55 protein-coding genes and 1 pseudogene (2 of these 56 running past the window's edge) are annotated in these 57671 nt (G+C 46.1%); 32 read left to right on the top strand and 24 right to left on the bottom strand.

Annotated features, from left to right (window positions below; translation table 11 throughout):
• The 3 genes and pseudogenes from MZ182_RS14990 to MZ182_RS14980 form a co-directional block, all read left to right on the top strand.
• Nucleotides 1-693, top strand: partial view of a methyl-accepting chemotaxis protein gene (locus MZ182_RS14990; protein ID WP_248065741.1) — the 3' end only. Its footprint begins 888 nt before the window's first position; 693 of the gene's 1581 nt are visible here — the last part of the coding sequence; its start codon lies beyond the left edge, outside the window; it ends in the stop codon at nucleotides 691-693.
• 762 nt (nucleotides 694-1455) lie between these two features.
• A pseudogene (locus MZ182_RS14985) lies at nucleotides 1456-1959 on the top strand (transposase); the annotation flags it as partial.
• 182 nt (nucleotides 1960-2141) lie between these two features.
• On the top strand, nucleotides 2142-2582 hold the full coding sequence (locus MZ182_RS14980) for a hypothetical protein (protein WP_248065742.1): 441 nt from the start codon (nucleotides 2142-2144) through the stop codon (nucleotides 2580-2582).
• 8 nt (nucleotides 2583-2590) lie between these two features.
• On the opposite strand, the gene istB is transcribed toward MZ182_RS14980, so the two are convergent.
• Both istB and istA read right to left on the bottom strand, forming a co-directional pair.
• Nucleotides 2591-3337 (bottom strand): IS21-like element helper ATPase IstB, encoded by a 747-nt coding sequence (gene istB / locus MZ182_RS14975; RefSeq protein WP_108361577.1) that lies wholly within the window; start codon nucleotides 3335-3337, stop codon nucleotides 2591-2593.
• Between the two features lie 11 nt (nucleotides 3338-3348).
• A complete protein-coding gene (gene istA / locus MZ182_RS14970) occupies nucleotides 3349-4887 on the bottom strand; it encodes an IS21 family transposase (protein ID WP_108361578.1) in 1539 nt (512 codons plus the stop codon).
• 307 nt (nucleotides 4888-5194) lie between these two features.
• On the opposite strand from istA, the gene MZ182_RS14965 reads away from it, so the two are divergent.
• The 3 genes from MZ182_RS14965 to MZ182_RS14955 are packed head-to-tail and all read left to right on the top strand — an operon-like array spanning nucleotide 5195 to nucleotide 9839.
• Complete coding sequence (locus tag MZ182_RS14965; RefSeq protein ID WP_248065743.1) at nucleotides 5195-5737, top strand: TetR/AcrR family transcriptional regulator; 543 nt, start codon at nucleotides 5195-5197, stop codon at nucleotides 5735-5737.
• The gene (locus MZ182_RS14960; protein ID WP_248065744.1) at nucleotides 5734-6786 is read left to right on the top strand and encodes an efflux RND transporter periplasmic adaptor subunit; all 1053 of its coding nucleotides are present in this window, start codon (nucleotides 5734-5736) and stop codon (nucleotides 6784-6786) included. The genes MZ182_RS14965 and MZ182_RS14960 overlap by 4 nt, the downstream gene beginning before the upstream one ends.
• Before the next feature lie 11 nt (nucleotides 6787-6797).
• Nucleotides 6798-9839 (top strand): efflux RND transporter permease subunit, encoded by a 3042-nt coding sequence (locus tag MZ182_RS14955; protein ID WP_248065745.1) that lies wholly within the window; start codon nucleotides 6798-6800, stop codon nucleotides 9837-9839.
• Nucleotides 9840-9878: 39 nt separating this feature from the next.
• On the opposite strand, the gene MZ182_RS14950 is transcribed toward MZ182_RS14955, so the two are convergent.
• From MZ182_RS14950 to tnpA, 5 genes are all read right to left on the bottom strand, one after another.
• On the bottom strand, nucleotides 9879-10193 hold the full coding sequence (locus MZ182_RS14950) for a TraR/DksA family transcriptional regulator (RefSeq protein ID WP_248065746.1): 315 nt from the start codon (nucleotides 10191-10193) through the stop codon (nucleotides 9879-9881).
• A gap of 64 nt (nucleotides 10194-10257) precedes the next feature.
• Entirely contained in the window at nucleotides 10258-10521 is a 264-nt protein-coding gene (locus MZ182_RS14945; RefSeq protein ID WP_248065747.1) for a transposase, read from the bottom strand.
• 18 nt (nucleotides 10522-10539) lie between these two features.
• Nucleotides 10540-12207 (bottom strand): IS66 family transposase, encoded by a 1668-nt coding sequence (gene tnpC / locus MZ182_RS14940; protein WP_248065748.1) that lies wholly within the window; start codon nucleotides 12205-12207, stop codon nucleotides 10540-10542.
• A gap of 21 nt (nucleotides 12208-12228) precedes the next feature.
• A complete protein-coding gene (gene tnpB, locus MZ182_RS14935) occupies nucleotides 12229-12579 on the bottom strand; it encodes an IS66 family insertion sequence element accessory protein TnpB (RefSeq protein WP_014610304.1) in 351 nt (116 codons plus the stop codon).
• Nucleotides 12579-12860 carry an IS66 family insertion sequence element accessory protein TnpA gene (gene tnpA, locus MZ182_RS14930; protein WP_032479672.1) on the bottom strand — a complete coding sequence of 94 codons (282 nt, stop codon included), beginning with the start codon at nucleotides 12858-12860 and terminating at the stop codon, nucleotides 12579-12581. Before tnpA ends, tnpB begins: the two co-directional genes overlap by 1 nt.
• 68 nt (nucleotides 12861-12928) lie before the next feature.
• On the opposite strand from tnpA, the gene MZ182_RS14925 reads away from it, so the two are divergent.
• The 10 genes from MZ182_RS14925 to merA all read left to right on the top strand — a co-directional run bounded on the left by MZ182_RS14925 (nucleotide 12929) and on the right by merA (nucleotide 23730).
• Nucleotides 12929-13471, top strand: coding sequence for an HNH endonuclease (locus tag MZ182_RS14925; protein WP_248065749.1), 543 nt, complete (start codon nucleotides 12929-12931; stop codon nucleotides 13469-13471).
• A 453-nt stretch (nucleotides 13472-13924) separates the two neighbouring features.
• The gene (locus tag MZ182_RS14920; protein ID WP_248065750.1) at nucleotides 13925-14152 is read left to right on the top strand and encodes a hypothetical protein; all 228 of its coding nucleotides are present in this window, start codon (nucleotides 13925-13927) and stop codon (nucleotides 14150-14152) included.
• A gap of 281 nt (nucleotides 14153-14433) precedes the next feature.
• A complete protein-coding gene (locus MZ182_RS14915) occupies nucleotides 14434-15378 on the top strand; it encodes a thioredoxin family protein (protein WP_125891652.1) in 945 nt (314 codons plus the stop codon).
• 2 nt (nucleotides 15379-15380) lie between these two features.
• Nucleotides 15381-16769, top strand: a complete 1389-nt coding sequence (locus tag MZ182_RS14910) for a conjugal transfer protein TraH (protein WP_029628494.1) — start codon at nucleotides 15381-15383, stop codon at nucleotides 16767-16769.
• Between the two features lie 3 nt (nucleotides 16770-16772).
• The gene (locus MZ182_RS14905; protein WP_248065751.1) at nucleotides 16773-20342 is read left to right on the top strand and encodes a conjugal transfer protein TraG N-terminal domain-containing protein; all 3570 of its coding nucleotides are present in this window, start codon (nucleotides 16773-16775) and stop codon (nucleotides 20340-20342) included.
• Nucleotides 20343-20439: 97 nt separating this feature from the next.
• Nucleotides 20440-20829 (top strand): Hg(II)-responsive transcriptional regulator, encoded by a 390-nt coding sequence (gene merR, locus MZ182_RS14900; RefSeq protein ID WP_248065752.1) that lies wholly within the window; start codon nucleotides 20440-20442, stop codon nucleotides 20827-20829.
• 84 nt (nucleotides 20830-20913) lie between these two features.
• Nucleotides 20914-21261 (top strand): mercuric transporter MerT family protein, encoded by a 348-nt coding sequence (locus MZ182_RS14895; RefSeq protein ID WP_154715436.1) that lies wholly within the window; start codon nucleotides 20914-20916, stop codon nucleotides 21259-21261.
• Nucleotides 21262-21320: 59 nt separating this feature from the next.
• Nucleotides 21321-21596 (top strand): mercury resistance system periplasmic binding protein MerP, encoded by a 276-nt coding sequence (merP, locus tag MZ182_RS14890; RefSeq protein WP_028867975.1) that lies wholly within the window; start codon nucleotides 21321-21323, stop codon nucleotides 21594-21596.
• A 9-nt stretch (nucleotides 21597-21605) separates the two neighbouring features.
• Nucleotides 21606-22019, top strand: coding sequence for an organomercurial transporter MerC (merC, locus tag MZ182_RS14885; protein WP_229706643.1), 414 nt, complete (start codon nucleotides 21606-21608; stop codon nucleotides 22017-22019).
• Nucleotides 22020-22056: 37 nt separating this feature from the next.
• Complete coding sequence (gene merA / locus MZ182_RS14880) at nucleotides 22057-23730, top strand: mercury(II) reductase (protein WP_248065753.1); 1674 nt, start codon at nucleotides 22057-22059, stop codon at nucleotides 23728-23730.
• Between the two features lie 105 nt (nucleotides 23731-23835).
• On the opposite strand, the gene eexR is transcribed toward merA, so the two are convergent.
• From eexR to MZ182_RS14845, 7 genes are read right to left on the bottom strand one after another with little or no spacing between them, the layout of a single operon-like run.
• Entirely contained in the window at nucleotides 23836-24267 is a 432-nt protein-coding gene (eexR, locus tag MZ182_RS14875) for an entry exclusion protein EexR (RefSeq protein WP_040132805.1), read from the bottom strand.
• Nucleotides 24268-24321: 54 nt separating this feature from the next.
• Nucleotides 24322-24855, bottom strand: a complete 534-nt coding sequence (locus MZ182_RS14870; RefSeq protein WP_000566752.1) for a FlhC family transcriptional regulator — start codon at nucleotides 24853-24855, stop codon at nucleotides 24322-24324.
• Complete coding sequence (locus MZ182_RS14865) at nucleotides 24852-25151, bottom strand: flagellar transcriptional regulator FlhD (protein WP_000210563.1); 300 nt, start codon at nucleotides 25149-25151, stop codon at nucleotides 24852-24854. The genes MZ182_RS14870 and MZ182_RS14865 overlap by 4 nt, the downstream gene beginning before the upstream one ends.
• On the bottom strand, nucleotides 25148-25696 hold the full coding sequence (locus MZ182_RS14860) for a lytic transglycosylase domain-containing protein (RefSeq protein WP_054103863.1): 549 nt from the start codon (nucleotides 25694-25696) through the stop codon (nucleotides 25148-25150). Before MZ182_RS14860 ends, MZ182_RS14865 begins: the two co-directional genes overlap by 4 nt.
• Entirely contained in the window at nucleotides 25683-26345 is a 663-nt protein-coding gene (locus MZ182_RS14855) for a DUF6475 domain-containing protein (RefSeq protein WP_054103862.1), read from the bottom strand. The genes MZ182_RS14860 and MZ182_RS14855 overlap by 14 nt, the downstream gene beginning before the upstream one ends.
• Nucleotides 26332-27201: a hypothetical protein gene (locus MZ182_RS14850; protein ID WP_054103861.1), complete on the bottom strand. Its 870-nt coding sequence runs from the start codon at nucleotides 27199-27201 to the stop codon at nucleotides 26332-26334. The genes MZ182_RS14855 and MZ182_RS14850 overlap by 14 nt, the downstream gene beginning before the upstream one ends.
• A 55-nt stretch (nucleotides 27202-27256) precedes the next feature.
• Nucleotides 27257-27508, bottom strand: a complete 252-nt coding sequence (locus MZ182_RS14845; RefSeq protein WP_000451746.1) for a helix-turn-helix domain-containing protein — start codon at nucleotides 27506-27508, stop codon at nucleotides 27257-27259.
• A 117-nt stretch (nucleotides 27509-27625) separates the two neighbouring features.
• Between MZ182_RS14845 and MZ182_RS14840 the strand changes: the two genes are divergently transcribed.
• From MZ182_RS14840 to deoD, 10 genes are all read left to right on the top strand, one after another.
• Nucleotides 27626-28273, top strand: coding sequence for a LexA family protein (locus MZ182_RS14840; RefSeq protein WP_054103860.1), 648 nt, complete (start codon nucleotides 27626-27628; stop codon nucleotides 28271-28273).
• Nucleotides 28274-28529: 256 nt separating this feature from the next.
• Nucleotides 28530-30116 (top strand): peptide chain release factor 3, encoded by a 1587-nt coding sequence (prfC, locus tag MZ182_RS14835; protein ID WP_011788535.1) that lies wholly within the window; start codon nucleotides 28530-28532, stop codon nucleotides 30114-30116.
• An 82-nt stretch (nucleotides 30117-30198) separates the two neighbouring features.
• Nucleotides 30199-30384, top strand: a complete 186-nt coding sequence (locus MZ182_RS21370; RefSeq protein ID WP_011788536.1) for a hypothetical protein — start codon at nucleotides 30199-30201, stop codon at nucleotides 30382-30384.
• Between the two features lie 10 nt (nucleotides 30385-30394).
• Complete coding sequence (locus MZ182_RS14830) at nucleotides 30395-31159, top strand: TatD family hydrolase (RefSeq protein ID WP_014611109.1); 765 nt, start codon at nucleotides 30395-30397, stop codon at nucleotides 31157-31159.
• Nucleotides 31160-31335: 176 nt separating this feature from the next.
• Nucleotides 31336-32595, top strand: coding sequence for a NupC/NupG family nucleoside CNT transporter (locus tag MZ182_RS14825; RefSeq protein WP_011788538.1), 1260 nt, complete (start codon nucleotides 31336-31338; stop codon nucleotides 32593-32595).
• A 359-nt stretch (nucleotides 32596-32954) separates the two neighbouring features.
• Nucleotides 32955-33863, top strand: a complete 909-nt coding sequence (locus MZ182_RS14820) for an outer membrane protein OmpK (RefSeq protein ID WP_248065754.1) — start codon at nucleotides 32955-32957, stop codon at nucleotides 33861-33863.
• A gap of 406 nt (nucleotides 33864-34269) precedes the next feature.
• Nucleotides 34270-35040 (top strand): deoxyribose-phosphate aldolase, encoded by a 771-nt coding sequence (gene deoC / locus MZ182_RS14815; RefSeq protein WP_011788540.1) that lies wholly within the window; start codon nucleotides 34270-34272, stop codon nucleotides 35038-35040.
• 184 nt (nucleotides 35041-35224) lie between these two features.
• Nucleotides 35225-36556: a thymidine phosphorylase gene (gene deoA / locus MZ182_RS14810; RefSeq protein ID WP_011788541.1), complete on the top strand. Its 1332-nt coding sequence runs from the start codon at nucleotides 35225-35227 to the stop codon at nucleotides 36554-36556.
• A 9-nt stretch (nucleotides 36557-36565) separates the two neighbouring features.
• Nucleotides 36566-37780: a phosphopentomutase gene (locus tag MZ182_RS14805; RefSeq protein ID WP_011788542.1), complete on the top strand. Its 1215-nt coding sequence runs from the start codon at nucleotides 36566-36568 to the stop codon at nucleotides 37778-37780.
• A 91-nt stretch (nucleotides 37781-37871) separates the two neighbouring features.
• Complete coding sequence (gene deoD, locus MZ182_RS14800) at nucleotides 37872-38582, top strand: purine-nucleoside phosphorylase (RefSeq protein WP_011919742.1); 711 nt, start codon at nucleotides 37872-37874, stop codon at nucleotides 38580-38582.
• 185 nt (nucleotides 38583-38767) lie between these two features.
• Here deoD and MZ182_RS14795 read toward each other — a convergent pair whose 3' ends face one another.
• Entirely contained in the window at nucleotides 38768-39799 is a 1032-nt protein-coding gene (locus MZ182_RS14795; protein WP_248065755.1) for a YtjB family periplasmic protein, read from the bottom strand.
• Nucleotides 39800-39863: 64 nt separating this feature from the next.
• On the opposite strand from MZ182_RS14795, the gene serB reads away from it, so the two are divergent.
• Nucleotides 39864-40859: a phosphoserine phosphatase SerB gene (gene serB / locus MZ182_RS14790; RefSeq protein ID WP_011919740.1), complete on the top strand. Its 996-nt coding sequence runs from the start codon at nucleotides 39864-39866 to the stop codon at nucleotides 40857-40859.
• 115 nt (nucleotides 40860-40974) lie between these two features.
• A complete protein-coding gene (locus MZ182_RS14785; RefSeq protein WP_248065756.1) occupies nucleotides 40975-41952 on the top strand; it encodes an alpha/beta fold hydrolase in 978 nt (325 codons plus the stop codon).
• Between the two features lie 12 nt (nucleotides 41953-41964).
• Here the strand turns inward: MZ182_RS14785 and MZ182_RS14780 are convergent, their stop codons facing one another.
• The gene (locus MZ182_RS14780) at nucleotides 41965-44352 is read right to left on the bottom strand and encodes a PilZ domain-containing protein (RefSeq protein ID WP_248065757.1); all 2388 of its coding nucleotides are present in this window, start codon (nucleotides 44350-44352) and stop codon (nucleotides 41965-41967) included.
• 156 nt (nucleotides 44353-44508) lie between these two features.
• Here MZ182_RS14780 and radA point away from each other — a divergent pair, with 156 nt between their 5' ends.
• Nucleotides 44509-45873, top strand: a complete 1365-nt coding sequence (radA, locus tag MZ182_RS14775; protein ID WP_011788548.1) for a DNA repair protein RadA — start codon at nucleotides 44509-44511, stop codon at nucleotides 45871-45873.
• Nucleotides 45874-45932: 59 nt separating this feature from the next.
• Here radA and MZ182_RS14770 read toward each other — a convergent pair whose 3' ends face one another.
• Entirely contained in the window at nucleotides 45933-46304 is a 372-nt protein-coding gene (locus MZ182_RS14770) for a PilZ domain-containing protein (protein WP_011788549.1), read from the bottom strand.
• A gap of 589 nt (nucleotides 46305-46893) precedes the next feature.
• Between MZ182_RS14770 and MZ182_RS14765 the strand changes: the two genes are divergently transcribed.
• Nucleotides 46894-48246, top strand: a complete 1353-nt coding sequence (locus MZ182_RS14765; protein ID WP_248065758.1) for an NCS2 family permease — start codon at nucleotides 46894-46896, stop codon at nucleotides 48244-48246.
• Nucleotides 48247-48330: 84 nt separating this feature from the next.
• On the opposite strand, the gene MZ182_RS14760 is transcribed toward MZ182_RS14765, so the two are convergent.
• The 5 genes from MZ182_RS14760 to MZ182_RS14740 form a co-directional block, all read right to left on the bottom strand.
• Nucleotides 48331-48762, bottom strand: a complete 432-nt coding sequence (locus tag MZ182_RS14760; protein ID WP_011788551.1) for a CBS domain-containing protein — start codon at nucleotides 48760-48762, stop codon at nucleotides 48331-48333.
• A gap of 124 nt (nucleotides 48763-48886) precedes the next feature.
• Complete coding sequence (locus MZ182_RS14755; protein ID WP_011788552.1) at nucleotides 48887-50779, bottom strand: GNAT family N-acyltransferase; 1893 nt, start codon at nucleotides 50777-50779, stop codon at nucleotides 48887-48889.
• Nucleotides 50769-51836, bottom strand: a complete 1068-nt coding sequence (locus MZ182_RS14750; protein WP_011788553.1) for a UDP-2,3-diacylglucosamine diphosphatase — start codon at nucleotides 51834-51836, stop codon at nucleotides 50769-50771. Before MZ182_RS14750 ends, MZ182_RS14755 begins: the two co-directional genes overlap by 11 nt.
• Before the next feature lie 170 nt (nucleotides 51837-52006).
• Complete coding sequence (locus MZ182_RS14745) at nucleotides 52007-52171, bottom strand: hypothetical protein (RefSeq protein ID WP_248065759.1); 165 nt, start codon at nucleotides 52169-52171, stop codon at nucleotides 52007-52009.
• A 421-nt stretch (nucleotides 52172-52592) separates the two neighbouring features.
• Entirely contained in the window at nucleotides 52593-53951 is a 1359-nt protein-coding gene (locus MZ182_RS14740) for a YjiH family protein (protein WP_248065760.1), read from the bottom strand.
• A gap of 716 nt (nucleotides 53952-54667) precedes the next feature.
• Here MZ182_RS14740 and MZ182_RS14735 point away from each other — a divergent pair.
• On the top strand, nucleotides 54668-55348 hold the full coding sequence (locus MZ182_RS14735) for a hypothetical protein (RefSeq protein WP_248065761.1): 681 nt from the start codon (nucleotides 54668-54670) through the stop codon (nucleotides 55346-55348).
• Nucleotides 55349-55372: 24 nt separating this feature from the next.
• Here MZ182_RS14735 and MZ182_RS14730 read toward each other — a convergent pair whose 3' ends face one another.
• Together MZ182_RS14730 and ubiU are read right to left on the bottom strand one after the other, a co-directional pair.
• Nucleotides 55373-56248, bottom strand: coding sequence for a U32 family peptidase (locus MZ182_RS14730; RefSeq protein WP_248065762.1), 876 nt, complete (start codon nucleotides 56246-56248; stop codon nucleotides 55373-55375).
• A gap of 41 nt (nucleotides 56249-56289) precedes the next feature.
• Entirely contained in the window at nucleotides 56290-57291 is a 1002-nt protein-coding gene (gene ubiU, locus MZ182_RS14725) for a ubiquinone anaerobic biosynthesis protein UbiU (protein ID WP_011788558.1), read from the bottom strand.
• A gap of 138 nt (nucleotides 57292-57429) precedes the next feature.
• On the opposite strand from ubiU, the gene ubiT reads away from it, so the two are divergent.
• A protein-coding gene (gene ubiT, locus MZ182_RS14720) for a ubiquinone anaerobic biosynthesis accessory factor UbiT (protein ID WP_011788559.1) crosses the window boundary here: on the top strand, nucleotides 57430-57671 show its 5' portion. Its footprint extends 295 nt past the window's final position; 242 of the gene's 537 nt are visible here — the first part of the coding sequence; the start codon lies at nucleotides 57430-57432; its stop codon lies beyond the right edge, outside the window.

Here is a 57671-nt window from a genome sequence, read left to right as displayed (position 1 = left end):
ATCAACGCAGCCGAAACTTCTACCGCCTCTGCTGACGGACTGGCAATTGCCAACTCCGGCAAACAGGTTGTTGATGAAAATGCCAGCACCATTAATGAATTGAAACGTCTCATTCACTCGGCGTCGCAGGTCATCAATAACGTTGCCATAAGCAGCAATGAAATTGAAAAAATCCTCGACGTTATTCTCGCCATTGCCGACCAGACTAATTTGTTGGCGTTAAACGCAGCCATTGAAGCTGCACGAGCAGGTGAGCTTGGCCGGGGCTTCGCGGTTGTTGCCGATGAAGTGCGCTCTTTGGCCAATCGCACCCAAGAATCCACTAAAGAGATCCGCGGCGTCATTGAGCAATTACAAAGTGGTGTCCGACAAGCCGTCAGTGCCATGCGATCCGGTGAAGCGGCAGCGGAACAGAGTGTGGCAAAAAGCCATGCCACGGCGCAGGCTCTGGAAAATATCCTGAATGCGATTAGCACGATTTCCCGCATGAGCGAGCAAATTGCGCGGGCAGTAAATGAACAAACGTCGGTGGTAAACTCGGTCAGTGAAAGCGTGCTTATTATAAAAAGTAATGCGCAGGAAAACCTCGATGCCGTTAAATTAAGCGGAAAGGTTGCCGAAAAGACGGTCAATATCACCAGAAGATTGGATCAGCTAACCAATCAGTTCTGGGCGATACAGCAAGGGATCTAGCCATGCGCACCCTAAACCTGATTTATCGCTCGGAACAGGAGCTGCAGGCATACTTATCCGAGCACAGGCTGACTGAATGTCAGGTTTCAAGACAAAGCCGAGATTCGTTTTTTCGTGAGCGCATGTTGTGAGCGTCCGCAACTCGCTCTTTGCGGTCTAACTTATCGTGACTTGTCACGGTATACTGGACTGCTTTTACTTTACCGAATTTAAGAGATCACAAAAGATCCTTCGCGTGCTTTGTATGCAAAGATTGGCTTTTAACTGCCAGCTCACTTTAATACGTTATGGCCAAATATATTTGGATTAGCGAAGGCGACTTTGTAAGTGAGATCCGTTCGATGCTTTCTTGGGGGCGGTGAAAATGAAGTTCTGGGTTGGCCTTTTTATCTTGCTCACGGGCTAAGGGAACATATGCTCCGGCATCATTACCCCAGTAAACTGGTCCCAGTCTGTAGCGACCCATTAATACTAACCTGATAATGCCGCATAAACAACGAAATGAAGTATCGACATTTCTGAAATGACATCAGCCAGGTATACGTCAAGCACCACGTTAGTTATCCATGTACGACGATAAGAAAACCCTCGTTTGTTGGTCGATTCAATTAAACGTGAAAATGTCATTTTCAGAAGACGACTGCACCATTCAGCGCGGTTTGAAGCCTGTTGTGCATACGGCTCCTGATAACCCGATATCAGGATTCCTCTGCACAAAACTCGTCTATGCTCAATACTCGTGTGCACCAAAGCGAGGTGAGCATGGCGACCGATACCGCACCGATTACCGAGCACGGCGTGGCCACCCTGCCAGAACAGGCATGGGAGCGTGCGCGTCGTCGTGCGGAGATCATTGGGCCGTTGGCGCAGTCGGAGACGGTTGGGCATGAAGCGGCCGACGCGGCAGCCCAGGCATTGGGGCTGTCCCGGCGGCAGGTCTACGTCCTGATCCGCCGTGCCCGGCTAGGTTCGGGGCTGGTCACTGACTTGGCTCTTGGGCAGTCGAGCGGTGGCAAAGGTAAAGGCCGCTTGCCGGAGTCGGTCGAACGAATCATCCGCGAGTTACTGCAAAAGCGCTTCCTGACCAAGCAGAAGCGTAGCTTGGCGGCGTTCCACCGCGAAGTTGTGCGGGCGTGCAAGCTGCAAAAGCTGCGGGTGCCGGCGCGCAACACGGTGGCACTGCGGATCGCCGGCCTCGATCCGCGCGAGGTCACTCACCGCCGGGAAGGACAAGATGCCGCCCGCGACCTGCAAGGTGTTGGTGGTTGCGTATTTCGGGATGATCCGGCCAGCGATTTCGGCATGAGTCGGCCACCCATTTCGGTATCATCCGGCCACTGATTTCGGCTTCATCCGGCCACCTGTTTCGGTATCGTCCGGCCAGTTTGTTCTTCCTTCGTTTTACGGTCTTTGGCATAACAGTTTTTTAACTGTTTGCCGGAGTAGTCATGACACGTAAAAAGAAAATGGTAAGGACAGATATGCAAACTTATCTGGATATATTCCGTCTTAAATTTGAGGCCAAGTTAAGTGACAGGCAAATCTCTCAGGCGCTAAATATTGGCCGGGCAACCATCAGTGATTTGGTTATCCGCTTTAACAATTTAGGCCTCAGTTGGCCGCTGGCAGCCGACTATCCGCTTGATAGTCTCGACAAACAGTTATTTCCTGGCCGTGATTACAGTACGCAGCGGGTCTTGCCGTCGTGGGTGCAGGTACATCTTGAGCTGCGCAGAAAAGGCGTCACCAAACTGCTGTTATGGCAGGAGTATCAGGCAGAGCACGGCAGTAAAGCGCTTGGCTACACGCAGTACTGTGTGCGTATTTCGGTGAATCCGATCAGCGATTCCGGAGTTATCCGATCACCTGCTAACCGTTCTTTTTCTTGATGGTATTTTTACGCTAAGTGATCGGATTGGTCTAGTTTTCTCATCGACTCTCCTGTTAATTCAATTCGGTGGCTGTTGTGGAGTAAACGGTCCAGCAGTGCATCTGCAATGGTGGGACTTGGAATGAGTTTGTACCATTCGCTGGTCGGTATTTGACTTGCAATGATGGTGCTTGATTGTTGATAACGCATTTCCATCACATCAAGTAGGTCATTTGCCTGGCGTGCCGTCAGTGTTTCCATGCCCCAGTCGTCCAGGATCAGTAGTTTGCGTTTAGCCAGTGTACTGAGTTGCTGACGGTATGACCCGTCAGCGCGTCCGATATTGAGCTCGTCCAACAACTCACCAAGACGGTAGTAACGGGTGCTATGATGCTGATCACACGCTTGTGTGGCCAGTGCGCAGGCAAGGTAGGTTTTTCCGCAGCCCGTAGCGCCTGTCAGGATAATGTTTTGATTGTGGTGCAGATACTGACCACTGAGTAAGGCGGCAATTTTGTCTTTACGTAGTCCTCGATTGGCTCGGTAATCGATATGACTGGCGCGAGCATCAATACGTAATTTCGCCTGGCGTGATAACTTTTGTACCTTCGTGTTATCCCGGCAGAGCAGTTCATGCGTGGCAAGCAAGCTTAACCGCTCTTCGAAGCTCATGTCGCTGTATGTCGCAATTTGTGCTTGTTGTTGCTGCAATGCCTGACTGAAGTGACCAAGCCGCAACGCCCGCAATTGCTCGTGTAATGTCGATAGACTCATGTTGGTTTTCCTTATTGGTAGTAATGTTGGCCGCGGATATTGTGGTGCGTCAGTGGTGGTTGCTCATCAACAACACCAGCGAGGGAGCCGTGTTCTTTGTTGTTCACCAGCAAATTGGTAATCACTTTTAAGTACGGCTGCTCCAGTAGCAGCGCCTGTTGGCTCGCAGCTTCCAGCCGCTCATTACTATATTTTTTGGCCAGACTCAGAATGGCCAGACAGCTTTTTACCGCCTGCTCCGGATGCTGACGACGCTCCAGCTGGAAGGTGATCACAGCCCTGACACCACGACCAATGTTGTCAGCCCAACCCATTAACCGTTCAGCGCTCCAGCGCTGTTTGATATGAGCGTCAGGCATATGCTCTTTGACGGTGGTAAAACCGCCGTCGTGATGTTTTCTTGGATGCTGAGCAACCACTTTGCCCTGGTAATACACGCAGATGATTTGTGCCGTCGCTTCAATCGTCACGGTGTGACTCACCAGATGATGCGGCACCGAGTAGGCATGTTTGGCATACAGCACATGATAATCAGGCCCGACACGGGCATGTTTGCTGTCGATGTACTCATAGGGATAAAGCGGTAAAGGCATCAGTGCGGGTTTATCAAACCGGACATAGAGTTCATGGCGAGAGCCAGGATGAACACGCTGCTGACGGTGATTCAGCTCTTGCAGCAGTTCACGGATCCGCAGGTTTAAACTGCTCAGCGTGTAAAAATGTTCATGCCGTAATCGCATCAGGATCCAACGCTCCACAATGAGAACCGCGTTTTCAGCCTTTGATTTGTCCTTAGGTTTATATGGCCTGGCGGGCATGACTGCCGTGCCGTAGTGACGTGCCATGCGGGCATAGTTTTCATTGAGAACCGGCATGTAACGATGGGTTTTGCTGACCGCTGAGCGCAGATTATCCGGCACCAGTAAACGCGGAATACCACCAAAGAACGCGAAGGCACGGGCATGCGCCATGATCCAATCTTCAAGCTGCTGGGAGCGTCCGGCTTCAACATAGGTGTAATTCGATGCACCTAAGGTGGCAACAAAGATTTGGGCGTGATACCGGATCTCACCGGTGTCAGGGTTAAGGATGGCTACGGTTGGACCACAATAATCGATAAACAGTTTGTCACCGGCAATATGCAGTTGCCGCATGCTGCGTTTGAGGCTTTTAACCCAGGTTTGATAATGCTCACAAAACTGTGTGTAGCCATAGGCCGTGGCGGTATCGAGGTCACGATATTCCTGCCATAACAGCAGCTTGGTCATCCCTTTACGTTTGAGTTCCTGATGCATCAAAGCAAAATCTGGCTGACGTTTGTGCCTGGACGAGTTTTTGCCTTTATAAACCGCTTTTTCTAACTCGGTCTCGCTGGTTTCACCAAGCAATGGCCAGCTTAAACCGCTGGTCGCAAAGCGTGACAAGATCTCGCTGACAGTGGCGGGACCCACAGAGCAGCATTTACTGATGTCTCTTAAGCTAAGGCCAGCATCAAAGCGAAGCCTGAGAATGTCTTTAATTTTGCTCATATCTGTTCTCTTTCTAGCCATGGTCCGCTTTTCCTAAATGCATTAAAGTTAGGATGAGCTTACCAGTTGATTTGGTTAGAAAAAGAACGGCATTTCGGCATTCCGATCAGTGATTCCGGCATTCCGAACAGCGATTTCGGAAAATGGCTAAAAGTGATCGGATAAAACCGAAACAGGCGATCGGATTAAACCGAAATGGGTGATCGGATTGGACCGAAATGAGTGTTCGGATTCAGCCGAAACATGCAATAATAATTTACTGCACCAACCGGTCGGTATTTTTGTGGCTACGGCGGCTTCGATCCGGCCTCGGCACGGGAACTTATCCTTGAATAAAAAATCTCAACTGACTAACAGTCAAATCATTCAGGCCGCACTCAGTGTTGCCGCTGAAAAAGGCGCCGGTAAAGTGACGCTGGATGCGGTTGCCAAAGTCGCTGGTGTCAGTAAAGGTGGTTTGATTTATCACTTCCCCAGTAAAGAGGCGTTAATTAGTGCCATGGTGCAACAGTTGATAGAGGAAGCTGAGTGCCAGCGTAGCTTGCAAGAGCGCACAGAAAGCTCGACCTTGGCAGCGGTATTGCAAAACCGCGCTCACTTTACCCGGCAGATTGCCGGCAATACCGCAATGGCGATTCTGGCGGCGGCGGCTGAGCAGCCAGCTTTGTTACAGCCGGTGAAGCAACACAATAAGGATGTGCTGCAGCAAATTCAGGCTGAACATGGCAATGCATTGCAGGCAACCTTGCTGTTACTGGCCAGTGAAGCCCTGATTTATCACGATTTATTGAATTTATCCCCTTTTACCGCAGCAGAGCGCAGCGCGCTGGAACAACAATTAGTGCAACAGGCACGGGAGCTACAAGCATGAAGATGGCAATTAAATCGCCCTGGTGGGTTGTGAGTATCGTTATTGGTTTAACTGCCTGCTCAGAAGCACCGCCACCGGCCGCAGTGGCGGTACCGACAGTGAAGCTCTATACCGTGAATGGCGAAGAGCAGGCCAATAGCCGGCATTTTGTCGGCCGTATAGATGCGGTCAGTACAGTGGATCTGGCGTTTCAGGTCGGTGGCCGGGTAACCGAATTATCGGTGCAGCAAGGACAAGTCGTTCCTGCCGGAGAATTACTGGCCGCATTGGACCCGGCAGACTATCAATTGGCCGTCGAGCAGGCTGAAGTGCAGTTGGCGCAGGCCAGTCGAGATCTGGAACGTGGCAAGCCGTTGCGTGAACAGGGAGTTTTAACCCCGTCTGCCTTTGATCAGCTGCAAACCAATTTTGAAATTGCCCGGGTTGCGTTGGAAAATGCCCGCCTTAATCTGGACTACACCCAACTTAAAGCGCCCTTTGATGCGCTGGTTACCCGCCGGCTGGTCGAGCGTTTTGCCACTGTTGCTGCCGGTACGCCATTGTTACGGGTGCAAAATATTTCCGAATTGCGTGTACATATTAACGTGCCGGAACAGATTATGCGCCAGGTCAGGGATACCAGTGACTATCTGGTTTCAGTGCGGTTATCAGAAGCTGCCAGCGAACGCTATCCTCTGGCTTACCGTGAACATGCCACTGAAGTTGATCCCTTAACTCAGACTTATCAGGTCTCGTTTGCGATGCCACGTTTGCCGGATGTCAATTTATTGCCCGGTATGACGGTTAATGTGGTGACCGAAAAGGTCGCGACTGACAGTACTGTTCTTATTCCCGTCTCGGCACTGGATACCGCGACACCGGAACAATTTTATGTCTGGCGCTATCTGCCTGATAGCCAAACCGTGCAGCGCATTGCCGTACAGGTTGGCACGGTGCGTGAGCAACAGATTGAAGTGCTCAGTGGCTTGAATCGTGGCGAGCAGGTGGTTTCGGCCGGGATTTATCAGTTACAGCCCGGGCAGCAGGTGCAGCCCTTTGTGGCCTACTAAGGAGCCTTCTGATGCGGATTGCCAGTTATGCAATTGAAAAGCAGGTTAATACCTGGCTGTTTATTATGCTGTGCTTTTTGGGCGGACTTTGGGCATTGGTCAGTATTGGCCGCTTAGAAGATCCGGCCTTTACGCTGAAAGAGGCGATTATTGTCACCTATTATCCGGGCGCAACGGCATTGGAAGTGGAAGAGGAAGTGACGGAATTGCTGGAATCCGCTATTCAGCAATTATCACAATTAAAGCGTATTACCTCCAAGTCGATGCCGGGTAAATCGGAAATCCGGGTGCAAATTCAGGATAAGTATGACGGCAGTCAGATGCCACAGATTTGGGATGAGCTCAGGCGTAAGGTTAATGATGCCAGTATTCGCCTGCCCACCGGCGTAATGAAGCCGATCGTCAATGATGATTTCGGTGATGTATTTGGTATTTTTTATGCCGTGACAACTGACGGTTTTTCCGATCGCGAAGTACGCGAGCTGGCTACTTTTTTACGCCGTGAGATGCTGACGGTGCCTGGGGTGGCAAAAGTCCAGACCGCCGGCGAACCGGAAGAGCAAATCAGCGTAGAAATTTCGCATGAGCGTTTGCTCGGGATTGGCCTGCCATTGCAATTGGTGGTCAACACCCTGCAAACCGAAAATGCAGTAGCACAAGCCGGCTCGGTGCAGGTGGGTGACAAAAGGATTCGCCTGAACAGCAAACCCGGCCTGGATTCAATTGAGGCAATTGAAAATTTACGGATTGGGAAACCGGGCTCAACCGAGCAACTAAGCATTTTTGATGTTGCAACAGTGCGCCGGGATGAAGTTGAAGTGCCATCGCAAATCATTCGCTTTAATGGCAAACCGGCCTTTACGCTGGCGATTTCCGGTCTGACCGATGCCAATATTGTCGATGTAGGTAAAGCGGTTGATCAGCATCTGGCGAAACTGGCAGAGCGTATCCCGCTTGGCGTAACCCTGCATCCGATCTATCAGCAACATGTGGTGGTGGATAACGCCATTAACGACTTTATTGTTAACCTGATCTTGTCCGTGGTCATTGTTATTGCGGTGCTGTGTCTGACCATGGGGTGGCGGGTTGGTTTAGTCGTTGGCGGTACTTTGTTACTTACCGTCTTGGGTACCGTATTCTTTATGAAACTGGCCAATATCGAGATGGAGCGGATTTCGCTTGGCGCGCTGATTATTGCCATGGGCATGTTGGTTGATAACGCCATCGTGGTCGCAGAAACCATGCTGATTAATATGCAGCGTGGCCAGAGTTCACGGCAGGCGGCGGATGAAGCGGCCAGTCGTACCCAGATCCCGCTGTTAGGCGCGACCGTGATTGGCATTATGGCCTTTGCTGGTATTGGCCTGTCGCCGAATAGTACCGGTGAGTTCTTGTTTTCGCTGTTTGCCGTCATCGCGATTTCATTGCTGTTAAGTTGGGTGCTGGCGATTAGTGTCACCCCTTTGCTGGCGCATTATTTGTTTAAAGTCGATGCCAATAGTGCCGCTGCCGATCCCTATGCTGCCGGTTTTTATCAGCGTTATGTCAGGGTATTGCGCTTTGCCTTGCGCCAACGTGCGCTAACTCTGGGCGGTTTGGCGCTGCTAACGCTAATTAGTGTTATCGGTTTCGGGCAAGTAAAGCAGGCATTTTTCCCGGCGTCGAACACGCCAATTTTCTACTTGAATTACTTCTTGCCCCAGGGCTCAGATATTCGCGCTACCTCGCGTGATCTGGCAGAAATTGAAGCCTTTGTAATGGCGCAACCCGAAGTCGAATCAGTCAGTAGTTTCGTTGGCTCGGGTGCCAGTCGCTTTATGTTGACTTACGCACCGGAGCAGCCGAATGCCGCCTATGGCCAATTGATTATCCGTACCGCACACCGAGACCAGATCCCTCCGCTGATGCAGCGGCTGCGCACTGAACTGCCGCCGCGCTTACCGCAGGCTGAGATCTACACCCAGCAACTGATGTTTGGGCCGGGCAGTGGCGCTAAGCTGCAAGCCAGGGTATCTGGCCCGGATGAGCGCATCTTACGGCAGCTCGGCCAGCAAATTACTGAATTAATGCGTCAAGAGCCGGCTATCACCGATTTACGGCATAACTGGCGGCAACGCGAACTGGTGATCGTACCGGACTTTAACGAAAAGCGGGCGCGGATTGCCGGTATTAATCGCACTGATCTGGCGCAAACACTGGAGTTTGCCAGCACCGGTGTACGCAGTGGTGTCTACCGCGAACATGATAAGCAAATTCCCATCGTGGTGCGGCCGCCAGCATCCGAGCGCTTTGATATTGACCGGCTGCAGGATCGGATGATTTGGAGTGCTAACGATAATACCTATATTCCGATTACGCAGGTGATTAATGGGCTGCAAACCCAAACTGAAGAAACGATAATTCAGCGCCGCGACCGGTTAAGAACCCTTACCGTTGAAGCTGAACCGGCCTGGGGTTACACGGCCGATCAGGCCCTAAAATTGGTTCGCCCGAAAATTGAGGCGCTGCCATTACCCGCTGGTTATCAACTGAGTTGGGGCGGTGAATATGAAAGCTCCGCAGAAGCCCAGCAATCGCTGGCCGCGCAATTACCCTTAAGTTTTATCGTGATGCTGGTGATCAGTATTCTGTTGTTCGGTGCGCTGAAGCAACCGCTGGTGATTTGGTTAATAGTGCCGATGTCTATCTGTGGCGTGACCGCCGGTTTATTGGCAACGGGTCTACCCCTTGGTTTCACCGCATTGCTCGGTTTTCTCAGTTTATCAGGCATGCTGATGAAGAACGCCATCGTACTGGTAGACGAAATTGACCTGCAAATTCAGCAAAACAGCGATAAGGTTCAGGCGATAGTCCAGGCTAGCGTTAGCCGGATCCGGCCGGTATTACTGGCAGCCTTGACTACGATTCTGGGGATGTTGCCGCTGATTTGGGATGCGTTTTTTAACAGTATGGCCGTGACCATCATGGCGGGGCTGGCGTTTGCCACTATCCTGACGCTGGTGGCGGTACCGGTACTATATTCGCTGTTGTTCCGGATTAAAAGTAGCGGATAAGTAGTGGAATAGCAGGCCGGCACTGCCGGTCTGCTAAGGTTATTTGGCACAGCGGACACAAAGTTCGGCAAACGGAATTACGTTCAGTCTCGCCAGTTTAATGGCTTCGCCGCAGTGTGCACATTTATCGTAGTTACCTTGCTCCATTCTGGCGAGCGCCCGATTAATCTGCGCTAATTCCTGCCGGTCTTTTTGCTCAATCGCGCTGAGCACCTCATCATTTTCGCGTTCGGTTGCCTGTTCGGCAAAGTCAGCACTGCGACCTTGCGCAAAGTCGCGCTCAATGGCAGCGACCTGGCGCTCCAATTCTAATTTTCGGGCTAGCAGGCGACTTTTAAATTCCTGAAATGGCATTTGCGGCGTAAGCGTCCATTTTAGGACGTATTGACGCCTTATAGATTTCGGCCAAGCATCCTGGCTAGATGTCTTTCATGATCTGCACCAGACCTGGTGGGATTTTCCACTGGCGATTATCATCGCTGACCACCATCACTGATTTCTTGTTGATTTTGATGACCACCCCGAACACTTGGCCTTCTTTGGCCTTGAAGTGCACTTTTTGGCCTAAACGTAGCTGGCTTAGAACAGTGATATCGTTTTGCAAACGCAAGTTCTCTATCCGCTTGCAGATAAGCTCGTTCAGGTCGTGTAATTCGTCTAAGGTTAGGTCTTCTATGCGCATATCGCCTCCGTCTGGAGGCTATTCTACCGAAGTGGCGGGTAAAGCAAAGAGATCAGAGCGCAGTGGATTATCAGCGAACTTAGTTTTCCAATACCGTGGCGTCAGTTCGTGCACCAGGCTGGCAGGGTGTTGGCTGATGCGCAGCAGCACATCGGTCAGATAATCGTTTACATTGATATTATGTAAGCGGCAGGTCACTATCAGGCTTTGGATAACGCCAACATGCTCTGCACCGATTTCTGTCCAACAGAACAACCAATTTTTTCTCCCCATGGGTATGGGCCGAAGCGCCCGCTCCAGATGGTTTGTATCCAGCGGTACATCAGGGTCTTCCAGGAAGACGCGCAGTGCCATTTCTTTGCTTTGTACATAGCCAATCGCTTTGGAGAGGGGGTCTTTGGGCAGCAGCGTCAGGTTATGCAGGGTATCATCACACCACGTAAAGAAGCGGTCAACCACCGGTTTGCTGTGTGTAAGGCGGTATTGGCGTTTTTTGTCATCCGTGAGCTTTTGGTTTCGGATAGTCTCTTCTATCTCATACAGCTTAGCGATTAGGCTAATCGCTTCTTTGGCCGGCGCTGGCCAGCTGTTTTCCGCTTCAATAAATTGCCGGCGACTGTGCACCCAGCACTGGGCATGGGTTAAGCCTTCATTGGCTTTGATATAACTGGCATAGGCGCTGTAGCCATCGCTTAATAAGGTGCCTTTAAAGCGATGCTTTACTATCTCTTCTATATGTTGCCGCCCGCGGCTGGTGGAGAAGGTAAAAACAATTTCATCCTTATCGCCATACACCGGCCAGAAGTAACTTTGCTTCATTTTACCTGGCCCGGCTTTGCCTGCTTTAATCGGCGTTTCGTCCATTGCCAGCACCTGGCTTTGTAAGATGCTACTTAGCATCGCATCCACAATCGGATAGAGTAAATCAATACCGCGCGCCACGATGGTGCCCAGTGTGCTGCGGCTTAAAGTAATGCCCGCTCCAGCTAAACGCTGGTGCTGGCGATACAGCGGCAAGTGGTATTGGAATTTATCCACCAACATGCCGACGATAAAACTCACATCCGCCACGCTTTTATCCAGCACATTAAACGGCGCTGCGCTTGGCAGGATAGTGTCGCTGCCTTTGTGTTTAACGATTTGCCGGTCATAACGCAGCACGTCGAAGCTCTCTGGGCGCTGTGCTAAGCGGAAGGTGCTTTTTACGCCAATCACTTCATACTGGTCGGCCTCTTCCCCTTTTAGCTCATCGGGTATCAAGGTAATCACTTTCACCGGCACGTTATCATTAAAACGCAGGCCACTGTCATTAACGCAATCATCCGGGCGCTGTTTGCCTTTTCTGCGGGTGTAGGTGGTATATTCGGTTTCGCCTTCAGGCTGGGTCAGCGCTGGCACCATATCGCCCAGTAAGCTTAACTGCATACCCAATTCCAAGGCGCGCTTTTCTGACTTCTGACCAAACAGCTGCTTCTCAAACCAGGCTAAGCGTTGCTGAATGCCTGCGAAGGTTTCGCGCAATGACGCATGCTCAGTTTCCAGCTTGCCGTACTTTTCTGACCAGGCCTGATTCTCTGCAGAAGCCTGTTGCAACAAACTCTGCAGGCGCGCGATTTCACTGGTCAAATTAACCCGTGTCTCGGCGTCCGTTGCCACGTTGGATGAGGATGAAGGCTTGATTTTCATAGCGTCAATTATACAGACTTATCAAGCGATTGACTGCCCATAGCGCTTCGCTTGTTTCTGGCGAAGTACGGTAATTCCGTCAACGATCATTTGCAGGGTGCAACCGGTGAGTGATTGGATCCCACTCGGATGCGGTTTCACCGGAAACTGGCCTTGCTCGAGGCGCTTAGCCCAGACACAATAGCCTGAGCTTTCGAAGTACAACACCTTCATCTGGGTTTTGCGGGCATTGATAAACACAAAGTACTGGCCGCTTTGTGGATTATGGCAAAGTTTATTGCGCACCAGGGCACTTAAACCGTTAAAGGATTTACGCATATCCACGGGTGTGGTGCACAGCCAGATTTTTTGGTTGGCAGCAGGGATAAACATTATTGCTGGCTAAGGGTAAGTTCAACGCCATTGCCCAGTGACAAGACGATATGCCAGCGGGTGTTACCGTGATGTGCAAGCGCGGATAAATCGATAAACTGTGAATCCTGGCGAACAGGCGCTTGTTCAGTTTGCTCAGCCAAGCGTTGCCGCCATTTATAAAATGACATGGTGCTCAGTTGATGGGTTTGGCAAAACTCAGTGATGCTCAGCTCTGATGTGTGCCATAAGTCGATTAATTGCTGCCATTGTGCAGCGTTGCGGTAAGCTCGCTTTGCCATATCACTCTCCTGTAATGATGAGTGCACAGCTTATCGCGCGATCTTAAGTGGGAATAGGACGTCCTAAAATGGACGCTTACGCAATAACCAAATTTCCTTGTGCTTTGTTTGATAGAAATGGTTATGTAATTGTCAATAGCGAGGAAGATCTTGCTCGAAATGATATAAAAATAGGCAAACGCACAAATATCCCGCAAAAAATATCAAGCTTTCCTGACTATGTTTTAATGAAAGCGATTCTGGCATCAGTTTCAGAAGAAGTAACTGATAAAAGTTACATTGAAGGCTCTGTTACTAAAATCACAGTAAACAGATATGAAAGAGATCGAAATGCAAGAAAAGCATGTTTAAATCATTACGGTTATGACTGCTGCGTTTGCGGGCTAAAGTTAGAAGTTATTTATGGCGAAATTGCTAAAGGGTTTATACATGTGCATCACGTTAGACCAATAGCTGAAGTTAAAGAAGAATATAACCTCGATCCTGTTGAGGACCTAAGGCCTGTGTGCCCCAATTGTCATTCTATTCTTCATTTACAAAATCCGCCGCTATCCATTGCTGAGTTAAAGAATATTGTTGAGTCAAATAGAATAGTAAACAAGGCTGTTTAACTTGAAATATTTCAGGCATGCACCTTTATTGGAACCGTTATTTCAGCTTTTCGCTCAAAGCGCCGATCGGTTCTGTGCCAGAAGCTGACATTGCTTGTAGATCTGGACGAATAGACAGTGTTATTTGCTTTTGCCAGAAAACAGGCACACTTTGCACAAACCAACAGGCACATTTATTTGTTGCTGAAGAAGGAAAAACACTCTAATTTAGATACTTAGCGCGGACCAAACTAAAAATAACAGGCCAGAGAAAAGTAATAATGTGCCAGCACGCTTTGGGTCGCAGCTAGTAGTGGTTGATTGTAATTAATCGCTTTTTATCAATACGTTAAAGCTGGTGTCTCATCTGGTAAAACCAGAGAAAGCGTGCCAGCACAATATACAACTGTTAGGCTGCATGATCGCGAGCCAAGATAAAGATTAAACTTTGCCATTTCGACACAAAGGCTATTTATGAAAAATAAAATATTGGGCCTGATCTTCATTATTTGCGGAGTGCTTATGATGATTGGAGCAGTAGCCGCGGAAATTGCTTGGCTGGGGCTATGCTTTGGCACAGTAATAGTCGGAGTTCTTATGTTGTTTTTCGCCCCACTCTTACTTTTCGCGCCGTTCACTTTACTTTTCGCCACCGGAACTGCTTTGTGGGGAACGGGTATCACCATGATCTCCGATGATTAATCATTTCGTGTCGTCTTCAATCACTGCGCTCGGTTGGGCTCCGCTGCCTAACTCGACGCTCAAATGGGACGCGCTAAAGCGCGCCCTTTAGCTTCAACGTTCTGTCTGCAATTCGCTCAAAGCGGTCCAATCATAAATTTGGCTCGTTAAATTTAGCTGTTGTTACTGTTACTGGTCACAACAGCTAGTCAGAAACACATACGATTCATTCATCTATCTGGCCAATCGCTCTTACCGGGATCATTAGCATGTTAGCTCTATGAAATTTTCTGGAGCTGACAATGAGAACCCCCTTGTTCCCTTGGTTCATCCTATGGGTGACCATCCCAATCATTATTTTCTTTCTATTCATCCTGCCCGCCCATGCTAGTGATGGGCAATTCTATCAGCGTGGTCAGGAAGGCTGGTTTTGGTATCAGGTTATTCCTGAACCTGAGCAGCCTGATGAGCTGATAGAGCCGAAAGCTGGTTTCGTGGAGTCCAGTCAGAGCGAACTAAAGCCTTTTAGTGCCGCATGGTTCCGAGAGCACATGCAGTCGTTCATGGACAAGGCAATTGATGAGCCGACGAATGAGAATGTCAGAGCCTATCTGTATCTCCAGCGAGTCATGATGGATAAGGGCTCACAGTTTGCTGATGTTAGTCAGCAGGTTGTCATGGGCGATCCTGTTTTGGATGAAATCAGTCGTAGACCCTTGGCGACCTATGCTGCCAATCGGATGGATCGAGAAGCTGGCGCTCAACGGGATGTTGCTTTAGGTGAAGTAGCAAAACGGGCTGGCTTGTTCTTCTTCTATCGTTCGGATTGCCCTTATTGCCATGCTCAAGCGCCTATCATCGAATCCATGGCTTTGAACTACGGTTTTGAGGTGTTTGCTATTGCTGTCGATGGCTTGCCTTTACCAAGTGGAGAATTTCCAAATTACAAAGTCGATTCAGGACAAGCTCAATCCTTGTCCGTTACGACTGTTCCTGCGGTTTTCTTAGTTGACCCGCCTAATGTCATCACTCCGATTGGCCAGGGCGCAATGAGCCTTGATGAGCTCAATAATCGAATCATTCTTGCAGCCCATCAAGCCGGTTGGATTGACGATCAAACTTACTATGCCACCAGACCTGTTCAGCCCGGCGTTTCACTCGCGATGTCAGCCCAAGAGCTTAACGAAAAAATATTACAGGACCCTGAGTTCCTTGTTCGCTATCTGCGTGCACAAGGAGGGTTATAACGATGAAAAAAGTATTCCAAGTATCGCTAATCGCCTGTGCGATTGGTTTTTCATCTATGAGCCAAGCAAGCTTGCAACAGGAGATGAATCAGTTGTTTGGTTCAATGACCAACACCACTGCGCCTGGTGTATTCGAGAGTCAGCGGCGTGGCGTTATATCTGGTGGAAGTGTTGTTGTTCGTAACAGGATCATGAACGAAAACCTCGTCTCTATGGTGCCTCCGTCATTCCAAGCTGGTTGTGGCGGCATTGATATGTTCGCTGGAAGTTTGTCATTTGTTAACGCGGATCAGTTTGTTCAATTACTTCGCTCTGTAGCGGCAAATGCCAAGGGGTACGCATTCCAATTGGCGCTCAGTGCTATGTGTGAGAAATGCTCCCAGCACATGGAGACACTGCAAAAGAAAATCCAGCAGTTGAACGAATATTTTGGCAATTCCTGTCAAATGGCTCAGGGAGTCGTGAACGATACTCTGGCTGCTTTTGGTAAGAAGGGGCAAACAGAAGCCAGCATGTTGAGCTCTCTCAAAGGGGCTGGAGACGTTTTTACCAGTTGGAGTGAGTCCAACGGTAAGAACCCTTATGAGAATGCTTCAAGTGTCGCGGCATCTGATGTGAACAAAACGATTAAAGGTAACTTGGTCTGGCGAGCACTGAAACGTCACTCGGCATCAAGCTGGTTTGCATCGGGGGATGATCGTTTTCTTGAAGCGGTTATGTCGGTGACTGGCTCGATCATCGTTGGTGATTTAGCGAATGCGGCTGATGGTCAAGGTAAAGCCCCAAAACTGACCAGACTGAATGGCAATAAAGTGACTATTGAGCATCTAATTCATGGCGGTAACGTCGCTATGTACCGATGTGACACAGTGACACAAGACGGCTGTCTAAATCCGACAATCGCTAACGTGACCCTAACCGGGTTATCAACTCAGGTCGAAAATTTACTTCTTGGTACAGGTTCTAGTAACGGCATTATATTTAAGTTTGCTCGGAATACTGGGGCAGCTAGCACCACCGAAAAGGCTTTTATGACCTCGGCTCCTGCAAGCATTGGCGGCATGATTCGAACACTTTCAGCATTAAATGAAGGGGCTGCTAGGTCGTTTGCTTCAAGAGCTGCGCCATTTATTGCTGTTGAGATGGCCCGGGCATTGGTTGAAGACATGCTCAACGCAGCTAGAAGCACATCTGGTGTGGAAGATCATGCCTATGCGAAGTTGTTAACCGAAGACCTTGAACGTGCACGTCGCCAAATCAATGAGGAGTACGCTGCGTTGCAGCGAAGATACGGCTCAGAGCAAGAATTGCTGGCGCATTTTAACCAGGTGATTCAGACCATTCGCAAACAGCGTTATTACACCGTTAAATCTACGGCGCTGGGGGAATAGGTCATGTGGGAAATCTATTCCATCGGGGATTCGGCTTTTTTAGAGCAGGTCCTGAACGCTGTCGCGATGATCACTGGTACAGGCGATTTTACTTCAATGGTTCGCATTGGCTTGCTCATTGGGGTATTGATGGTCTCTGTTCAGGCCTTAATGCAAGGTGGTCGTGGGATTAACTTTCAACACGTCTTAGTCTCATGGCTAGTCTTTGCAACCATGTTTGGACCCAGTACCCGAGTGAGCATTGAGGATGCGTACACGGGACAAGTTCGAGTGGTTGATAATGTGCCCATCGGTGTTGCTGCCGCAGGCAGTACGATTTCGACTGTTGGCTTTCAAATCACGCGATTGTTTGAAACGGCGTTCTCAACTCCCGCCATGACGGAATACGGCTTTGCATCCAGTTTACAGTCACTGATTAAAGTGAGAAAACAGGTGATGGATCGCTCTGGGTTGGGTGATGCAAATCGTGTCGGTGGCTCAGATATCGAACAATCGTGGTTTAACTACATCAAAGAATGCACCTTGATTGGCATCGACATAGGCCAAAAGAACCTAGATCAGGTGCTAAGTGATCCTAACCCGATGACTGCGATTAGGTTTGATTCGCGCATTTATGGCACGCGCATCATGCTAAGTGGTAGCAGTAGTGATTTGGACTGCACCGATGCCTATAGCCAGCTGAAACTCATGACAGAATCAACCTTCATTCCAAGGCTTAAACAGGTTTTGTCAGCCTCATTGGGGACTTCGTCAGCAACGGATACTGATGACGTGATCCGAAATGCACTGAATAACCTTGGTTTGGCTTCGGTTAACACCCAAGAGTACATGACCGCGTCAGTGCTTTTGCCTATTTATGAACAAAGCGTGACGGGCAAGTATATGGATGATCAAGCTTTCACCGCAGCCGTTATGGTTAACCAAGCAATTGAGCAGCGCAATACGCAATGGGCGGCGGAGCAGACCCTGTTCCAAAGCATTGTTCGTCCGATGATGACGTTTTTTGAGGGTTTCATTTACGCCATCACCCCATTGATGGCCTTTGTGATAGCCCTTGGCCAAATCGGGATGCGAATGGCCGGGAAGTACTTGTTAATCCTGCTTTGGATTCAACTTTGGATGCCTGTCATGGCCATCATTAACCTGTATATTCATTTAACCGTTGCAGGGAAAATGTCGGCTCTTGATGCCTTTGCAGGTACAGAAGTGCCATCTTTTGCTGGGATGATGCAGATGGATTCAGTGCTGCAAACCTGGATAGCTACTGGCGGCATGTTGGCGTCGAGTGTTCCGGCAATTTCGCTCATGCTCGTGTATGGCTCAGCAATAACCGCAACCCACTTGGCTGGACGTCTTCAAAACGGCGATGCCATTGATGAAAAGCTGGCTAGTCCAGATGTCTCAAAAAATGCCCCGGTGATGCAATCACAGTCAATGTTCCAAAATTCAGCCCTCACTGGTTCTGCAATGACCGGTGCGTCAAACTTACTAAGCAGTTTCTCTGTCGGAAACGCAGTGGGTTCAATGGTCGGCTCTGCAAAAGATTCCATGACTCAGGCAACTCAAGCCTTTAGTCGTCAGGTTGGCAATACCATGAGTCGAACTTTTGGTGAAAAGCTAAGTTACGACAACCTTTCTTCGGTTGGACGTCAGATCGGTTCTTCTAATTCCGCATCTAGCGCCGTTGTTAATCAGGTTACTGATGACCTGCAAACACGGTATGGTTTCGGAGACGATAAAAAAGACGCTGTACGTGGCTTGGTATCTGGCGTGTTATCGGGAGGCCTAAGGGTCGGTGGCGATGGAACTATTACAAATACCGGTGATAAAGAAGTAGCAGACAAAGGGTTCTTGGGAAGATTACTTGGTACAGGGGGGAATGACTCCCCACAAGGTAGCTTGCCTGGAGTCGATAAGCCTGAATCCTCAAGAGTGCCAAAAATATCACGGTTACGAGCTGGGTTGGATCTAGGTGGTAACTTTAGTGGCCAAGTTGAGTCATCAGAAGGCAGTTCTCGATCTACGACCGCAAATACGCTCACTGGGGAGATGCAAAGCTTGGCATCAAGTGATTCACGACGTGCTGAGTATCGCGATGCAATGGTTAAGGACCTTTCAGATTCAAGACGTTCTGGCGTTGAGATGTCCTTGTCTAACCAAGACTATCAGTCTCTTCAGAGTTCAGCACAAGACGTTGTCACGGCATCAAACCGCTTTAGTGAGCTTGATCAGGCCAGCTACAGTCTATCAGGACAAAGAAATACTGATGGTGCGACGTTAACCCGATTAGCGGCGGATAATCCTGAAGTCATGGATTATTTAGGTCGCTATATGAACCAGCATGTTGAAGCCGGTAACCGATTACGTGAAAACCTTCCAATGTATCAGCGCTTGTTACCTGATGATAATCAGGCGTATGTGGCCGCAGCTATGGAGTCTTTAACCTATAGCAATTCTTCAACGCCCGCTGAACGGGACAATGATTATCAAGCAGCAATGACTGTTATGGCCATGGCTACCGGAGCGGATTTACGATCAATTCAGCCGCGCTCAAATGAAGGCTTGTCATCAACTGCACCTACTTTTGGTGGTACTCAAAGCCAAGTTGAATCGGGTGTATTGGGCGGCTACGAGGATGCAGCAACAGTTCAAACTCAGTTCAACGCAGCTCAATCGGCTTACCAAACCAATCTGTCTGGTATAGATGGACAGTTGAATGCGCATCAGCAGCAAGCTCAGCAGGCCGTAGCTACTGACACAAGTACCTATCAATCTGGACTAAACAGTGAAGCTGGATCTCAGTGGCGATCACGCATTATGGCTGATGATAGCGGAGTTTCTGGTGCTGAAATGTTCTTCAACAGCGCCAGTGCTATTGGTGATTTCAGTGGCAAGCATACTGATGCAGCACTGCATACCTTGAATCACTTTGGCGAAGACTATGAGAGTTACAAAGAACAAGCGCTTGAAGATCCTGGCTCACGAGGTTTCTTGCACAACGCTACGGTGGCCAGCAAATCAACCTGGGATGGCTTAAAAGCCGCCGTTGATGCAGGAACCTCTTTGGAAAACCCATTGACGGCGTTTAATGATGCATACAGTGGATCGAGTTCGCAGTATGCTTCCGAAGTAAACTGGGGCACTAAGTCTGAAGCCATGTTGGCGGGGGCATTCGGTGCGGCAGTTAACAATCGATATGGTGAGTTCCTAGAGCAGTATGCTGATGATTTTAAAAAGGAAGCATACAGCGAAGGGCAGAGAATGGGATTGACCCCGATTCAAAGTCAAGTGTTCGCTCAAGCTTTCAATGAAGGTTTGGCGGGGCGCGTATTCAACTCTGAAGACTCATCGAGTTGGTCGCCTGAAATGCTTGGCCTAAGGGAGCAAATGCTAAATGAGTATCGTCAAAAGGATGAGAGTGGCGCTTACAACCCTGACAGTGTGTCTGAAGAAGATAAAGCATTTGTGGATAAGCAGATAGCGGTGATCTCAAATGCATCCCTTGCGGGAGATTATGCTCAGAACAACTTGATCGATATTAGGGCATATAACCAGGCATCAGGAAATAAATAAAACAAGGAGTAGAAGCTCAAGGCTAACGAAGTTTTATGGCTTAATTACGTAGATAGGGATATATTTCTCCGTACTTAGATACGGAGAAATATAACACATGTACACAATTGGAAAATTAGCCGAACAAGCTAGTATCAATGTTGAGACTGTTCGTTATTACGAACGACGTGGTCTTATAGAAAAACCTGAAAAACCGCATCTAGGCTACCGACTTTATCCTTTGGCAACATTAAACCGAATAAAATTCATTAAACGTTCCCAAGATCTTGGGTTCACTTTGGAAGAAATCTCCAATTTACTCAGCCTTAATGACACTCCCTGTATAGAAGTGCAAGAAATGACTTTATACAAGCTTGCAAGTGTGAAAGTCAAAATAGCAGGTCTTCGCCGCTTAGAAACCGTTCTCACAGAATTATTGAATGAGTGTAATTCTAATACTAACCAATCCCACTGTCCCATTATTGATTCCCTACTTCCTGAAGATTAATAATGATTCAAATTTTATCTTGACTCCGTAGTTGGGTACGGGGTTTAAACTTGTTTTACTAAAGTACGATAAGTAGAGTGAGTTATGTCAAAAAGTAATCCCAACTTTCCAATCATCGGCGGTGTTATTGCCGCTATTGGCGCTGGTCTTTGCTGCGCTGGTCCTTTCGTCTTGTTGCTGCTAGGCGTGAGTGGCTCCTGGATTGGTAATTTAACCTTGTTAGAACCTTATCGTCCCATTTTTATCCTGCTGGTTTTAGCCTTATTTGGCTTCGCAGGCTGGAAGGTCTATCGCCCCGTCGAGGACTGTGAGCCAGGCACCGCCTGTGTAGTTCCTCAAGTGCGAAAACGTCGGCAGGTGATCTTTTGGTTAACGGCACTGACTGCGTTGGTTTTAGTCACCAGTAATTATTGGATTGTCTGGTTCGCCTGATGACGATTTCTAACCTTTTATTTTGATTAAATCTTTATGGCTTGCTCTTGGAGAAAATTATGAAAACACTCGCCCTAATGTCCCTGTTCGTACTGACCAGCCTGAACGCTTTAGCTGCCCCGAAAACAGTTACTTTGGAAGTCCCAACCATGAACTGTGTGACCTGTCCCTTTACCGTGGAAAAAGCCTTACAAAAAGTCGATGGCGTCAGTAAAGCCGAAGTGACCTTTAAGACCAAACTGGCGGTGGTCACCTTCGACGACGAAAAAACCACGGTAAAAGCACTGACCGAAGCCACCACTAACGCGGGTTATCCGTCAACGCTCAAGGAGTAAAGCATAGAAATGCTAATACGGTTACTGACCCGGTTCGGCGATAAGATTAGCTCATTGGGCGCGCTGGTTTCTGCTATGGGATGCGCCATGTGTTTCCCGGCCATTGCCAGTCTGGGCGCTGCGGTAGGACTGGGTTTTCTCAGCCAATGGGAAGGTCTGCTTGTTAGCACGCTATTACCCCTGTTTGCCTGGATTGCCTTGGTACTCAACGGACTTGGCTGGTTCAGCTACCGGCAATGGCACCGTAGTGCGCTGGGTGTGGCCGGCCCCATTTTATTGCTGTTATCGCTCTATCCGTTTTTCCAGTACGGCTGGAGCAGCTATGTCACCTATTCAGCATTAGGCCTGATGGTTGCCGTATCGCTTTGGGATATTTTTTCACCGGCGAATAAACGCTGTGATGATGACAGCTGTGCTGTTTAACACGACGCAATGCCTGACTACTATTTGAGGAAAACGAATGATCTTACTATCGATAGAAGGGATGACCTGTCCAAGTTGCGTCGCCCACGTTAAAGAAGCACTCGATGCGATCGAAGGCGTTAATAAGGTTGAAATATCTTATGAAAACGCCAGAGCAACGATCACCACGAACGGTGGGGTCAGCGTAACCGTTCTCATTGGAGCAATAGAAGCTCTCGGTTATATCGCAAAAGAATCCACTGGCACTGCAAAAGAAATTACTTCACCGAACGACTGCTGTGACAACGAAAATGCAAGCAACACTGAAAGCAACCAAACTCAAAACGTGGCGATTATCGGTACGGGTTCCGGCGCTTTTGCCTGCGCTATTAAAGCCGCTGAAGGTGGTGCCAAGGTCACTCTTATTGAGGGAGCCGATGTGATTGGCGGCTGTTGCGTGAATGTCGGCTGCGTACCCTCAAAAATTCTAATCCGCGCCGCTCAATTGGCTCAGCAGCAACGCAATAATCCCTTTACCGGACTGGAAAATCATGCGCCCCAATTGAGTCGAGCCTTGTTGACTCAGCAGCAGACCGCTCGGGTCGAAGAGCTGCGCGCGGCAAAGTACCAGAATATTCTGGAGACAAATCCTGCGCTTAGTTTACTTAAAGGTTGGGCGCAATTTAAAAATGCCAACACCCTGATAGTCAGAAAAAATGATGGAACCGAGCAGGCAGTTCACGCCGATAAAATCCTGATCGCTACCGGCTCCACGCCAACCATTCCTCCTATTGATGGTTTAACTGAAACACCTTATTGGACCTCTACCGAAGCGCTGTTTGCTCAGGAATTGCCGCAGCACCTGGTCGTGATTGGTTCGTCGGTTGTAGCGCTGGAAATTGCCCAGGCTTATCGCCGTTTAGGCAGTGAAGTCACCATATTAGCAAGACATACATTGCTTTATCGGGAAGATCCCTTGCTCGGTGAAAAACTCACCGGATGTTTTGAAAAAGAAGGCATTCGAGTATTAAACAGTACGCAAGCTACCAAGGTGACCCACGATGGAAGCCAATTTACATTGGAAACTAACGCGGGCGATCTACGCTGCGATCGTTTGCTGGTAAGCACCGGGCGACACGCCAATACTTGCCAACTCAATCTGGGCGCGGTGGGTGTTACGACCAACAAAAAGGGCGAAATCGTTGTTAACGAACGCATGGAAACCAATGTTCCCGGTATTTACGCCGCCGGAGACTGCTGCAACATGCCGCAATTCGTCTATGTCGCCGCGGCCGCCGGTAGCCGTTCCGGCATCAACATGACGGGCGGATACGCCAAACTGGATCTATCCACCATGCCAGCAGTGATTTTTACCGATCCCCAGGTGGCAACTGTTGGGCTCACGGAAGAGCAAGCCAACGCACAAGACATTGAAACCGACAGTCGTGTATTGGAGATGGAGAACGTGCCGCGCGCACTGGCGAATTTCGAGACCGATGGTTTTATCAAATTGGTGACGGAAAAAGCCACTGGCCGCCTGATCGGGGCGCAGATTCTGGCGCATGAAGGTGGAGAACTGATCCAGAGTGCGGCGCTGGCGATCCGCAACCGTATGACGGTGACGGAATTAGCCGACCAGCTTTTCCCTTACCTGACTATGGTGGAGGGTTTGAAGCTCTGCGCCCAAACCTTTAACAAGGATGTCAAAGAACTGTCCTGTTGTGCTGGGTAACGAACTTGAGTTGATCCGTATTCATTGATGGAAATGGCATTTTTCATTCGTAGTACGAAAGTGCCAATCAATTTTTTGAGTATAAGTAAAAAAGCAGTCAATTTACTATGACCTTGTTTTTTTAGGGAGGATAGATGAGCGACCATCTGCAAATTCGTTTACCCAGTACCAATATTTTTTTTCGCTCAGGCTTAGTTCTCGACCGGTATCTTTCAGTTGTCTTTGAAATAAATGGATTAGTCCGCTTAAGCCTAAGAAGGCTAAACCGACACATAAAATTGTCCAACTCGCTTGCCAATATGCGATTGCTACAAGCATAGTGATGATGGCTATAAGTCCGATGGGATTACAGGTCGCTTTGAATCCCAAGTAGCTGAAAAAAACGACGGTGCAAATCAGAAATGGCAAAGCCGCTAACTTGGCAGATGCCGTTAATATTTCTGAGGGAAAAAAATGAGCCGCAGCCAAAGTCGCCAGAAAAAGCCCCAGTGATATAAACCAGCAGCGTGCTGGTAAAGATTTAAGTAATTTTATCATCTTAGTACTCTCAAAGTGCACGGGCGGTGCACAATCAAATCATGCATCAGCATGTTAGTTCTCAAAAAGTGCTCTAGTGGTTTGCTCGGCCATAATCTCACACACAGGACATTTAAGCTGAATGCGCTGTTGAGATACCGTCAAATACAGACTGCCGCATCGACACCGGTGTAAGGATGCAAGCTGTGATCTTAAATCACGAGCTAGAACCCAACCTTCATTGATGGTCAGTTTTTTCCAGGGGATCTCAGCTGGAAGATCTGCCTCTTCTCTTGCAACCAAGTACGCATCGTAAGCCTTCATCAAAGCATCGATATTTAATTTCTTGTAGACATTATCACCACCAATATTGACATAAAGCGCCATCAGCAGGGAGCCTTCAACTAGGGCTCTTCTGCTTTTAACGATGGCATCAGATTCTGGCAATTGACCAGGACAAGGTGACTTGCCAGTCACTTCTTTGTGCAGCCTTCTGATAATGTGGATTGGCAAACCTGTATCGAGCGCGATAATGGTCGTTCGAAATCCGTACTTAATAAGCAGCGAGGCTCGGGTAAACAGCTCACTTTTGGACAGGTTATCAATCATGCATCCCCCTTGTTGTTTAGGGTTGATAATAAATAAGCGATTCTTGGGATACCTGTACCTTTGCTCTTCACCATCTCAATCAGTTGGCTTTGGTTACCCCTTGGTTGAAACAGCATGAATGATGAGGTCGCCACTCGTTGCAGGTCGTCAACACCGGCATTAATCAGTGCATCCACCACGTCGCGTGTAAGTCCAAAGCGCAAGACCGCCTCTTGCGGATCAATGCGCGCCAATTCACGTGCTGCGTGTAGGTACGCCAAATTTAATTGATAGAAGTCTTGTTGATTGGTTGTCATTGACGGACCTCCAGTTCATGTAAAATATTGCGATAGATAGAAAGCACTCTTTGCCCATACCAGCGTGCACGCTCTTCGTTCCAACTGTGATAGCGGCCTATGCCAAGCTCTAAATCGTTTGGTGAAGACTTGATTGCTTCGGCCAAAATACTGGAGCCGACGGTAAGGTTGGTGATGGGGTCTAGCAGTTCCGCTGCTGAGCTCACCCGATGCCCATGCCAATGCAAATTGATTTGCATTAGGCCAATATCGAGCTGGTATTTTTCACTCTCTTGCAGTGCTTGGTTTAACAGTTGCTCCGCTTCTGTCTTAGATTTGGCGTAGGTTGCATTTGAACCATTGCGAATTGCGTATGGCCATGGACTGGTCATGTTGAGACCTCGATTTGAGGCCGACTCAGCCAAGGCAACGGCGTAGAGCATGACAGGATCAATACCAACGCTTTGTGCTGCTTTTTCCCACTGATAGCCCGGAAACGCATAGACTGAAGTGCTTGCGGACATGGCTATCACTAGGGCAATGGTTTTTGCTTTAATCGTTTTCATTTTTGTCCTCTAATTCATTTCCGAGAAGCGCCTGAATGGCTTTCGGGCTTATTCTTTTTAAAGGCACTGCGCTAAAGTCAGCGATGCCTCTCGTATAAACTTGTGCCGCTTTTGACCAGTCGCCTACGGCAACAGGCGCTTGCATATCAAATCCTTTTTGCTGGTTCTGATGGTCTGCAATACCCTGTAATAGCCTTGGGTATTCACCCACTTCGTCCCGTAGCAAGTAAGCCTGGTAGCGTGTTAAAAACTCTTTTTGCTTAAAGGGGTATTCCCTGTCATCAACATTGCAGAGTTCAACCCATCCACCCATGTCTGAAATCACGCGGTGGATAAGCGCATCGTCAAACATCACGGATGTCCAAGCGCCAACCTGACGAACAGCCTTGTCAACTTTGTTCCAAGCAACCATGGCTCTTGAACCTGAGTTGCCGTCGATATGCTTGATGACGTCAGCGGGCTTTGGAAAAAATTGCCCAGTATCCGGTGATTGAATATGCCGAGTCAGACCGATTCGCACTTCTTCAATGCTATAAGCACGAAGGGCTTCAAATGCGATGGATAGCAATTGTGGTGATACGCTTTTGCCATACATGGCCCAAGCTGCTCCCCAAACTTCAGCAAACTCGCGTTTATCAACCTCCTGCACTTGAACGAACCTCCCGAATACCTGGTCCGGCCCAGCTTTCAGCAATGCGGCGATTGCTTTCTTCAATATTCAATTGGTGATTGCTGCCCTTTAGGCTCGTCGATGATTGCTGTACTTCATCAATGCGAACGTACTCGTCTTCCCATTGCCGGTTTAAAAGCCAGTTATGTGGCATAGGGGTCTTAGTCCGATCTTGATACTGTAATCGGTTGTCTCGTTGCTCTTTCCAGCGTGTTAGCACTTCCAAGGCGAGTTCATGGTCTTCATTGAGGCCCATGCGTAGCCATTCTTCTTTGGCTTTCGCTTTTTTTTCTTTGCGTATTTGTACATCCCAGAAGTCTTCAAACTGTATGTGGTCAACAGTTTTAACTGTTGCTTTATTGCTTCTCTCAGAGTCATCCGACCGTTGAGAGTCCCTTACCGGGTTGCCATCAGGCATAAACAATGATGAAAATTCTTCTGGTAGCCGAGCTTGAAAAGCGGCAAGAGATTTCAAAAGCGATGCCATACCAATGAAGTCGGCAGGTACATCTTTAAGCAACCGAAAGGCTGCCTTACCTTGGTTTGGGTTTTCGATTGGGTTGTGCTTCAGAAAGCTTCGAATCAAAGTCCAACCAGATTCCTCGCAACGAATCAGGAACTGATCTTGTTCTAACTCACTTAACGCCTTGGCAACCTGTTGCTCATCCCAGTTCAAGTCAGAAGCAACGTAACCAATCGGCAGTCGAAAGCAGCCAAGCAAATTACAATGCGGGCATGTAAGCAAGTACAGTCCTAGCAACTTCGCTGAGTCACTCCAGGACAAAACATTTTGCTTTAGCCAAAAGCGGGTATAGACCTTGCCATAATCACGCATGGAGGTACTCGCTTTTGTGTTTACGTAAAATGCTGACCATTACTTGCCCTTAATCCTACTGGTTACTGGCTTTCAGCTCGCTTGGGCATTCGGGGTAGATGTCCGGTCTTAACTGGGATCGGGTTACCTGTCCTTGCGTAGCTTGTTCGATGGGTAAAACGAATTCAGCGGGAACACGCCCTGATTTATTCAACCAAAACCAGACGTTTTGCTGTTTTGAGTTGATGGCTCGTGCTAATGCTGATTGCCCGCCGACCAAGTCAATGGCACGGCGGAGATGTTTTTGTGTCGTGTTGAACACTTCCATACCGTCTCCTGTTACAATAATAACTGTTACAAGATTGAATGTTACAGTTTAAACTGTAGATAAGTCAACAGTTAAAATTGTTGAAAGGCTACAGTTTTATTTGTAGAATACGGGCTTATGAAAACTTTATCCGAACGACTAAACCATGCCTTGCAGCTTACTGGGGTGACTCAGTCTGAGTTGGCTCGACGCATTGGTATCAAACAGCAGTCGATCAGCCAGATTTGCTCTGGTAAATCGGCTAGGTCTCGTTACACCATGCAGATCGCGGAGGCGCTTCGCGTGAATGCTCATTGGCTCGCCACAGGTGATGGCGAGATTGGCTTGGGGGTCGGTAATGTAGAAGTTGGGCCTGACATTAAGGGAAGAATTCCTCTCATTAACTGGGTTCAGGCCGGTGATTGGACTGAAATAGCGGAGGGATTTGCCCATGAAGATGCTGAGGAGTGGCGTGACGTCACTGGGAAAGCACATGAGGGTTGTTTCGCACTTCGCGTAAAAGGCGACAGTATGGAAAATCCAAGCGGAAAAAAATCCATACCTGAGGGAGCAGTGATCGTTGTTGATCCTGAGTTACCTTATTCATCAGGTTCATTGGTTGTTGCGCGTTTGGATGATTCGAAAGAAGCAACCTTTAAGCAGTTGGTTATTGATGGTGAACAGCAGTACCTAAAACCTTTGAACCCGCAATACCCTGCAATACCGATCAACGGCAACTGCACCATCATTGGTGTAGTACGACAAGCTATCATCGATTTTTGGTAGCGAAGGAATTTGTGGTTTAGCCACAGTTGTTCATGAGCTGAAGAAGCAACGATTGCAAACAGCTACAACTGAGCATTGGCGCACGCTGAGAGTAAATGGTAACCGATTAGATAACCATTGATTGTTTATAAAGTCAAGATCAGCGAAAATAGCGGCCAATTACGATTAACACGACGGATTTGACAAGCGAAGAACTGAAAAGAGAGTACTTCCAAAAGTGTGTACAAATCCGTGTACAAACTAAAAGAATTTATACATGGCAAACCAAGATTTTCTTAATGAAATCAATAAGCGAAGGACCTTTGCTATCATCTCGCACCCCGACGCGGGTAAAACAACCATTACCGAGAAAGTGCTGTTATTCGGAAACGCTTTACAAAAAGCGGGTACGGTTAAAGGTAAAAAATCGGGTCAGCATGCAAAGTCTGACTGGATGGAAATGGAGAAAGACCGCGGTATTTCGATTACTACGTCTGTCATGCAATTTCCCTATGGTGGCGCCCTCGTTAACCTACTCGATACGCCTGGTCACGAAGACTTCTCCGAAGATACTTATCGTACTTTGACTGCGGTTGACTCATGTCTGATGGTGATCGACTCTGCAAAGGGTGTCGAAGACCGAACAATCAAGTTGATGGAAGTGACTCGTCTGCGTGATACGCCGATCGTGACTTTTATGAACAAACTCGACCGTGATATCCGTGATCCTATCGATCTGATGGATGAAGTCGAAAACGTACTGAATATTGCCTGTGCTCCTATTACTTGGCCTATTGGCAGCGGTAAAGAATTTAAAGGCGTATACCATATTCTGCGTGATGAAGTCGTGTTGTATCAAAGCGGTATGGGTCATACGATTCAAGAACGTCGTGTGATTGAAGGCATTAATAATCCAGATCTTGATAAAGCGATTGGTAGTTATGCTGCCGATTTACGTGATGAGATGGAATTAGTGCGCGGTGCGTCGAATGAGTTTGATCATGCGGCTTTCTTGAAAGGCGAATTGACCCCCGTATTTTTTGGTACCGCTTTAGGTAACTTTGGTGTTGATCATATTCTTGATGGCATTGTGGAATGGGCTCCTAAGCCATTACCACGTGAAAGTGACACTCGGGTGATCATGCCTGATGAGGAAAAGTTCACTGGGTTCGTGTTCAAGATCCAAGCAAACATGGATCCCAAACACCGTGACCGTGTTGCCTTTATGCGTGTCTGTTCAGGCCGTTATGAACAGGGTATGAAGATGCACCATGTGCGTATTGGTAAAGATGTTAACGTCAGTGATGCCTTGACCTTTATGGCGGGCGATCGTGAGCGTGCCGAAGAAGCCTATCCTGGGGATATCATTGGCTTACATAACCATGGCACCATTCGTATTGGTGATACCTTTACTCAAGGTGAGAAATTCCGTTTTACAGGCGTACCTAATTTCGCCCCTGAAATGTTCCGCCGTATTCGTCTGCGTGATCCACTTAAGCAAAAACAACTACTAAAAGGCTTAGTTCAGTTATCTGAAGAAGGTGCTGTACAGGTATTCCGTCCTCTTGATACCAATGATTTAATTGTTGGTGCGGTGGGGGTACTGCAGTTTGAAGTGGTTGTGGGACGTTTGAAGAGTGAGTATAACGTCGAGGCGATTTATGAAGGCATTAGCGTGTCGACTGCCCGCTGGGTTTATTGTAAAGATGAGCGTAAGCTAGAAGAGTTTCGCCGTAAGTGCAGCCAAAACTTGGCGCTTGATGGCGGCGACAACTTGACCTATATTGCGCCAACGATGGTTAATCTCAATCTTTCGATGGAAAGATATCCTGATATAGAGTTTGCGAAAACTCGCGAACATTAACTCTGTTAGGGTGATCATAGTTGTTGAAATGGCGGTAATTTACCGCCATTTTTGTATCTAATTTACTTTTCTGGATGCGGTTATGGCTAATTGGATCACAAAATCATGGCAAGCTTACATCCGGTGGTGTGATCGGATGGGATTAACACCTGAGAATCGTCGTTGTTGTATGCCGAGGCTTGAGGATCCTCCTTTAGTTTCAAAGCGTTCTTCCTGTTTGACGGAAGATAAGCAGGTTTCATCGCCTACTGATAAAACGTCTGAATGAGGCATTTTCTGTGCTAGATACCCATGCTCATTTGGACTTTGCCGAATTTGATGCGGATCGAAGTGATGTTGTGCTAAAAATGCATCAAGCTGGGATAAAAAACCTGATTATTCCTGGCGTTTCCCCTTCTCATTGGCAAAAACAACTTACCGTTGCAGAGCAATATCAAGCCTACTTTGCACTGGGTATTCACCCTTGGTTCTGTCCGCAGGATATCGATGCATCACTTCAAGCATTAGCATCTGAGGTATCAAGATGGATTGGGTGTTCTCGATTTGTAGCTATTGGTGAGTGTGGTTTAGATAAACTTTATTCTGTGACTTGGCCGCAACAACTGGCTTTTTTTGAAGCTCAATTACGGTTAGCAAAAGCCGTTAATCTGCCTGTTATTGTCCATAGTGTAAAAGCCCATTCAGAGACTTTAGATTGCTTAAAAAGATATCAATTACCTCGAGGTGGCGTAATACACGCTTTTTCTGGTAGTCCTGAAATCGCCCTCGAGTATATTAAATTAGGTTACAAGTTAGGAATTGGTGGTTTAATTATGAACCCCAATGCTAAAAAATTACTCAAAACGGTATGTGAACTCCCTCTCGAAAATTTCCTGCTTGAGACCGATTCGCCCTCAATGGCGCCAATAAATGTTACTGAAAAACGTAATCAACCGGCGAATGCCGCTCTTTTTATAGACAAAATTGCCAATTTGCAAAAAAAATCAAGTGTTCTAATATCAGAACACTTGATGTTGAATGCTATGCAACTGTTTGACCTTTAGTTGTTTTTAATTAAACAGGTGTATGTCGCATTAGCATTCTTCACTAAGCGATTGAAATTAAACTCCAAAAATTTGATCAAAACGACGATTTTCGACTTTTCCTCGGGTATAATCTGACGCGGAAATAGGTTGATTAACAACATAATTAAAAAGTGTTAACAATAGGGTGATGGTTAATGAATATATTGATGAGTTTAGTAGGGGTGGTCACCCTACTTGCGATAGGTTTCCTCCTATCGAATAACAAAAAAGCAATTAATTTACGTACAGTGGGTGGTGCGTTAGCCATTCAAGCCGCCTTCGGTGGTTTTGTTCTGTATGTTCCCGTAGGTAAAGATATTCTGAAAAGTGTATCTGACGCCGTATCTAGCGTTATTGGTTATGCACAAAACGGTATTAGCTTCCTGTTTGGCGATTTAGCTAACTTCAAACTTGGTTTTATTTTCGCTGTTAACGTGTTGCCTGTTATCGTGTTCTTCTCTTCTTTAATCGCGGTACTGTACTACCTAGGTGTAATGCAGTGGGTCATCCGTATCATCGGTGGCGCGCTACAAAAAGCATTAGGTACAAGCCGTACTGAGTCTATGTCAGCAACTGCTAACATTTTCGTTGGTCAAACTGAAGCGCCTTTAGTGGTTCGTCCGTTTATTCCTACGATGACGCAGTCTGAACTGTTTGCGATCATGGTGGGTGGTTTAGCATCAATCGCGGGTTCAGTGTTAGCTGGTTACGCGCAAATGGGCGTGCCTATCGAATACTTAGTTGCCGCTTCATTCATGGCAGCACCAGGTGGCCTATTAATGGCGAAACTGATGCACCCAGAAACAGAAGCCGCTAAGAACGATATGGATGAATTACCAGAAGATCCTGATAAGCCAGCGAACGTGTTAGACGCTGCGGCTGCGGGTGCTTCATCTGGTATGCATTTAGCGCTGAACGTTGGTGCTATGTTGTTAGCCTTCGTAGGTTTGATCGCGATGATCAACGGTATCATCGGTGGTGTAGGCGGTTGGTTTGGTGTTGAAGGTTTAACACTTGAGCTGATCCTTGGCTACATTTTCATGCCATTAGCATTCTTAATTGGTGTGCCTTGGAACGAAGCGTTAGTAGCAGGTTCTTTCATCGGTCAAAAGATCGTTGTTAACGAATTCGTCGCTTACTTAAACTTTGCTCCATACTTAAAAGACATCGCTGATGGTGGCCTAGTTGTGGCTGAAACTGGTTTAGCAATGACTGACAGAACCAAAGCGATTATTTCGTTTGCATTGTGTGGTTTCGCTAACTTGTCTTCAATTGCGATTCTACTGGGTGGTTTAGGCGCTATGGCTCCTAACCGTCGCCATGATTTAGCTAAAATGGGTATTCGTGCGGTTATCGCCGGCTCTTTAGCTAACTTAATGAGCGCAACACTTGCTGGCTTATTCTTAGCTATCTAATTGTTAGCTATCTAAGTTTAAGGGGATGCGCTCCCCAAAACTGGGTCCAGCCCATTGCTGGACTGGACCCAAGTTAATTCAACCATTTTCCAATAGTGATTTCTGTCGTGAATTGTTTTTGCGATTACTAAGGCCAGATCACATCTACACTTGAGTTGTTATTCTGCCTTACCTATCGTCAATTCATGGTTAGGTTGGTTAATTGTGAAAAATAGGTCGCGACTTTGTTCACAATTAAGAATTTTGTGTTCGTGATTTTACGCTAGATTATTGAGATTTTTTTTAATCGAGGTAAAATGCGAGCGCCACAAAAAGAACGCTACCCTTGATGGTAGTAAACAAGATAAATGGGGTTGATGATGAAAAACGTTAAAACTTTAGCTTTAGCCGCTACCGCAGTAGCAGCAATCTCTGGTAACGCATTTGCTGCTGATCGTTCAGATATATATGCAACTGACTACAAGTGGATGCAGTTCAACGCTATGTATGCAATTGATGAACACCCAATTGCTCCAGGTGCCGATGCAGAACATAACTACCTTGAAATGGAGTTTGGTGGCCGTAAAGGTGTTGTTGACCTATATGGTTATGTTGATGTGTTCAATTTAGGCAATAGCGGTTCTGGCGATAAAGTTGCTGGTTCAAGCAAGATGTTTATGAAATTTGCTCCACGTTTTTCACTGGATGCAATCACTGGCTTAGATCTTTCAGTTGGTCCAATTCAAGAAGTGTACTTTTCTACTCTATTTAACTGGGGCGGTGGTGCACTCAAAGGGCAAAGCATTTCTTTTGATGTAGAGGATCATCCTGGTCCACAAAAAATCAATAACCCAGGTGATGTAAACATGTCTTTCTGGGGTATTGGTGCTGACGTTATGGTACCTTGGTTAGGTAAAACTGGCATGAACTTATATGCCACTTACGATATCAATGCTAAGGATTGGAATGGCTATCAGTTCTCTGCTAACTGGTTCAAACCTTTCTACTTCTTTGATAACAAGAGCTTCCTGTCATTCCAAGGTTATGTTGATTATCAATTTGGTGCTGATGAAGTAAATGCTTATGACACAAATGGCATTTATCAGAATACGACTTTCACTACTAACGGTGGCAACGTGTTCTTTGGCCTATACTGGCATTCAGATAACTATGCTCTAGGTTATGGTCTGAAAGGCTTTAAAGATGTTTACCTGCTTAAAGACGGTGGCACTTTTGGTCTAGATACTACTGGCTGGGCACATTATTTCACTGCTACTTACAAGTTCTAATATCTTGTAAGACTTGTTGGAGCCGCATTTTGCGGCTCCATATTTAATGTGTCATGAATCTTTATCTAAACCCATTAAATGTTTGAGCAGTGTGTTTATATAAAGGTTTGTGTTTTTCTCGCGCTAAAATGGATTTTTCGCGGAAAAGTAGGAACAAGATTTTATTCGTATCCTCTCTTCCGGTCTTCAAGGATTCAAGTCGTGACCACTTATAGTCAGTTTAAGTGTCAGGATGCGTATGTGTTATGCATAGGCAAGATTGAATACCTAATAAAACGTAATTTGCCCTACACAAATTACTCGGCATCGCCTGAAGGCCCGGCCATAAAAATAATCACAATAATGCCACTTCTACGCGTTGCTTTATGCGACTGATTTCTATTTATTTTTCTTTTGGAGAGCTATTATGACTGATTTAAAAAAAGCTGCACAACGCGCCATTGAGTTAATGGATTTAACCACATTGAATGACGACGACACCGATCAAAAAGTCATCGATTTGTGCCACAAGGCGAAAACGCCAGCAGGTAACACCGCTGCAATTTGTATTTATCCACGTTTTATTCCTATCGCCCGTAAAACCCTAGATGAAATTGGTGCTGAAGATATCCAAATCGCCACTGTCACTAACTTCCCACACGGCAATGATGATATCGCCATTGCAGTATTAGAAACCCGTGCCGCTGTTGCCTATGGTGCCGACGAAGTTGACGTAGTATTCCCATACCGTGCGTTGATGGAAGGTAATGAAACGGTGGGTTTTGAGTTAGTGAAAGCCTGTAAAGAAGCCTGTGGTGAAGTCTTATTGAAAGTCATTATTGAATCAGGTGTATTAGCCGATCCTGCGCTTATTCGCCGTGCTTCTGAGCTTTCAATCGATGCGGGTGCTGATTTTATTAAAACCTCTACTGGTAAAGTACCTGTCAACGCCACACTTGAAGCGGCTGAAATCATGTTAACTGTGATCAGCGAGAAGAATACCCAAGTAGGCTTTAAGCCGGCTGGTGGCGTACGTGATGCTGCACAAGCGGCTGAGTTTTTAGGTGTTGCGGAACGTATTCTAGGTGCTGATTGGGTGTCTCCACGTACCTTTAGATTTGGTGCTTCAAGCTTATTAAACAGCTTGTTACACACACTAGAATTAGCCGATGCGCCTAAGCCGACTCAAGGTTATTAATCGCAAACTATCGCTGATTAATACTATCAGTCTATAGCGAGCCTAATTAAGTGTGACCTAAATCTATTTGATAAACTCAAAACTTCGATAGTATGAACTTGTAATATTGCTACAGTTTTGATGTTTCATTGCAAAGATAAGCACTAGCGACAGGGTTGTTAGTGCCTATCTTGGAGGCAGTATCATGTTTCTAGCTCAAGAGATTATTCGTAAAAAACGTAATGGTTTAGCGCTAAGTCCTGCAGAAATACAGTTTTTTGTTCAAGGTATCACTACTAACGCAGTATCCGAAGGCCAGATCGCTGCATTCGGTATGGCAGTGTACTTTAATGACATGAATATGGATGAAAGAATCGCTTTGACGACGGCAATGCGTGATTCTGGCACTGTACTTAATTGGCAATCATTGGGACTCAATGGCCCTGTTATCGACAAACACAGCACTGGCGGTGTGGGCGATGTGATTAGCCTTATGCTTGGCCCTATGGCTGCGGCTTGTGGTGGTTATGTGCCTATGATTTCTGGGCGTGGCCTAGGCCATACGGGCGGCACGCTCGATAAGTTTGATGCGATTCCAGGTTATCAAACTGAGCCATCAAGCGAACTATTTCGCAAAGTCGTTAAAGAGGTCGGTGTCGCCATCATTGGTCAGACAGGTGATCTCGTTCCTGCCGATAAACGCTTCTATTCTATCCGTGATAATACCGCTACCGTTGAATCTATTTCCCTCATCACAGCGTCGATTCTGTCTAAGAAATTAGCCTGCAATTTAGATGCACTCGCTATGGATGTAAAAGTCGGTAGTGGCGCTTTTATGCCTACCTATGAGGCTTCTGAAGAGTTAGCGCGCAGTATTACTGCTGTAGCCAATGGTGCGGGAACTAAGACCACAGCATTACTGACCGACATGAACCAAGTGTTAGCCTCCTGTGCCGGTAACGCGGTTGAAGTGAAAGAAGCCATTGACTTCTTAACGGGTGCTTACCGTAACCCACGTCTATATGAAGTCACTATGGGCCTTTGTGCTGAGATGTTGCTCCTTGGCGGTCTTGCAAGCAATGAAACTGAGGCTCGCGCTAAACTCAATCGTGTTTTGGATAACGGCCGTGCTGCTGAAATTTTTGGCAAGATGGTCTCAGGGCTTGGTGGGCCAGTCGATTTTGTTGAAAACTACAGTAAGTACCTGCCGCAATCACAGATTATTCGCCCTGTATTTGCCGATGCAAAGGGTTATGCCTATAGCATGGATACCCGAGAGCTTGGTTTAGCCGTGGTGACTCTCGGTGGTGGCCGCAGAAAGCCTGGCGATGCACTAGACTATAGTGTTGGTTTAACCCAAGTCTGTGCCCTTGGTGATAAAATTGATTCATCAACGCCTATTGCCGTTATCCACGCACAGTCTGAAGCTGCCTTTACAGAAGCGGAAAATGCGGTGAAAAAAGCGATTCACATAGGTGAAACCGCTCCAGAAAAAACACCTGAGATCTACGCTTACATTCGTGCAGCGGATCTTTAAGGAAAAATGATGAAACGTACCATTATTATGATGTTGGACTCCTTTGGAGTCGGTGCTTCTGCTGATGCAGCAAGCTTTGGTGATGTCGGTTCCGATACCTTTGGCCATATTGCTAAAGCGTGCGCTGAAGGCAAAGCCGATATAGGCCGAGAAGGCCCACTTAAATTACCTAATTTAGCGCGCTTAGGCTTAGGCCATGCGGCGATGGAAAGTACGGGAGCCTTTGCGCCTGGTTTTGGCGACAATGTTGAGCTGATTGGTGCTTATGGTCACGCCCAAGAGTTAAGTTCAGGTAAAGATACCCCGAGCGGCCACTGGGAGATGGCGGGTGTTCCCGTGCTATTCGAGTGGGGCTATTTCAGCGAGCATCAAAATTCTTTCCCTAAAGAATTGACGGATAAAATCTTAGCAAGAGCTGGGCTTGATGGATTTTTAGGTAATTGCCATGCTTCAGGTACGACAATACTTGAAGAGTTAGGCGAAGAACATATGCGTTCTGGTAAGCCTATTTTTTATACCTCGGCGGATTCTGTTTTTCAAATCGCCTGCCATGAAGAAACCTTCGGTTTAGACAATCTTTATCGTCTTTGCGAAATCACCCGTGAAGAGTTAGCGCCTTATAACATAGGTCGCGTGATTGCCCGTCCATTTAATGGTACTGGCCCAAGTGATTTTGCCCGTACTGGTAACCGTAAGGATTACTCCTTAGAGCCTCCAGCAAAAACCGTTTTAGACAAGCTGAAAGCGGCTGGCGGTGAGGTGGTGAGTGTGGGTAAGATTGCCGACATTTATGCTTACTGTGGTATCACTAAAAAAGTGAAAGCGAATGGTCTTGAAGACCTCTTTGATGCCACCTTAGCCGAGGTGAAATCTGCTGGCGATAACACTATAGTGTTTACTAACTTTGTTGATTTCGACTCCCATTACGGTCATCGCCGTGATGTTGCGGGCTATGCTAAGGGGCTGGAATATTTCGATGCCCGTTTACCTGAAATGCTCGCATTATTGGGTGAGGATGATTTGCTGATTTTAACGGCTGATCATGGCTGCGATCCAACATGGCAAGGCACTGACCATACCCGTGAGTATGTACCAGTACTGGCCTATGGCGCGGGTTTAAAAGCAGGATCGCTTGGCCGTCGTAACAGCTTTGCCGATATCGGCCAATCCATTGCTAGCCATTTTAAGCTTGAGCCAATGGCCTATGGCGAGTCGTTTATCTAATTACACATACAAGATATCGATTTGGCGGCTGACATTGAGTCGCCAGTAAACAAAGACTTAAGTCTTAATAAAATAAACAGGGGTTATTTCGATGGCAACACCACACATTAATGCTGTAGAGGGCGCATTCGCTGAGACAGTTTTGTTTCCTGGCGATCCATTACGTGCAAAATATATTGCTGAAACATTCTTAGAAAATGTTGAGCAAGTGACTGATGTTCGAAACATGCTAGGTTTTACTGGTACCTACAAAGGTAAGCGTATTTCTGTTATGGGTTCAGGCATGGGGATTCCTTCATGCTCTATCTATGCAACTGAATTGATTCGTGATTATGGCGTTAAAAACCTGATCCGAGTGGGTACTTGCGGCGCGATCAGCACTGACGTTAAAGTACGCGATGTGATCATCGGTATGGGCGCATGTACTGATTCACAAGTAAACCGTTTACGTTTTAAAGGTCAAGATTTTGCTGCTATCGCTAACTATGAGCTGATGAATGCGGTTATCGAGTCAGCTAAAGTCAAAGGCACTAAAATCCGCGTAGGTAATATTTTCTCTGCTGATCTGTTCTACACTCCCGATCCACAAATGTTCGATGTGATGGAAAAGATGGGCGTATTAGGCGTAGAGATGGAAGCCGCTGGTTTATACGGCGTTGCCCATGAGTTTGGTGCGCGTGCCCTGTGTGTTGTGACTGTATCAGATCATATCCGCACTGGTGAAAAGACGTCTGCGGAAGAACGTCAAACCACATTCAATGACATGATCATCATGACGTTAGAAGCGGCGATTACACTGTAAATTTTACTTTGTAAGAGTGTGCTAATAAAAAGGGTTCGCATTGCGAACCTTTTTTATGCCAACTTTTAGCGGCTTTCTATTCGACTTTATTATTAATAGGTTGGTTATTAGAAATTGGCTGTTTATTGCTTATCTAGAGTTTAGCTATCTAGAGTTTTGATTTGTCCTATCTACCGAAATAGAGATTAACCTGTTGAATCAGTGTCGAGATCACTTAGCTCATTGGGCGCCGAGGTTTCAGTCGTTGCTTTATTTGCATGTTTTACCTTACGGACACTTTTAACTTTAGGTTTTACTTTTACAGGCGCTGCCTGAGCCGCATTGTTTGTCGCGTTTTCAACTTCGCGACTTGCTTCTAACGTTAATAATTTCTCTGACGTTTTTTCGGCCTTAGTTTGCAAGCTTGCCTGAGTGTGCTTATCAACACTGGTCTCTGTCACTGCTTTTGGTGCTTTAGTAGGCTTAGCTGCTTTTTCTTGTGGATTATCAGTGGTCGACACCGCTTTATCTTCGGTTAGCTCTTGCGCCAAACCATCATTAACACTTTCTGATGGCTCTTCAGCTGATGATCGTTTCTTAGGTTTTTTCGGCGCTTGACGCAACTTAACCCGAAAGCGGCGGCGGTCGAAGTCGGCACGTTTGAAAGACAAAGAGCGCGAAAGCAACATGCCTATTAAGCCTGCAACCAGCAGCATGATTTGCTGCTGCTCCATATTTAAACTATGCGCTTCTTTAATTTCGTTAAAGAACAGTTTGGTATCGAGTCTAACTTCGACATAACCTAGGTTTTTACCTTCTTGAAGTACGGGTTCTACATAGGGAGGATACTTACTGAGGAGCTGAACCATTTCCTCTGAATCAGGATCTAACACATCTTTGGTGATGCTTTGCGCGAAGGATAACCGAATACCTTGATCACTGAATATGGCTGCGGACATCACCTTTGGATCTTCAACAAGCGCACTTGCTAGCCATTGTAATTGCTCATCATTTTGCAGTTGTAGCGCGGGTGCAGCACCGTAAGCCGTTTGCTGAACCAGTAATCTGGCCATCTTTTGTGTTTGGGACTTTAGAAGCAACTGACCTTGTAGTAGGCTTGTCTGCCACAATTGCACTAAGCCCACCATCAAGGTCAAGGCAATGGCGATTTGGAGTAGTCTGCTAATTTTATGGCTTTTCTTAAGCCCTTTAAGATATAACACTTTGACCCTTAACATTTAGAGCGCTTACCTAATCATAATGGATTATGAGTAAGCCCGATAGTTGGAGAACACGAGTCCTATGGAAAGCTTGAACCAAGATGCGCTTTTTTTATGGTTAGCGACTAACCCTTCGCCACGGTTTGAATACCAAGGGCATCTCTTTGAGGCTTATCAAGAGTCTGATACTCCACCATCGGGAACGCTTGTGCGTGTTAGGATTATTTATCAAGAGATAAGTGCACAAAAATCCCTTGCTGAGTGGCTAATCGCATTAGCGAGTACGCTCAAGTTACCCCATGTTTATATTGCGTCAATCAAACGTCAAGTGGCTTTGCATTGTATTGAACTTGCTTTACCCCTTGAGCTATCGTCCGATAGGGTAACGATGTTTCCCTATGATTTGGCAGAGTTGCATGTTTTTAATACTGATTTACCCAAATTAAGTGTACCAGGGTTACTTGTGATGGATATGGATTCAACTGCGATTCAAATCGAATGCATCGACGAATTAGCCGCGATGGCCGGCGTTGGGGAGCAAGTGGCGGCAATAACCGAAAGGGCCATGCAGGGGGAACTTGATTTTGAGCAGAGCTTACGTCAACGAGTCGCTCAACTTAAGGGGGCAGATGCCAATATTATTACGACGTTATGCCACCAATTACCATTGATGCCAGGACTTGAATCTATGCTGGCTGAACTTAAATCCCATGGTTGGCGTTTAGTGGTGGCATCTGGTGGCTTTACACCTTTTGTGGGGCATTTAAAGCAACTGTTAAATTTAGATGCGGCTTTTGCTAATGAGTTAGTGATTACTGACGCTAAACTGGCGGGCACAGTGACGGGTAAGGTCGTTGATGCACAATATAAGGCTGATGTCGTAGCGCATTGCAGCGCGCAGTGGAATATCCCTCGGGGACAAAGAGTGGCTATTGGTGATGGCGCCAATGATATTCCTATGGTCAAAGCGGCAGATTTTGGCATTGCATTCCATGCTAAACCTAAGTTAGCTGCAGCGGCGGATGCCAATATTCGCCATCTCGACTTGCGGGTGTTGCCTTACTTGTTACAAAACTAAGTTATCCATTTATTGAAATTAATTGATATAAAAACAGGGGTTAGAGTAATGACTCTTGTTTTTTCAATGTGAACTGGTAGTTTAGTTCTACTTAATAAACTGCCAGTGACTTATTTTGACTCCGTTTATTGCTAGTGCGACTTCAGCCATTTCACAAACTTCACTCTATATTCCCTATCGGGATGGACTGTTACATCTGCGTCAGTTATTACCCGCGAAACCTCATTTCTCAAAAACTCCCATTCTAATGCTCCACGGAGCCATGTCTAATGGAAGGGTGTTTTATAGCCAAAGTAGTCGTGGTCTTGGGTGTTTTTTGGCCAAGGCTGGTTTTATCGTTTATGTGCTTGATACCGCCGGAAGAGGACTTAGTGTTCCCAAGATTACCCGAGGATTTACCTTAGGCCAGGGAGAAGTTATTCGTGAGCAGATCCCTTTAGTGCAGCAGTTTATTTTGAATTTACATCAAAAGGCCTGCCACGATCTTGCTGTTACTGCGCCATCTCAAGTGCACTGGTGTGCGCATTCTTGGGGCGGTGTGTTAATGGCGAGTAGCTTGGCCCGTTACCCAGAGCTACAACAAAACGTTCGTTCATTGCTCACTTTCGGCAGCAAACGTACTATCCGAGTAAAGTCTTTTAAAAAATGGTTGATGGTCGATGTCTTCTGGAATCGACTTGCCCCGAGTCTAGCGATGGGGCAAGGTTACCTTGCCGCAGATAAATTGCGTGTTGGTATGGATAATGAGAGCCGTGCCTCGTTAGTTCAAAGTATCGATTGGGTGCGGGGTGAATGGTGTGATCATGATGATGGATTTGATTATGCAAAGGCTGCAGCCAATGCCCAATGGCCGCCAGCTTGGTTTATTGCGGGGCAAAATGACACTGTATTAGGTCATCCAGAAGATGTCACCGATATGATTACCGAATGTGGATTCAAACGGGTTAAATTTACTTTATTATCAAAAATAAACGGTTTTAAACAGGATTATGGGCATGGGGATATGTTGACCCATTTAGATGCAGTAAGTGATCATTTTCCGTTGATCCGTGACTGGTATTTAGCTTTTGATCTTTGTGTATTAAAGGATTAGTTACGCATAGCATCAATTAACACTTTTTTGATGTAATGCAGGATATCTCAGTTCTACTTCTTGGGTGATATCCAGTAATTCCCCCACACCAATAATGCGCCATAGTTGTTCTTCTAGCTGTTTAGCTTTGTGATTTGCATGAATATTAATATATTCAAGCTCGCGGCGAAGATAGCTCATATCGGGTTTTTCCGTTGCACCGCGGTAGATGCGTAATGCCATAAATCGTCCCGCTATTTTACTCTGATGAATAAAAGCGAGCTTCACTTGTGTGTTAATCATTTCGTTTGCTAGTACGCATTTTAGGTGGATTTGCCCTCGAGATTGGCGTGTCAGTTGGATGAATACTTCAATAAAATCCATATCTTGTTGGGGTTTCATTTGACGTATAGGATCGAGAATATCACGCTTAAAAAAGCCATCCTTGAGCAGCGGCCCCAAATTGTATTGCAGTATATCTGAGGTGCCAGCCGCAAAAATAGCACTGATATCATCCTGTTCTGTACCAATACCAAGGCAGGCTATTTGAGCTGATTTAGTGGTTTTTTCAACAAAATAGGGTACAGAACATAGATGATGCAGCAGAATGTTTTTTAAGCCATCGGCGAGTTCTTTTGCTTCGTTATCGTTTTGTGTCAGTTGTTCGAGTTTTTCCTTATTGTGGGCAATGAGTTTATTTAAAAACTCGACCCCTACATGGGGGGTGTGACCCATAATGGCGGTTAAATGCAAGGTGACACCATTTTTTCGCGTTCTCACTAAACGATAGGGAAGGTGATCGAGTTGAGTTTTACCCGCAATCGTTTGTAACTTTGGAAAGCTGAGCATCAGAGGTTTATTCGACGAGAACTCTGTTGGATGATCTAGGGTTAACTGCATACCTCTACTGGATATATCTAGGCTAATTCCCGAGGCCTTTAGCTCATCTTGTGAAATATTCACTAAGGTTTTAAAAGCAAAACGGGCTTCTTGTCTACGCTCACTAAACTGCATTGAAATGGATTTAATTGGGTGTGTGGTTAGCTTTTGTTGGGCAAAGGTTTTCAGAGCATTGACATTACTATTATCTTGCCAAGCTTTATAGTCAGCCCTTGCTTCTTCATTTGTAAGATCGACAAGTTGTAGCAAATGGCTGAATTGAGCAAGTTGTTGTTCGACGATGGGGCTGTATTTAGCTTCATCCCCCGGTAATGTAGCGCGACGGTATCCCTTAGCGTGGTAGATTTTATCTTGGGTGAGCTTAAAGATGCGCCAACTTGGTTTTGTCGATGCAAAACCTAAAAATAATGGCATCATGCCCTTAGCTTTTAGCTCGGCTAAGGTTGCAGAATAAAAACATAAGCACCCCTGAGCGTTATAAGTAAAGCTAAAAAATAATCCATTATCTGGATCTTCAGGGTGATTGAGTAATGCGGATAGCCTGGTTTGCGTTAGCATGGCGGGTAATTGGCTGACATCATTTTCATCCTGAAAATAATGTACTATTTGTTGGTTATCGCGGCTGAGTAACATATGACTCAAGCCTTGGGTTTGGCTATTGAAGTAGAGCGGTAAATGTGGCAAATGCGGTAAATAATGGCGCTCCAATCCTAAACCAGAGGCGGTAACTAGGACATCGTTAACATCTAATTTATAACGTAATTTGTAACCACGGATCAAATTGCTGAGCATTTGCCCAAGGGCCTCAGTGCCACTAATACGTTTAAGTCTTAACCAAATAAACTCACTATTGGTTTGTTTGTCGACGATTTCGTAGTCGACACCGAGTTGGAGGTCTGGATAATAGTATTCTTCACTAAGCTCAAGCAGTTTTACTTTTAACGGTTTATCAAGATCAAATGGATGATTCGCCGGAAGTCGAATACGAGCGCCATTGACGGAGAGATCGGCTGTAATGCCTGGCAGCTCTCCACGTCCAATTTGTGAGGCCATAATACGAATGCTGTAATTCATTCGTTCTTCAGTGCGATTAAAATAACTTCCCAAAACAACGCCTGGCACCATAAAAGGCTCAGGTTCTATTGCAGAGTCCGCTTGTTGTATACCTTGGCGTAATTTTTGGCGACGTTGTTGATGAGCCGCGATAACATATTCATATACTCCTAGCGTATATTGATTACGATAAAGTGACATGGCTTCTTGAAGACTGTGTTTGGCGGGTTCATCTAAAAAGTGGCGTTGTTGGCCGAGCATAGCTTCAGTACAGGGAAGCTCAGATTTATCCCTAAGATCGATAATACGTGTACAAGGCGACGCCAAACGATTGAGTTCCATTTTTAATAGAAAACGTGTCGAATTGGTTTCATCAATCGTTAGCTGCTGGAAAATCTCTTGGAAGTTAGGTTCCATGAGCAGCGGCTTAAGTTGTTCGATGAGTGCACTGTGGTTATCTAAACTCATATAGGGTTCTTTTCTAATGCTTATTAATACCCAAGCTACCTGAATATACGAGTTTCAGCATCTTCAGGTTGTTTGGGTATATGCCGTGCTGTGTTAGTCTTATGTCGGCAGTATTCACAGTTACTTAAATTTATTTTATACAGATTTTAATGAGTTATGGCAAAGAATAAAACTGCGTACGTGTGTAATGAGTGTGGGCAAGACTTTCCTCGTTGGCAAGGCCAATGTAGCGCCTGCCAAGAATGGAATACGATTACCGAAGTTAGACTCGGTGCTGCTTCGCCTGGGCGAGGGACTAAGTTTGCAGGTTATGCAGGGGCAAGTAGTAGTGAAGTCAAAACCTTAGATCAAATCGATTTGAATGCGTTACCGCGAATTTTGAGTCACTTTGGAGAACTCGACCGAGTGCTGGGGGGCGGGATTGTCCCAGGTTCAGCGATTCTTATCGGTGGTCACCCTGGAGCCGGTAAAAGTACCCTGTTGTTGCAAACGCTCTGTTATTTGGCTGAACAAATGCCGGCATTATACGTAACGGGTGAAGAGTCTTTACAGCAGGTTGCCATGCGCGCCCATCGTTTGGGTTTACCGACCAATAAATTACGGATGTTATCGGAAACCAGTGTCGAGCAAATTTGTGAGGTTGCCCTAAAAGAATTACCTAAGGTGATTGTGGTTGATTCGATTCAGGTCATGCATATGAGTGATGTGGCATCAAGTCCTGGCAGTGTGTCGCAGGTACGAGAGTCTGCTTCTTATTTGACGCGTTTTGCGAAACAAAATGGTATAGCCGTGATTATGGTGGGCCATGTCACTAAGGACGGTAGCCTTGCTGGCCCTAAGGTGCTTGAGCATTGTATTGATTGTTCAGTGATGTTTGAGGGGGATAGTGACAGTCGTTACCGTACCTTGCGTTCCCACAAAAACCGTTTCGGTGCAATCAATGAGTTAGGTGTATTTGCCATGACAGAGCGCGGCTTAAAAGAAGTCGCTAATCCTTCAGCTATCTTCCTTTCCCGTGGTGAAGAGGAATCGTCTGGTTCTTTAGTGATGGTGGTGTGGGAAGGTACACGACCGCTGTTAGTAGAACTGCAAGTGCTGGTGGATAACTCGGCTATGTCTAATCCGCGCCGCGTGGCTGTTGGGATGGATGCAAACCGTTTAGCCATGTTACTGGCGGTTATGCATCGCCATGGCGGTTTGCAAATGTCGGATCAGGATGTGTTTGTTAACGTAGTCGGCGGCGTTAAAGTGACGGAAACCAGTGCGGACTTAACCCTATTACTGGCAATGGTATCGAGTTTTCGTGGCGAGATTTTACCCAGTGATTTGGTCGCATTTGGTGAAGTCGGGTTATCGGGCGAAATTCGGCCAGTGCCAAATGGACAAGAGCGATTAATCGAAGCGGCTAAACATGGCTTTAAACGAGCGATAGTCCCTAAGGCTAATGTGCCTAAAAAGCCTCCTATAGGGATGGAAGTTATCGGTGTTTCAAAACTATCAGAAGCCTTAGAGGCGATTTAGCTTAGTGGTTGAGTGCACCCCAATATAAGCAATGCTTATATTGGGGTTAATAAGTGCGCTTAATGGGCGTTATTGTGTTCTTCAATAAAAAATGCAAGTTCTCGGTTAAGCAGAGTAGCATCGCCAAGATTGAGCTCAACCATGCGTTTAAGATGGCTAATGCTATCGACATCAATAAAGTTACATTTTAAACCAAGCTGGGCGTTTCTTTGATGGACTAACTCGGTTTCCATTTGCAGTTCAATATCGGATTCAGGCAGGGTAAAACTTAGCCGAATCGGTTTTCCTGAGTTAATAAAGTCATGTGGTTCTTCAACCAATGCGCCATTAAGGCTGAGGTCGAGAATGGTGGTTTGCCAATGCTCGTTTCCTTGGTGCAGTGATGCGCTGGCAGCGAATAAAATCCGCGAAAATTTGCGTCTCTCGTCCATAACCAATTCTTTTCCTTTCATAGTTTTACCAACGGTAGCCTTAATGTGGAGAGTTCTAAGCATAAGTCATATTCATCTGGCTGTAAAAGCGAGTGCGTTTTTTATTCAATAACCCAACTTAGATCGCATATTACATTTTCATTAATAGTGAATTGTGAGCGTGTTTTGATGTCAGGTGTTTTGTGCATCTGATTAGTTTGGTCTTGTTCTGACAGAGTATTAATGGTTTTTCCGTGATCTAAAACGACAGTGATGTCATAAGATTTGGTTGTTTGTTGAACAACTGATTTCGGATTTTATCACTAATTTTTTATCGAAGTGCTGGCGATGTCTTAGCTATCCTTGGGATATTCCAGTATCATCCGCGGCCAACAACGGCTGCGTCAATATGGTTAATGTGTTTTAGCCATTGCGAAGTATCACTGCTTGCAGATCATGGATTTTTCCCGCAGTAGGAAAATGATGTGGATCTCTCACCCACATTCGATGAATTTGGGGCTCTAATCTGCCGCAGCCAGCGTCGCCAATCGTGTTTTTTACACTCTGGTATCGACCCTAATTTTAAGAGATCACAAGGTATAACTACATTATGTCTGAGCACTTAAGTTCAACAACCGTATCCTCAGGTTCATTTCTAAACCGTTACTTTTCAATTCATCAACGTGGTAGCACAGTTCGTCAAGAAGTCATTGCAGGGTTAACGACCTTCCTTGCCATGGTTTATTCAGTGATTGTGGTACCCAATATGCTGGGACAAGCAGGATTTGATCCCGGTGCTGTATTTATCGCAACCTGTTTAATTGCTTCTTTCGGTTCTTTGCTGATGGGATTATGGGCCAACTTACCCATGGCGATTGGTTGCGCCATTTCACTCACGGCCTTTACCGCATTTAGTTTGGTACTAGGTCAGGGCATGTCGATTCCGGTCACCTTAGGCGCGATTTTCCTGATGGGTGTGACATTTACGCTTGTGAGTGTGACAGGCATTCGTCAGTGGGTGCTCGCTAATTTACCTAAAGGCATTGCCCATGGTACTGGTATAGGTATCGGTTTGTTTTTACTCTTGATTGCTACTAACAGTGTGCAGTTGATTGTGGCAAATAGTTCAGGCTTACCCGTAAAGTTAGGTGATATTAACAGCTTACCTGTTATCGCTACTGTTATCGGTTTAGCAGCGACAATTGGTTTAGAGCGCCGTGGTGTACCAGGCGGTATTCTGTTGGTTATTATCGCGTTATCGGTATTTGGTTTAGTGTTCGATCCGAGCGTGAAATACCAAGGCTTATTTGCCTTCCCCGATTTTACCTCTGAGCATTCACTAATTGGGCAACTCGATATTATGGGCGCCTTTAATCCTGTGGTATTACCGATTGTGCTTGCTTTAGTGATGACAGCTATTTTTGATGCAACAGGCACTATTCGTGCAGTGGCAGGGCAAGCTAACCTACTGGATAAAGATGATAATATTGTTGGCGGCGGTAGAGCACTGACATCGGATTCTGTGAGTAGTATGTTTGCAGGTGTAGTCGGTGGCGCCCCTGCCGCTGTGTATATCGAGTCAGCCGCAGGCACTGCCGCGGGTGGTAAAACCGGTTTAACGGCAACGATTGTTGGCGTGTTGTTTGTGTTTATGGTTTTCCTCGCGCCTTTGAGCTACTTAGTCCCTGCTTATGCAACGGCCCCCGCGCTGATGTACGTAGGTTTATTGATGCTGAGTAATGTGGCAAAGCTCGACTTTAACGATAAAGTTGATGCTATGGCGGGATTGACCTGCGCAGTATTTATCATTTTAAGCTGCAATATTGTGACGGGCATTATGCTGGGCTTTGTCACTTTAGTGATTGGTCGTATTTGCAGTGGTGAATGGCGTAAGTTAAAGGTGGGTGTATTAGCCATTACCTTAGGCTTAGTTGTGTTTTATATGGGCGGATGGGCGATTTAACGTCACTATCTGAACGTCACTATCTGAACATCACTATCTGATTGTAGAAAAGCCTTATTGTCGAAAAGCGAGTGCAGCCAAGGTTTAGCACTCGCTTTGATTTTGAGCACGACATTCACAATAGGCTCTTAGTAAATCCTTCCAAGTGACAATTCCGACCAAGTTCCCATTCTCTAGTACGGGTAAGCAGCCAATATTGTTATCCAGTAACAGGCGAGTCGCTGTGTCCAAGTTGATGTGAGGAGCCACTGTTATCGGGTCACGGGTCATCACTTGATGCACCCGTTTTTGCAAGGTCTCTAAATCTTTGATGGTTTCGGCGCTACTGCCAAGATTAGGACTAATTGCTCGCAGTAGATCTCGCTCAGATAGCACACCCTCTAATTGATACTCATCAACAACCAGCAAATGATGGAAACTTGCTTGATCGAATATTTCCTTTGCCACAGTGAGCCGATCGTCCATTTCGACTGTGACGACTCGGGTACTCATAATATCGGCGATGAAGATCGTCATGGTACTTCCCCTGTTAATGCACTGCATTACAGATACTTATAACAGAGTGATGTTTAATTATCCAACTCATTATTACAAAGTCTTAACCTTTAGCAGCATTAAGATTAAGTTGTACTTTGCTAAGCTAGTCCTGATCATCGTGGTCATCTTCCGGTGCGATAAACATGCGCTCAGCTTCAGGTAAATGCACGCCAATGTAGCGTTGGTATTTTTTACCTTTTAGCTTATGGGTATCGACCAGTACTAGGCCATCAATACAATCTCCAAAATCGGCATCAATACCAAAAGCGAGGAATTTAACCCCGTCAGCCCGACAGAGTTCGCCATATTGTTTGTAAAGCGTTGGAACTGCGGCGCCCATGCTCGCCAGCATTTGTTTAAGCTGTTTGAAATTATTTTGGTAATCATCATGATGATATAAGTTATCTAATTGTGCTTTTTGCTGTTGTGATAGCCCAAAGGGTGACATAGAAACAGCCATCGCTTGTGTTGGAGCAAATTCTCTCGAGTAAAAGTGCACAAGCATTTCCCGTGCACTGCCGGGAAGCTGATTACTGATGGATACAGGGCCAAATAAATAACGATATTCAGGATGTTTAGCCAGAAACGCCCCAATGCCAAACCACAGGTAGTCTAAGCTACGTTTTCCCCAATATTTTGGCTGCACAAAACTGCGACCGAGTTCTAAGCCTTGTTTGACATAGGGCATAAAACAGTCCGCATATTGAAATAGGGATTGGCTATAAAGCGCGTTATCGCCGTATTGAGCTAACACCTTATCACCACTAGCAAAACGATAGGCACCAACAATTTCGAATAGTTCTTTATCCCACAGGACAAGATGCTGATAGTAAGAGTCGTATTTATCGATATCACGGCGTTTACCTGTTCCTTCTCCCACAGCACGAAAGGCGATTTCTCGTAAGCGACCAATTTCCCTCATGATGGGATTGCTATCGTGATGCTGGTAGAGGTAGATCTGTTTCTTATCTTGAGTTTCACCCAAAAGCTCACAGTGTTGTAATGCGCTTTGTAACTCTCTTCTGGATTCAGGATGAGCGATAGCACTCTGGGTAATAAACAGCGGTTCTTTATCTTTACCTATTCGATATAAATGATTCTTCAACAGTTTTATTTTGGTTTTAAGCGGAAAATCCATCGAACGCACGGCTTCGTTGGGAATAAGCTCACCAATGCGGATAGGCATATTGCGTTTGGCTTGTTTGAACATCTCTTTGACTAATAGTAGTGTCGCCAGCGGTTTATAAATCATGGATGCGCCGTAGAAGGTGGCTGAATTTTTGGCATCAAGATAGATAGGCAATAAAGGCGCATTGCAGGAAATGGCCATTTTTAAAAAACCCGAATGCCATTGGGTATCTCTTACCCCGTTGGGTCGCAGGCGCGAGACTTCGCCCGAGGGGAAAATCAGCACAGCACCTTCATTACGCAGATGCTGGTGGATATTCTCTAAATGCTGTTTTGGTGTGCCACCTGTCATATTGCGTACGGGGAGCAAAATGGAATGTAAAGGCTCCAGTGCCATCAGGAGTTCGTTGGCAACGACTTTAATATCGGGACGAATTTCGCTGATTAACTTAATCAGTGCGAGTGCATCGAGTGAACCTATCGGATGGTTTGCGAAGATAATGACTCGTCCTTCGCAGGGGATGTTTTCAATCTCATTGGCTGGGACAGTAAAGCTAAAATCGAAACTTGCTAATACTTGCTCAACAAAGTCGATACCTTGTAAGTAGGCAAATTGATTAGCGATATCATTGCATTCTTTCTCATTAAGAAGATAACGCAGCATGGCTTTGGCGGGTTTAGCGAGCCAAGGCTTGCCATTGATCGTGGGAAGATTATGTTCAACCACGTTATCGACGGTAAAAATCATGGTATTTGCCTTAAACGCAGTCAGCGGCACCGTTTGGTTGTTATCGCTAAGGCTGCTGTTTAGCACTGGTTTATTGTGTTTTATAGCGTTATGTAATTGATTCATAATGTTAGGCAACATCCCTTGGGCGAATTTCACCAGTATTTGTGTTTGGCACCTGTTGCAGAGCCGTTTTTTGTTGTTTGCTTTTGGGCGTTTCAGGCGGCTGTTGAACTAATGCGATACTGTTGAGAATATCGAGATTGAGCGTTTGTTCATTCCAGCGGCAAAGCTGTAATTCACCTGTGAGGGTTTCAGTCATTAAGCTGCAGTTTTCGACCCAATCCCCGTCGTTAGCGTAAATAATCTGACGCTTACCTGGCGTACTGTTATTAACCGATCTTGGGTGAGTTGATAGCTCGGGTTGATGTATATGGCCGCAGATAACACCATCAACATCAAAGTGTTGGGCATAGTTGATCACGGCTTGGCGATAGCGGCTAATGGCAACCTGAGCTTTACCCACTCTGGATTTGATGTAACTTGCCAGTGACCAATAGGGGTAACCAAAGCGTTCACGTAGACGGTGAAGATGACGATTTAGAAATAACAATAAATCGTATAAGTTATCACCCAACATGGCATAAAAACGACCGACACAGACATCGGAATCAAATTGATCACCGTGGAGCATCAATAGTTTATGACCACCAATCCCTTGGTGAATATGTTGGTGGGCAATTTTGATATTCCAAAGGCTAAGCTCGGCATAGGGTTTTATCAGTTCGTCATGGTTGCCTGGTAGATAAATCACTTGGGTACCGTTTTGCGCCAACTCGATGATTTTTTGCAGCACTTTGTTGTGGCTATCTGGCCAATGTAATTTACGTTTAAGCGCCCATAAATCGACTATATCTCCCACTAAATACAAGTGCTGGCAGCGCACAGTTGTGAGCAAGCTAAGTAGATAATCAGCCTTACAATCTTTACAGCCTAAATGGATATCCGAGAGCCAAAGGGCGTTAACTGTTGTAGTGTGGCTGTTAGCTGCATTGATTAAGCTGGAAATGGTTGGCGTTGAGAAGGAGACGGTATTAATAGTGGATGGGTTGTTGGAATAGTTACTGGGACGGTTGCGGGGATGGTTGAGTGTGTGGCTAAGAGTGCGCTCAAGCCCTCTGTAGTTGGCTCCAGTCATCTGATATTCACCCTATGCGGCTGTTGACTGCCTTAGAGAGTAGTCACGTGCTTTGACTGAATGATGAAGCTTAAGTGACATGCAGATGACAAAAAGGTGGATTAGCTTGGACTTAACTTGTCAAGATTCACATCAGGATGCCAGGATGCAATGAGAGCCGATAGGTTGAGTTAACTCACTTTTGCCCCAAAGCAAGATAACTTTATCGTCAGTTGTGCTACATAAATTGTCACTGTTTCCCCAGTGACTCGCCGTAAATATATCCCTATAGGCTCGACGGCGGCATCCATGCCGCCAACGGTCACTGGTACAACAATGCCAATCTTAACTAACACTTCTGCTGTTCGTTTAGCTAAAAAGCTATTGTCCCAAAACAAGTCGCATATCTACTTTAAAACAAACAGGCTACACCGATGTTAAACAGGTGAGCCATGGTGATTGGCGAGACGACCGTCCGCCCCATGGACGGGGCGGTCGAGCATCCACGGATGGACTCGCTGCGTGTCGGTGAGCGAATGCCATGGCTCATCATAAGCCAGCACTTAAAGAATTAAATGACCAAGTTTGATCCTCAGCAGTGCTATCCAGAAATTCTTAAAGTACTTCTGTCCAAAACTGAGTTGTGTGGTTACGAGTGGCGTTTGTACGCTTTAGTCACACTATATAATCAAAACTGTCAGTTCGTGTATGAGTGAGTACAAAAAAGGGGAGTCAGTTAACCTGACTCCCCTTGATATTTCAAAGGTGATGTTGCGCTTAGAACAGCAAGTGAGCAACACCCGCAATCACTGGCAGCGTCACTAAGGTACGCAGGATAAACACTACGAATAGCTCAATAAAGTTTACCGGAATTTTACTGCCGATCAGCAGTGCGCCCACTTCACTCATATAAATCAACTGAGTCACAGATAACGCCGCAATCACAAAGCGAGTCATATCCGACTCAATTGAGCTTGCGAGGATAGAAGGAATAAACATATCGGCAAAGCCAACAACGATAGTTTTAGAGGCTTCAGTCGCTTCAGGAATATGCAGTAATTCAAGTAATGGAATAAATGGCATACCTAAATAGTTAAAGATGGGCGTATGTTCGGCGATAATCAGTGCCAGAGTACCGATTGCCATTACCACGGGGATAATGCCAAACACCATATCAACAACGTTTTTAATACCCTCATGTAAGACGGTTTTAATTCCTCCTGTACTGGCGGCTTTTTCTAAAGCTTTATCAAAGCCCCAAGAAAAAGCACTGTGCCCCGTTGGAATAATTTCATCATCGGGTTTACGGGGGGTATCGTCGATGTAATGATCTTTTTTCCACGAAAGAGGCGGTAACTTTGGCACAATCACTGCGGCGGCAAAACCCGCTAAGCACACGGTTAAGTAAAAGGGCACAAACATATGCTCTAACTTCACTTGTGAGATCACCACTAAGCTGAAGGTGATTGATACTGCGGAGAAAGTGGTTCCAATAACCGCGGCTTCTCTCTGGGTATAAAAGCGTGCTTCGTATTGCTTGCTGGTGAGTAGAATCCCCACGCTACCATCACCTAACCACGAAGCCATACAGTCGATAGCACTGCGACCCGGTAGATTGAATACGGGGCGCATAATCTTAGTTAATAGCGTGCCAAAAAGTTCGAGCAGACCAAAGTTGAGTAGTAGCGGTAACAACATTCCTGCAAATATAAATACGCAAAATAACACTGGCAGCAGGTCATTTAAAACCAGCGCACCAGTGCTTGATGAGTTAATTACTTCAGGGCCAATAACACCGTAAGTGAGTACGATAAACACGGCACCCACAATACGAGTGGTTAGCCATAAAGGGCTAATATTGAGTAGCCCATTGAGAAAATGGTTATTAAAGACAAACTTAGGTTGAACTATTTTTGTGAGCAATGAGGCCAAAGCCATTGCCACGACAATAATAGTCACTATTAAAGTGAGTACTTCACTCAATGCACTTTGTAATGCTTTAGATATAATAGCGATAGGGATAGTGATCGCATCGTTGTAGCTGAGTGGGGTCATAAACAGCAGCAGACCTATCAGCGAAGGGACGATAAAGGTGAGTATCGTCTTCATATTGCGGTTTTTATGTTCAGTAGCCAATGGTGTACACCTTAAAGTACGAGTCGCACAAAATAAATTTGAATAAGCCGCAGTCCAAACTGTTTTTAATGCCAGTTAAGGTGCATTTTCATTCAACTCAAAAACGAGAAGGGGGAAGATTACTCGCTTCGCCTTCCTATGTAAAACGATTCGCTGGTTAGTTTGATATAAGCAGCAAAACAGCATAGTTATTTTTTACGTACTCCACTTTAGTCTATAGTCATTTTTATCAAGCTATCACTATGCTATATTAAATTAATCAATTGGTTAGCTCGTTATTGTTCATGCACTTTTTATAAGCGTATTATCGTGTCGCCGATTATGTGATCTGTTCAGGATCGAGTAAAAAATATCATGTTCAGGACATGAAATGCAGCCCCTGGCGATTTTTTAGTCGTTATTGTCAGCTGGCTGGAGGGGAATAGAAAAATAGCATGACCAGCCGCAGGCGTGGCCCGTTTTAACCTTGATATGACGTTACTGTTGAGCGAGATTACATTTTTATGCGCAGTGTAGTGGCATGCTCAATCGTTTTATTGGTTTTTCTGGGAAGCTATTGTTCTGCTTAAGGATGACTAAAAAATCAAAAATTATGGAGAAAGTAAAAAATTATCATAAAGCGGATGTGTGCCGCTTTAAATCTTTCTATTTCCATGTAAGTTAATGTTATTCCTATTCGCTAATTTACTTATGACTGTTACGATAAGAAGCGTCAAATGAAAAAGAGTGCTGCACTTGCCACTAAATTTGGTTTTCTTGGTATCTTTGTGTTATTGCTCGGGATTATTGTGTCGGTACTGGGTTTTCATTCTTCAAATGAGCAGTATTTCAACTTTCTCAATCATACTTTAAGTGAATTAGGGACATATGGACATTCTCCCTTCGCAGTTATCCTAAATGGTGGATTATTCTTCGGCAGTTTAAGTATCGTTTTTTATTGTTTGTCTTCATTACAGAATGTCACTTCATGTTGGGGATATCCTTTTTTTATCTGTTTAGCCCTAACCTTCTTTGCGTTAGCTTGGGTCGGTTTATTCCCCGTTAATGTATACCATTTACATATTTTAGGGCTGAAATGGTTTTTTTATTTTGGCAGCCTAAGTGCAATATTCTATTTAATCTTGGCCAGTGTTGGCCGTTCTGCATTCGGACGTTGGACTTGGTTATTAGCCTTGATAGTGCTCTGTAGCATGATGATGTTTTTGTACGCGCCGCAATTGGAATTGGGCTTAACAGAAGGCGATAGGCCTTTCTATCAAGAAATGGTGCAACAACTTCCAAGACCCACACCATGGTGGCCAGCGCTACTAGAATGGATAGGGCTTGGTAGTTTATTGTGTTGGATGACGGTACTGCTTTTAAGTCAACTAACCTATAACCCAAAGGTTGATTATTGAGGCTGACTTAGTTGGCGTCAGTTACTAGGTTGCGTGATGAATAGTCAGGCCAGCTTCACCAAACCAATAACCATCACATTGCTCACCCTTTATAGGAGCATTGAGTACCATTTCAGGCATGTTAAGGGCTTCGATTAAACTTTCGGCTCGCACGATCGATTCTGTACCGCTAGGTGAGACTCTAAATACATCCACTCCCATTGTATTCATTGCTGCGATTTCACTGCTTAAATCTAAACAAGCTGCAGATTGGGTTTGAATACCATTAAGCCTTAATAGCGGCTGCATCTCTTGGGTTTGAGCGAGCAGCCCCTTGCTATATTGGCGGCAAATTGTTTCACAACTGTCTTTAGTGAGTTGTTTGTGTCTTGCAGTAAAACAGCGCGCTGAATGAGCCAGAGGTAAATAGCCATGGCCAAAAACTTCTACCTCAAAAGTGGGTTTATTCTGTATGACTTGTTGTAGCCAAGCTTTAGATAATTCCACAGGCATCACAAATCGTTGCATACCAAAGCCATGTAAAATATCTAGGCTAGCTCGGTTATAGTTGTTGATACTCGCACCGCAGACAAAGGGTAATTTGTGTTCTTTGGCGAGGTAGACTGCAGCCATGTCATTAGCTTCTATCATAAATTCGCCATTATCGACTTGACGCTTAAGCTCGGTATATTCCGATGACGCTTCAATTAATGCCAGTGTTGAAATCACCACTTCTTTACCAGCCTGCTTGAGCATTTGCGCAAGCTCAAAATAATCCCCCCATTTGAGTTCGCGTCTGCGGCTACAGACAGCTTCTCCTAAATAGACTAGCGGAATTTGGCTGGCTGCAACTTGTTGGTAAAAGGCCATGACCTGTTGTTTTTGCCAGCAATACAGTAATGGTCCTAGGGAAATACGCATAACTCTTCCTTACTTTCAGTCTGTTGGTTGAGCATTTCTGCTTATTGCCAGTTGCGCTCGTAGGCACCAAGCGTTGTGATCTGCCCTTCAGAAACCTTCGCTAAGGCCTGTTCCCAATGGGGTTGACTGTGAAATTTATCGGGATTTTCCAGATAGGTATCGATGGCTTGACGCCAGACTTTAGTCACTTGCTCAACATAAGCAGGGCTACGCTGACGGCCTTCAATTTTTAAGGACACTATGCCAGCCTTAGCCAGTTCAGGCAGAAGGCTTAAGGTGTTTAAACTGGTCGGAGACTCAAGTAAATACTGGGGCGAGTCCTGATCTTCGGTGAGATAACGGCCTTTACAGACCACGGGGTAACCCATTTGCTCATCTAAGGCTGATTTATCAATAAGCACATCATTGAGTCGAGTTAATCTATCTTGTCCTTCTTCTTGCCAGCGTACGTGTTTGGCTGGCGAACAAGAACCGCCCGTGTTGGGCGATTGCCCAGTAACATAGGAGGACAGATGACACCGCCCTTCAGCCATAATGCACAGACTGCCAAAGGCGAACACTTCTAAATCTACGGGGCTGACTTTAGCAAGATCGCGCACTTGTTTCATCGAGAGCACCCGAGGTAAAACCACGCGGGCAATATTGAAGGCGTCTTTATAAAAACTCAGGGCACCCAGATTGGTCGCGCTTGCCTGCACAGAAAGATGCAGTGGCAACTGCGGATAATGTTTATGGGCATAATCGAGCAAAGAAAGATCGGCAACAATCAATGCATCCATATTGAGTTTGGCGGCTAAATCTATTGCTTGATACCAACGATGTTCTTCACCTGGTTTTGGAAATGTGTTTAAGGTTAAAAAGATTTTCTTACCGCGTATATGTGTAAGCTCAGTGGCTTCCTGTAGCTTTGCTGGGGTGAAGTTTAATCCCGCAAATGAACGTGCATTGGTATCGTCTTTTAACCCTAGATACACAGCGTCTGCACCGGCTTGCAGTGCCGATTTGAGTGAGGCCAAATTGCCTGCTGGACACAAAAGCTCCATATTTATGCTCCCGATAAATAGATAGCCGCTGAGTTTAGGCAAGATTGAATCGTGGTGAATTGATTTAAAACAGGTTTAAGATCATAAAATCCCGCTAAACTGGGACATATCGTGTTTTATTTTTGTAGGGTATTGATTATGTCCGCTGTTTTTTCAGCAAAATTAGCAAAACAACTCCTTGAAATTACACCTAAGTTGATGAGTTTTCCCCTTGCAAAAGTCCCTTTTAGCCTTAAGGCGAAAGTGATTAGCCAATTGCTTGGGCTTTTGCTTGCTTCGCAGGCAGCGGATGATGAACTGGACTTTTTAGCAGGAAAATGGGTTGCTATTCGAGTTGAGGATTTACACCTGAATTTTGAAGTGACTTTTGATGGTCAATG

Origin of the sequence: Shewanella sp. JNE2 (genome assembly GCF_023159115.1) — a bacterium.
In the GTDB taxonomy this organism is placed as follows: domain Bacteria; phylum Pseudomonadota; class Gammaproteobacteria; order Enterobacterales; family Shewanellaceae; genus Shewanella; species Shewanella putrefaciens.
This window is presented reverse-complemented; position numbering and strand designations above follow the sequence as displayed.

Bases quoted from the DNA above. Each gene is read 5' to 3' on its own strand.
- MZ182_RS14915 (WP_125891652.1), top strand. From the start codon at position 14,434: ATGAGAACCCCCTTGTTCCCTTGGTTCATCCTATGGGTGACCATCCCA.
- MZ182_RS14750 (WP_011788553.1), bottom strand. From the start codon at position 51,836: ATGACTGGAGCCAACTACAGAGGGCTTGAGCGCACTCTTAGCCACACA.
- MZ182_RS14945 (WP_248065747.1), bottom strand. From the start codon at position 10,521: ATGCGCATAGAAGACCTAACCTTAGACGAATTACACGACCTGAACGAG.
- MZ182_RS21370 (WP_011788536.1), top strand. From the start codon at position 30,199: ATGGCTAATTGGATCACAAAATCATGGCAAGCTTACATCCGGTGGTGT.
- deoD (WP_011919742.1), top strand. From the start codon at position 37,872: ATGGCAACACCACACATTAATGCTGTAGAGGGCGCATTCGCTGAGACA.
- MZ182_RS14980 (WP_248065742.1), top strand. From the start codon at position 2,142: ATGACACGTAAAAAGAAAATGGTAAGGACAGATATGCAAACTTATCTG.
- MZ182_RS14755 (WP_011788552.1), bottom strand. From the start codon at position 50,779: ATGTTGCCTAACATTATGAATCAATTACATAACGCTATAAAACACAAT.
- MZ182_RS14905 (WP_248065751.1), top strand. From the start codon at position 16,773: ATGTGGGAAATCTATTCCATCGGGGATTCGGCTTTTTTAGAGCAGGTC.
- tnpB (WP_014610304.1), bottom strand. From the start codon at position 12,579: ATGTTTATCCCTGCTGCCAACCAAAAAATCTGGCTGTGCACCACACCC.
- tnpC (WP_248065748.1), bottom strand. From the start codon at position 12,207: ATGAAAATCAAGCCTTCATCCTCATCCAACGTGGCAACGGACGCCGAG.
- MZ182_RS14895 (WP_154715436.1), top strand. From the start codon at position 20,914: ATGTCAAAAAGTAATCCCAACTTTCCAATCATCGGCGGTGTTATTGCC.
- MZ182_RS14865 (WP_000210563.1), bottom strand. From the start codon at position 25,151: ATGACAACCAATCAACAAGACTTCTATCAATTAAATTTGGCGTACCTA.
- radA (WP_011788548.1), top strand. From the start codon at position 44,509: ATGGCAAAGAATAAAACTGCGTACGTGTGTAATGAGTGTGGGCAAGAC.
- MZ182_RS14860 (WP_054103863.1), bottom strand. From the start codon at position 25,696: ATGAAAACGATTAAAGCAAAAACCATTGCCCTAGTGATAGCCATGTCC.
- istB (WP_108361577.1), bottom strand. From the start codon at position 3,337: ATGAGTCTATCGACATTACACGAGCAATTGCGGGCGTTGCGGCTTGGT.
- MZ182_RS14730 (WP_248065762.1), bottom strand. From the start codon at position 56,248: ATGCGTATTTCCCTAGGACCATTACTGTATTGCTGGCAAAAACAACAG.
- deoA (WP_011788541.1), top strand. From the start codon at position 35,225: ATGTTTCTAGCTCAAGAGATTATTCGTAAAAAACGTAATGGTTTAGCG.
- MZ182_RS14920 (WP_248065750.1), top strand. From the start codon at position 13,925: ATGAAAAATAAAATATTGGGCCTGATCTTCATTATTTGCGGAGTGCTT.
- ubiU (WP_011788558.1), bottom strand. From the start codon at position 57,291: ATGGAGCTTTTGTGTCCAGCAGGCAATTTGGCCTCACTCAAATCGGCA.
- MZ182_RS14910 (WP_029628494.1), top strand. From the start codon at position 15,381: ATGAAAAAAGTATTCCAAGTATCGCTAATCGCCTGTGCGATTGGTTTT.
- serB (WP_011919740.1), top strand. From the start codon at position 39,864: ATGGAAAGCTTGAACCAAGATGCGCTTTTTTTATGGTTAGCGACTAAC.
- MZ182_RS14735 (WP_248065761.1), top strand. From the start codon at position 54,668: ATGAAAAAGAGTGCTGCACTTGCCACTAAATTTGGTTTTCTTGGTATC.
- prfC (WP_011788535.1), top strand. From the start codon at position 28,530: ATGGCAAACCAAGATTTTCTTAATGAAATCAATAAGCGAAGGACCTTT.
- MZ182_RS14795 (WP_248065755.1), bottom strand. From the start codon at position 39,799: ATGTTAAGGGTCAAAGTGTTATATCTTAAAGGGCTTAAGAAAAGCCAT.
- tnpA (WP_032479672.1), bottom strand. From the start codon at position 12,860: ATGGCAAAGCGAGCTTACCGCAACGCTGCACAATGGCAGCAATTAATC.
- MZ182_RS14870 (WP_000566752.1), bottom strand. From the start codon at position 24,855: ATGATTGATAACCTGTCCAAAAGTGAGCTGTTTACCCGAGCCTCGCTG.
- MZ182_RS14805 (WP_011788542.1), top strand. From the start codon at position 36,566: ATGAAACGTACCATTATTATGATGTTGGACTCCTTTGGAGTCGGTGCT.
- merP (WP_028867975.1), top strand. From the start codon at position 21,321: ATGAAAACACTCGCCCTAATGTCCCTGTTCGTACTGACCAGCCTGAAC.
- MZ182_RS14850 (WP_054103861.1), bottom strand. From the start codon at position 27,201: ATGCGTGATTATGGCAAGGTCTATACCCGCTTTTGGCTAAAGCAAAAT.
- merA (WP_248065753.1), top strand. From the start codon at position 22,057: ATGATCTTACTATCGATAGAAGGGATGACCTGTCCAAGTTGCGTCGCC.
- MZ182_RS14840 (WP_054103860.1), top strand. From the start codon at position 27,626: ATGAAAACTTTATCCGAACGACTAAACCATGCCTTGCAGCTTACTGGG.
- MZ182_RS14955 (WP_248065745.1), top strand. From the start codon at position 6,798: ATGCGGATTGCCAGTTATGCAATTGAAAAGCAGGTTAATACCTGGCTG.
- MZ182_RS14820 (WP_248065754.1), top strand. From the start codon at position 32,955: ATGAAAAACGTTAAAACTTTAGCTTTAGCCGCTACCGCAGTAGCAGCA.
- merC (WP_229706643.1), top strand. From the start codon at position 21,606: ATGCTAATACGGTTACTGACCCGGTTCGGCGATAAGATTAGCTCATTG.
- MZ182_RS14925 (WP_248065749.1), top strand. From the start codon at position 12,929: ATGGACGCTTACGCAATAACCAAATTTCCTTGTGCTTTGTTTGATAGA.
- MZ182_RS14960 (WP_248065744.1), top strand. From the start codon at position 5,734: ATGAAGATGGCAATTAAATCGCCCTGGTGGGTTGTGAGTATCGTTATT.
- MZ182_RS14765 (WP_248065758.1), top strand. From the start codon at position 46,894: ATGTCTGAGCACTTAAGTTCAACAACCGTATCCTCAGGTTCATTTCTA.
- MZ182_RS14950 (WP_248065746.1), bottom strand. From the start codon at position 10,193: ATGCCATTTCAGGAATTTAAAAGTCGCCTGCTAGCCCGAAAATTAGAA.
- istA (WP_108361578.1), bottom strand. From the start codon at position 4,887: ATGGCTAGAAAGAGAACAGATATGAGCAAAATTAAAGACATTCTCAGG.
- deoC (WP_011788540.1), top strand. From the start codon at position 34,270: ATGACTGATTTAAAAAAAGCTGCACAACGCGCCATTGAGTTAATGGAT.
- eexR (WP_040132805.1), bottom strand. From the start codon at position 24,267: ATGATAAAATTACTTAAATCTTTACCAGCACGCTGCTGGTTTATATCA.
- merR (WP_248065752.1), top strand. From the start codon at position 20,440: ATGTACACAATTGGAAAATTAGCCGAACAAGCTAGTATCAATGTTGAG.
- MZ182_RS14845 (WP_000451746.1), bottom strand. From the start codon at position 27,508: ATGGAAGTGTTCAACACGACACAAAAACATCTCCGCCGTGCCATTGAC.
- MZ182_RS14825 (WP_011788538.1), top strand. From the start codon at position 31,336: ATGAATATATTGATGAGTTTAGTAGGGGTGGTCACCCTACTTGCGATA.
- MZ182_RS14780 (WP_248065757.1), bottom strand. From the start codon at position 44,352: ATGAGTTTAGATAACCACAGTGCACTCATCGAACAACTTAAGCCGCTG.
- MZ182_RS14770 (WP_011788549.1), bottom strand. From the start codon at position 46,304: ATGGACGAGAGACGCAAATTTTCGCGGATTTTATTCGCTGCCAGCGCA.
- MZ182_RS14760 (WP_011788551.1), bottom strand. From the start codon at position 48,762: ATGACGATCTTCATCGCCGATATTATGAGTACCCGAGTCGTCACAGTC.